Source organism: Acerihabitans sp. (assembly GCF_036398755.1).
In the GTDB taxonomy this organism is placed as follows: Bacteria; Pseudomonadota; Gammaproteobacteria; order Enterobacterales; family Enterobacteriaceae; genus Acerihabitans.
The window spans coordinates 1-57,671 of record NZ_DASWOM010000111.1 but is presented as its reverse complement, the minus strand read 5'-3'; the positions used below and the strand labels follow the sequence as shown (position 1 = coordinate 57,671).

Annotated in this window: 49 protein-coding genes (1 of these 49 running past the window's edge); 20 read left to right on the top strand and 29 right to left on the bottom strand. The window is 60.0% G+C overall.

The window, feature by feature from the left end:
- On the bottom strand, positions 1–1,068 hold the 5' portion of the coding sequence (fes, locus tag VGC33_RS18750) for an enterochelin esterase (protein ID WP_331122307.1). 207 nt of this gene lie to the left of the window's left edge; only the first 1,068 of its 1,275 coding nucleotides appear in the window; the start codon lies at positions 1,066–1,068; its stop codon lies beyond the left edge, outside the window.
- Positions 1,069–1,382: 314 nt separating this feature from the next.
- Between fes and VGC33_RS18745 the strand changes: the two genes are divergently transcribed.
- Positions 1,383–3,683 carry a TonB-dependent siderophore receptor gene (locus VGC33_RS18745; RefSeq protein ID WP_331122293.1) on the top strand — a complete coding sequence of 767 codons (2,301 nt, stop codon included), beginning with the start codon at positions 1,383–1,385 and terminating at the stop codon, positions 3,681–3,683.
- Between the two features lie 375 nt (positions 3,684–4,058).
- On the opposite strand, the gene VGC33_RS18740 is transcribed toward VGC33_RS18745, so the two are convergent.
- Positions 4,059–4,697, bottom strand: coding sequence for a glutathione S-transferase family protein (locus VGC33_RS18740; protein ID WP_331122292.1), 639 nt, complete (start codon positions 4,695–4,697; stop codon positions 4,059–4,061).
- Positions 4,698–5,153: 456 nt separating this feature from the next.
- The gene (gene malT / locus VGC33_RS18735; RefSeq protein ID WP_331122291.1) at positions 5,154–7,868 is read right to left on the bottom strand and encodes an HTH-type transcriptional regulator MalT; all 2,715 of its coding nucleotides are present in this window, start codon (positions 7,866–7,868) and stop codon (positions 5,154–5,156) included.
- A 253-nt stretch (positions 7,869–8,121) separates the two neighbouring features.
- Here malT and malQ point away from each other — a divergent pair, with 253 nt between their 5' ends.
- A complete protein-coding gene (malQ, locus tag VGC33_RS18730) occupies positions 8,122–10,203 on the top strand; it encodes a 4-alpha-glucanotransferase (RefSeq protein WP_331122290.1) in 2,082 nt (693 codons plus the stop codon).
- On the opposite strand, the gene VGC33_RS18725 is transcribed toward malQ, so the two are convergent.
- The 5 genes from VGC33_RS18725 to malE all read right to left on the bottom strand — a co-directional run bounded on the left by VGC33_RS18725 (position 10,200) and on the right by malE (position 15,035).
- Positions 10,200–10,670 (bottom strand): RES family NAD+ phosphorylase, encoded by a 471-nt coding sequence (locus tag VGC33_RS18725; RefSeq protein ID WP_331122289.1) that lies wholly within the window; start codon positions 10,668–10,670, stop codon positions 10,200–10,202. The genes malQ and VGC33_RS18725 overlap by 4 nt on opposite strands.
- Positions 10,667–11,128: an Xre family toxin-antitoxin system antitoxin gene (locus tag VGC33_RS18720; protein ID WP_331122288.1), complete on the bottom strand. Its 462-nt coding sequence runs from the start codon at positions 11,126–11,128 to the stop codon at positions 10,667–10,669. Before VGC33_RS18720 ends, VGC33_RS18725 begins: the two co-directional genes overlap by 4 nt.
- A 133-nt stretch (positions 11,129–11,261) precedes the next feature.
- Entirely contained in the window at positions 11,262–12,152 is an 891-nt protein-coding gene (gene malG, locus VGC33_RS18715; RefSeq protein WP_331122287.1) for a maltose ABC transporter permease MalG, read from the bottom strand.
- A 12-nt stretch (positions 12,153–12,164) separates the two neighbouring features.
- On the bottom strand, positions 12,165–13,703 hold the full coding sequence (gene malF / locus VGC33_RS18710) for a maltose ABC transporter permease MalF (RefSeq protein ID WP_331122306.1): 1,539 nt from the start codon (positions 13,701–13,703) through the stop codon (positions 12,165–12,167).
- Positions 13,704–13,853: 150 nt separating this feature from the next.
- Positions 13,854–15,035, bottom strand: coding sequence for a maltose/maltodextrin ABC transporter substrate-binding protein MalE (gene malE, locus VGC33_RS18705; protein WP_331122305.1), 1,182 nt, complete (start codon positions 15,033–15,035; stop codon positions 13,854–13,856).
- 465 nt (positions 15,036–15,500) lie between these two features.
- Here malE and malK point away from each other — a divergent pair, with 465 nt between their 5' ends.
- From malK to satP, 4 genes are all read left to right on the top strand, one after another.
- Complete coding sequence (gene malK, locus VGC33_RS18700) at positions 15,501–16,610, top strand: maltose/maltodextrin ABC transporter ATP-binding protein MalK (protein WP_331122286.1); 1,110 nt, start codon at positions 15,501–15,503, stop codon at positions 16,608–16,610.
- Between the two features lie 39 nt (positions 16,611–16,649).
- Positions 16,650–17,939 carry a maltoporin gene (locus VGC33_RS18695; RefSeq protein WP_331122285.1) on the top strand — a complete coding sequence of 430 codons (1,290 nt, stop codon included), beginning with the start codon at positions 16,650–16,652 and terminating at the stop codon, positions 17,937–17,939.
- Between the two features lie 111 nt (positions 17,940–18,050).
- On the top strand, positions 18,051–18,962 hold the full coding sequence (malM, locus tag VGC33_RS18690; RefSeq protein ID WP_331122284.1) for a maltose operon protein MalM: 912 nt from the start codon (positions 18,051–18,053) through the stop codon (positions 18,960–18,962).
- A gap of 234 nt (positions 18,963–19,196) precedes the next feature.
- Entirely contained in the window at positions 19,197–19,754 is a 558-nt protein-coding gene (gene satP / locus VGC33_RS18685; RefSeq protein ID WP_331122283.1) for an acetate uptake transporter, read from the top strand.
- Between the two features lie 194 nt (positions 19,755–19,948).
- On the opposite strand, the gene ygjG is transcribed toward satP, so the two are convergent.
- The 6 genes from ygjG to ydcS all read right to left on the bottom strand — a co-directional run bounded on the left by ygjG (position 19,949) and on the right by ydcS (position 27,248).
- On the bottom strand, positions 19,949–21,412 hold the full coding sequence (gene ygjG, locus VGC33_RS18680; RefSeq protein WP_331122282.1) for a putrescine aminotransferase: 1,464 nt from the start codon (positions 21,410–21,412) through the stop codon (positions 19,949–19,951).
- A gap of 443 nt (positions 21,413–21,855) precedes the next feature.
- Entirely contained in the window at positions 21,856–23,280 is a 1,425-nt protein-coding gene (gene patD, locus VGC33_RS18675) for an aminobutyraldehyde dehydrogenase (protein WP_331122281.1), read from the bottom strand.
- Positions 23,281–23,295: 15 nt separating this feature from the next.
- Positions 23,296–24,102 (bottom strand): ABC transporter permease, encoded by an 807-nt coding sequence (locus VGC33_RS18670; protein ID WP_331122280.1) that lies wholly within the window; start codon positions 24,100–24,102, stop codon positions 23,296–23,298.
- Positions 24,092–25,039: an ABC transporter permease gene (locus VGC33_RS18665; RefSeq protein ID WP_331122279.1), complete on the bottom strand. Its 948-nt coding sequence runs from the start codon at positions 25,037–25,039 to the stop codon at positions 24,092–24,094. The genes VGC33_RS18670 and VGC33_RS18665 overlap by 11 nt, the downstream gene beginning before the upstream one ends.
- A 5-nt stretch (positions 25,040–25,044) precedes the next feature.
- Entirely contained in the window at positions 25,045–26,064 is a 1,020-nt protein-coding gene (locus VGC33_RS18660) for an ABC transporter ATP-binding protein (RefSeq protein ID WP_331122304.1), read from the bottom strand.
- 20 nt (positions 26,065–26,084) lie between these two features.
- Entirely contained in the window at positions 26,085–27,248 is a 1,164-nt protein-coding gene (ydcS, locus tag VGC33_RS18655) for a putative ABC transporter substrate-binding protein YdcS (RefSeq protein ID WP_331122278.1), read from the bottom strand.
- A 262-nt stretch (positions 27,249–27,510) separates the two neighbouring features.
- Here ydcS and VGC33_RS18650 point away from each other — a divergent pair, with 262 nt between their 5' ends.
- Entirely contained in the window at positions 27,511–29,565 is a 2,055-nt protein-coding gene (locus VGC33_RS18650) for a glycoside hydrolase family 31 protein (protein ID WP_331122277.1), read from the top strand.
- 11 nt (positions 29,566–29,576) lie between these two features.
- Here the strand turns inward: VGC33_RS18650 and VGC33_RS18645 are convergent, their stop codons facing one another.
- Positions 29,577–31,202 (bottom strand): glycoside hydrolase family 13 protein, encoded by a 1,626-nt coding sequence (locus tag VGC33_RS18645; RefSeq protein ID WP_331122276.1) that lies wholly within the window; start codon positions 31,200–31,202, stop codon positions 29,577–29,579.
- Positions 31,203–31,330: 128 nt separating this feature from the next.
- On the bottom strand, positions 31,331–32,527 hold the full coding sequence (locus tag VGC33_RS18640) for a serine hydrolase domain-containing protein (RefSeq protein ID WP_331122275.1): 1,197 nt from the start codon (positions 32,525–32,527) through the stop codon (positions 31,331–31,333).
- A gap of 1,274 nt (positions 32,528–33,801) precedes the next feature.
- Here VGC33_RS18640 and VGC33_RS18635 point away from each other — a divergent pair.
- Positions 33,802–35,256, top strand: a complete 1,455-nt coding sequence (locus VGC33_RS18635; RefSeq protein ID WP_331122274.1) for a metal-dependent hydrolase family protein — start codon at positions 33,802–33,804, stop codon at positions 35,254–35,256.
- A gap of 48 nt (positions 35,257–35,304) precedes the next feature.
- Here the strand turns inward: VGC33_RS18635 and VGC33_RS18630 are convergent, their stop codons facing one another.
- The 4 genes from VGC33_RS18630 to VGC33_RS18615 form a co-directional block, all read right to left on the bottom strand.
- Positions 35,305–35,994 (bottom strand): dihydrofolate reductase family protein, encoded by a 690-nt coding sequence (locus tag VGC33_RS18630; protein ID WP_331122273.1) that lies wholly within the window; start codon positions 35,992–35,994, stop codon positions 35,305–35,307.
- 743 nt (positions 35,995–36,737) lie between these two features.
- Positions 36,738–37,601, bottom strand: a complete 864-nt coding sequence (locus VGC33_RS18625) for an aldo/keto reductase (protein WP_331122272.1) — start codon at positions 37,599–37,601, stop codon at positions 36,738–36,740.
- A 146-nt stretch (positions 37,602–37,747) separates the two neighbouring features.
- On the bottom strand, positions 37,748–38,083 hold the full coding sequence (locus VGC33_RS18620; RefSeq protein ID WP_331122271.1) for a FlxA-like family protein: 336 nt from the start codon (positions 38,081–38,083) through the stop codon (positions 37,748–37,750).
- A gap of 147 nt (positions 38,084–38,230) precedes the next feature.
- Entirely contained in the window at positions 38,231–39,109 is an 879-nt protein-coding gene (locus tag VGC33_RS18615; protein ID WP_331122270.1) for an AraC family transcriptional regulator, read from the bottom strand.
- Between the two features lie 135 nt (positions 39,110–39,244).
- Between VGC33_RS18615 and VGC33_RS18610 the strand changes: the two genes are divergently transcribed.
- Entirely contained in the window at positions 39,245–40,000 is a 756-nt protein-coding gene (locus VGC33_RS18610) for an SDR family oxidoreductase (RefSeq protein WP_331122269.1), read from the top strand.
- 39 nt (positions 40,001–40,039) lie between these two features.
- Here the strand turns inward: VGC33_RS18610 and phnE (VGC33_RS18605) are convergent, their stop codons facing one another.
- From phnE (VGC33_RS18605) to phnC, 4 genes are all read right to left on the bottom strand, one after another.
- Positions 40,040–40,945: a phosphonate ABC transporter, permease protein PhnE gene (gene phnE / locus VGC33_RS18605; RefSeq protein ID WP_331122268.1), complete on the bottom strand. Its 906-nt coding sequence runs from the start codon at positions 40,943–40,945 to the stop codon at positions 40,040–40,042.
- Positions 40,945–41,808 (bottom strand): phosphonate ABC transporter, permease protein PhnE, encoded by an 864-nt coding sequence (phnE, locus tag VGC33_RS18600; RefSeq protein WP_331122267.1) that lies wholly within the window; start codon positions 41,806–41,808, stop codon positions 40,945–40,947. Before phnE (VGC33_RS18600) ends, phnE (VGC33_RS18605) begins: the two co-directional genes overlap by 1 nt.
- Before the next feature lie 67 nt (positions 41,809–41,875).
- The gene (gene phnD / locus VGC33_RS18595; protein WP_331122266.1) at positions 41,876–42,808 is read right to left on the bottom strand and encodes a phosphonate ABC transporter substrate-binding protein; all 933 of its coding nucleotides are present in this window, start codon (positions 42,806–42,808) and stop codon (positions 41,876–41,878) included.
- 90 nt (positions 42,809–42,898) lie between these two features.
- Positions 42,899–43,732 (bottom strand): phosphonate ABC transporter ATP-binding protein, encoded by an 834-nt coding sequence (gene phnC, locus VGC33_RS18590; RefSeq protein WP_331122265.1) that lies wholly within the window; start codon positions 43,730–43,732, stop codon positions 42,899–42,901.
- A gap of 393 nt (positions 43,733–44,125) precedes the next feature.
- Here phnC and phnF point away from each other — a divergent pair, with 393 nt between their 5' ends.
- The 9 genes from phnF to VGC33_RS18545 all read left to right on the top strand — a co-directional run bounded on the left by phnF (position 44,126) and on the right by VGC33_RS18545 (position 51,232).
- Entirely contained in the window at positions 44,126–44,851 is a 726-nt protein-coding gene (phnF, locus tag VGC33_RS18585; protein WP_331122303.1) for a phosphonate metabolism transcriptional regulator PhnF, read from the top strand.
- Positions 44,852–45,298 (top strand): phosphonate C-P lyase system protein PhnG, encoded by a 447-nt coding sequence (gene phnG, locus VGC33_RS18580; protein WP_331122264.1) that lies wholly within the window; start codon positions 44,852–44,854, stop codon positions 45,296–45,298. It abuts the gene before it with no gap.
- Entirely contained in the window at positions 45,298–45,879 is a 582-nt protein-coding gene (gene phnH, locus VGC33_RS18575; RefSeq protein WP_331122263.1) for a phosphonate C-P lyase system protein PhnH, read from the top strand. Before phnG ends, phnH begins: the two co-directional genes overlap by 1 nt.
- Positions 45,879–46,979, top strand: a complete 1,101-nt coding sequence (locus tag VGC33_RS18570; protein ID WP_331122262.1) for a carbon-phosphorus lyase complex subunit — start codon at positions 45,879–45,881, stop codon at positions 46,977–46,979. Before phnH ends, VGC33_RS18570 begins: the two co-directional genes overlap by 1 nt.
- Complete coding sequence (locus VGC33_RS18565; RefSeq protein ID WP_331122261.1) at positions 46,972–47,826, top strand: alpha-D-ribose 1-methylphosphonate 5-phosphate C-P-lyase PhnJ; 855 nt, start codon at positions 46,972–46,974, stop codon at positions 47,824–47,826. The genes VGC33_RS18570 and VGC33_RS18565 overlap by 8 nt, the downstream gene beginning before the upstream one ends.
- Positions 47,823–48,611 carry a phosphonate C-P lyase system protein PhnK gene (gene phnK, locus VGC33_RS18560; protein ID WP_331122260.1) on the top strand — a complete coding sequence of 263 codons (789 nt, stop codon included), beginning with the start codon at positions 47,823–47,825 and terminating at the stop codon, positions 48,609–48,611. Before VGC33_RS18565 ends, phnK begins: the two co-directional genes overlap by 4 nt.
- Positions 48,612–48,646: 35 nt before the next feature.
- Positions 48,647–49,360: a phosphonate C-P lyase system protein PhnL gene (phnL, locus tag VGC33_RS18555; protein ID WP_331122259.1), complete on the top strand. Its 714-nt coding sequence runs from the start codon at positions 48,647–48,649 to the stop codon at positions 49,358–49,360.
- Positions 49,350–50,486, top strand: coding sequence for an alpha-D-ribose 1-methylphosphonate 5-triphosphate diphosphatase (phnM, locus tag VGC33_RS18550; RefSeq protein WP_331122258.1), 1,137 nt, complete (start codon positions 49,350–49,352; stop codon positions 50,484–50,486). The genes phnL and phnM overlap by 11 nt, the downstream gene beginning before the upstream one ends.
- 143 nt (positions 50,487–50,629) lie before the next feature.
- Complete coding sequence (locus VGC33_RS18545; protein ID WP_331122257.1) at positions 50,630–51,232, top strand: DapH/DapD/GlmU-related protein; 603 nt, start codon at positions 50,630–50,632, stop codon at positions 51,230–51,232.
- Here VGC33_RS18545 and VGC33_RS18540 read toward each other — a convergent pair.
- Positions 51,213–52,103 carry a LysR family transcriptional regulator gene (locus tag VGC33_RS18540; RefSeq protein ID WP_331122256.1) on the bottom strand — a complete coding sequence of 297 codons (891 nt, stop codon included), beginning with the start codon at positions 52,101–52,103 and terminating at the stop codon, positions 51,213–51,215. The two genes, VGC33_RS18545 and VGC33_RS18540, sit on opposite strands and share 20 nt — an antisense overlap.
- A gap of 180 nt (positions 52,104–52,283) precedes the next feature.
- Between VGC33_RS18540 and VGC33_RS18535 the strand changes: the two genes are divergently transcribed.
- A complete protein-coding gene (locus VGC33_RS18535; protein WP_414636959.1) occupies positions 52,284–53,027 on the top strand; it encodes a sulfite exporter TauE/SafE family protein in 744 nt (247 codons plus the stop codon).
- On the opposite strand, the gene VGC33_RS18530 is transcribed toward VGC33_RS18535, so the two are convergent.
- The 3 genes from VGC33_RS18530 to VGC33_RS18520 all read right to left on the bottom strand — a co-directional run bounded on the left by VGC33_RS18530 (position 53,024) and on the right by VGC33_RS18520 (position 55,861).
- The gene (locus tag VGC33_RS18530; protein ID WP_331122254.1) at positions 53,024–53,437 is read right to left on the bottom strand and encodes a VOC family protein; all 414 of its coding nucleotides are present in this window, start codon (positions 53,435–53,437) and stop codon (positions 53,024–53,026) included. The two genes, VGC33_RS18535 and VGC33_RS18530, sit on opposite strands and share 4 nt — an antisense overlap.
- Before the next feature lie 145 nt (positions 53,438–53,582).
- The gene (locus tag VGC33_RS18525) at positions 53,583–54,752 is read right to left on the bottom strand and encodes an epoxide hydrolase family protein (protein ID WP_331122253.1); all 1,170 of its coding nucleotides are present in this window, start codon (positions 54,750–54,752) and stop codon (positions 53,583–53,585) included.
- Positions 54,753–54,895: 143 nt separating this feature from the next.
- Positions 54,896–55,861, bottom strand: coding sequence for an AraC family transcriptional regulator (locus VGC33_RS18520; protein WP_331122252.1), 966 nt, complete (start codon positions 55,859–55,861; stop codon positions 54,896–54,898).
- Between the two features lie 82 nt (positions 55,862–55,943).
- Between VGC33_RS18520 and VGC33_RS18515 the strand changes: the two genes are divergently transcribed.
- Positions 55,944–57,170, top strand: a complete 1,227-nt coding sequence (locus VGC33_RS18515; RefSeq protein ID WP_331122251.1) for an MFS transporter — start codon at positions 55,944–55,946, stop codon at positions 57,168–57,170.
- 67 nt (positions 57,171–57,237) lie between these two features.
- On the opposite strand, the gene VGC33_RS18510 is transcribed toward VGC33_RS18515, so the two are convergent.
- Positions 57,238–57,429, bottom strand: a complete 192-nt coding sequence (locus VGC33_RS18510; RefSeq protein ID WP_331122250.1) for a hypothetical protein — start codon at positions 57,427–57,429, stop codon at positions 57,238–57,240.
- Positions 57,430–57,671: the final 242 nt, after the last annotated feature.

Sequence of the window (57,671 nt, the reverse complement as noted above, 5' to 3'; positions counted from 1 at the left end):
GCCGCGCTCTATCTGCCCCAGCAGCCGGCAGGCGTCGCCGGAGCCGTTTTGCGCCGCATCCCGGTCGGGCCACCAGAAGGATCCGGACTGGCTGAGCACGCAGCCGAAATAGCGCGGCCAGTTCAGGCAGGCATACAGCGCGGACAGGCCGCCGTAGCTTTGCCCCGCCACCACCGTAGTCGCCGGGGAGGCACGGTACGGCGCCCAGGCCGCCACGCGTGGCAGCAGTTCTTCCCGCACCGCCCGCCAGAATTGCGGATTACAGGTTAATTCATCCCCGCGCCGCCGGCTGTCCACGGCGTCAATCAGCACATAGACCGCTTCAGGCAAGGCGCCGGCGGCCGTCATATGCAGCAACGGCGACCAGACCGGCATCTGCCGCGCCCAGAACTGCCCGTCCAGCAGAAGGGCCAGCGGGCGGCCGGACTCGTGCTGTCGGCCGGTGGTGAATATCCAGATATCGCGGCTGTTGCCCAGGCGTTCGCTGCGCCAGCGATGACGCGCAAGCGCCGCCGGCGCCGGCAGCGGCGGCACGGTGCGTCCGGCCACCGGGCCAAGCGCGTCAAGTTCTCGCCAGGCCGCCTGCGCCGGCGCCAGCGGCATATGTAGCGCGGAAACCGCATGGCCGCGTCCGTTGGTCCAGGCACGCAGCGGATTGAGCCGATCGGCCACCGCGGCGGGAAAAACACCGCGCCAGGCGGCGCGCAGCCCGGCCCGATCGCCGGGGGCCGCGGCCGACAGCCGGCCGACGTCGCCGTCATCCCGGCACGGAATAAAGCAATAGCTGCCCCGCCAGCGTTCCCCCAGCGAGGTGTGCCAAAACCAGACATCCGTCCCGGCGATACGCTCCAGGCTTTGCGGTCCGGTATCGCTGTGGTGGTCGGTCACGCCGCTGATGTTAATCCATACCCGGCGGATAGGAGACGCGCGCTCATTGCCCTGGGGATCGCGCCACAGGAAGGTTACGGCGCATTGTCCGGACGGTCCGGCCTCGACCCAGGGCGCGCCCTGGCGTTCCACTTCCCGCCACCAGCCGTCCCCGCCCACATCGGCCCGGACCAGCATCATTTTATTCACCAGGCGCGATTCCTTCTTTAAAACCTGAATGTAGACTTTTTAATGCAAAACGTAAACTTAATACTATTGATAATTATTTCTATTTGCAATAGTGTGTAAAAGTTCCATTTAGCGCCGGTTTTATTTATCAGCGGAAGGGATGGACGAAGGAATAACGTAATGTTAACAGCGATTTAACATTGCGAATTAGCCGCCGGGCAGTTGCTGAAAAACTGCTTATTACATCAATTTCATTACACAGCATGCCGTCCATACTGCGGGTTTTCGCCAGGGCAGTCTCGGATCGGCTACGGATCAGGGATTTTATGAATACCACATTCTCAGGTTACTCCTTAGCGGCCCTAATCAGTCTGGGTCTGGGAACGCTGGCGCTGCCCTTAGCCGCGCCCGCTGCCGACGGCGCAACCGCAGCGGCGGCATCCACCCCCGCGACGACGGACGGCGCCCCGGCCAGCATGGATGCCAAAACCGAGGCGGCGGGCGATACCATCGTGGTGACCGCGGCGAAGCAAAACCTTCAGGCGCCGGGCGTATCCACCATCACCGCCGATGAAATCAGGAAACGCCCGCCCGCCCGTGACGTATCGGAAATTATCCGCACCATGCCCGGCGTCAACCTGACCGGCAATTCCACCAGCGGCCAGCGCGGCAATAACCGGCAGATCGATATTCGCGGCATGGGCCCGGAAAATACCCTGATTTTGATTGACGGCCTGCCGGTCAGCAGCCGCAACTCGGTGCGCCAGGGCTGGCGCGGCGAGCGCGATACCCGTGGCGACACCGCCTGGGTGCCGCCGGAAATGATCGACCATATCGAGGTGATCCGCGGGCCGGCCGCGGCGCGCTACGGCAACGGCGCCGCCGGCGGCGTGGTCAATATCATCACCAAAAAAGACGTCAGCGATTGGCATGGTTCGTGGAATACCTACCTGAACATGCCGCAGCATGACGACGAAGGCTCGACCAAACGCACCAACTTCAGCCTGTCCGGGCCGCTTAGCGACGCGTTCAGCTTTCGCCTGACCGGCGGCTACAGCAAAACCCAGGCCGACGCGCAGGATATCAACGACGGTCACCAGTCCCTGCGCACCGGCACCTATGCCGATACCCTCCCGGCCGGGCGCGAGGGGGTAAGGGACAAAAATATCGATGCCCTGCTGCACTGGGATTTGGCGCCGATGCAAAGCCTGGAGTATGAAACCACCTACAGCCGCCAGGGCAATATCTACGCCGGCGACACCCAGAACACCAATACCAGCGCGCTGGTACAGGACAATTACGGCCACGAAACCAACCGCCTCTACCGCCAGACCCATGCCCTGACCTGGCGCGGCGCCTGGGACAGCGGCGTCAGCACCATGAACTACCTGCAGTATGAGCGCACCAAGAATACCCGTCTGAACGAAGGTCTGGCCGGCGGCACGGAAGGTATCTTCTCCAATGACGATTTCTCCACCATCCAGTTGGACAGCCTGTTGGCGCATACCGAACTCAGCGTGCCGTTCGAGCTTGGGGTCAACCAAACCCTGACGGTCGGCAGCGAATGGAACCAGCAGAAAATGAAGGATCCGGCGTCGAATACCCAGACCCTCCTGGGCGGCGCCATCCCGGGCGTCTCCAGCACCGGCCGCAGCCCCTATTCCTCGGCTGATATTTTCTCGCTGTTTGCCGAGGATAATATGGAGCTGACCGACAGTACCATGCTGGTGCCGGGGCTGCGCTTCGACCACCATTCCATCGTCGGCGACAACTGGAGTCCCTCGCTTAACCTCTCGCAGGGTTTGAGCGAAGATTTCACCCTGAAAATGGGCATCGCCCGCGCCTATAAAGCGCCCAGCCTGTTCCAGACCAACCCTAACTACCTGCTCTACAGCCGCGGCCAGGGCTGCGCCGCCAGCACCGGCGGTTGTTATCTGCTGGGTAATGATGATCTCAAGGCGGAAACCAGCATCAACAAAGAGATCGGCGTGGAATTTAAACGCGACGGCTACCAGGCGGGAGTGACCTATTTCCGCAATGATTATCGCGATAAAATCGAGGCGGGTTACGTCCCCAGAGGCACCTCGACCAACGGCGCCTCCGATATCTATCGTTGGGAAAATGTGCCGAAAGCGGTGGTGCAAGGATTGGAGGGCACGCTGAATATTCCGGTCAGCGAAACCGTTTCCTGGAATAACAACATCACTTATATGCTGGAAAGCAAGAATAAAGAGACCGGCGATTATCTGTCCATCATCCCGGAATACACGCTGAACTCGACATTGAGCTGGCAGGCGCGCCAGGATCTGTCGCTACAGTCCACCCTGTCCTGGTACGGCACCCAGAAACCGAAGAAGTACAACTACAAGGGCGAACGCGTGACCGGCAGCGAAACCGATGAGGTCAGCCCGTACGCCATCATCGGCCTGAGCGGCACCTATGATATCAACAAATACGCCAGCCTGACCCTGGGCATCGACAACCTGTTCGATAAGCGCCAGTTCCGCGCCGGCAATGCCCAGACCACCGGCAACGCCGCCACCAACGCCTATATGTACGGCGCCGGCGCCGCCACCTACAACGAACCGGGCAGGACATTTTACCTGGGTCTTAATACCCACTTCTGACCCCGCGGTGGGGTGCTGGCCCGCGGCAGGTTTAGGGTGCTTCGGTGGGGTGCTGGCCGGTGGTGGGGTTTATGGTGCTTCGGTGGGGTTTCGCTTGCCTTGCGTTAGGCGGTTATATGTTTTGCCCGGCGCGAGCAAGCGACATGGAGGATGGTTCGCGCCATCCTCCATGACCTCCGCGCGCCCGGCAGGTCGCGCGTCGCTGAGGATTGATGTGGAAGGCTTTGACGTATTTACCCAGCGTCGGTTTGGCTTATTGACCTGGGCTGATGAATTGTCTTGCCCAGTGATGCGGCTTGGCTAATTGAATCGTTGTTGCCCGTAAGGCTGATGATGTAAATTATCAAATATAATTAAGTACTTAATTCAAATTAGTTAAGCTTTTAATTCATCGTAGGGTACCATGACATGTTCGCGGAAAGCAGGTCGTTTCTTTAGCCCTGTATAATATGCATCCAGGTTTGGTAGCGGCTTTCGTTCAATGTCGATGTCATAGTAGCGATATAACACATGTCCGAATTGAATATCCGCGAGGGTGAACGCTTCACCTACCAAGAATGGCTGATGTCCCAGCCGTGCTTCCGCAATGCCAAGTTTTTGTTCAAAAGCACTTAACGCGAGGTTAAGGGCTTGCGGGTCACGCTCTTCGGCTGGAGTGCGAACGACGCGCCAAAAGATGGGTGCGGTAAAGAGATGTGCAACATTTAATTTTGACCATTCCATCCACCGATCCACATCTGTTCTTGCGAATAAATCGGGCGGCCAGAAGATCGCATCCGCGTAGCGGGTAGCCAGATATCTCAGGATCGCGCCTGTCTCCCAAAGAGGTTGGTGATTACCATCCCGTAGAACCGGTATGGTGCGGTTTGGGTTCAGCGCGTAAAATTCGGCGGTATCCGTACCGCCAAACCTGTGCCCAATATCATATCTTTGATACTGCAAACCAAGTTCTCCTATGCACCACATCAGCGCTTGAACATTGGACGACGTTTTTCTTCCCCATACTTCCAGCATAAATATTTCTCCTTTACAGATTGAGGCAGTTGCAAGGGCATCACAGGTTAATGCTGGTATAAGGGCATCATAGGTTGATATTGGTATAAGGGCATCAGATTTTAATGCATTGGATCTATATGCGGATTCAGCTTACCACGGTTGACTCCACCTACACCCCCGCCGGCGGGAGGCGCCCAGACCAGGACCACAAACATTACCCGATAAATGCATACTTCTGGAAACAAGCAAAAAACGCACCCTCATGCAGACGATGGTGTTGACGTTGTTCCGGCAACTCATATATCCGCCCAACATATGGCAAGCGAAACCGCCACCACCGTGACATATTACCTTATCGGATGTCCAATATCGCATCACCACACCATGAGAGCCGAATCCCCGTAACTCCCTGCGCCGGAACTCAACAGGACGGTGCCGGACTGTCCATCAGCCCGGGCGTGCCAATAGCACGCCCTACACCGCATACCCAATCATCGTCAGCATCTTTTTCACCTGCAGCACCGCATCCTGCCGCTGTTCCACCCCCAGCTTCTGGTAAAGATTGCGAATATGCGTCTTGATGGTGGTCGAGGCGACCGCCAGCTCGCCGGCAATCTGGTTATTGCTGTAACCCGAATAAATCAGCCCCAGCACCTGCCACTCCCGCTGGGTCAGCGGGCTGATGCGAATCAGCTCCGGCACCTGCGGGTGGTGCAGCAGTTGCTGCACAAAATCTTCGTCGAAATGGGCGAACTTGTGGCGATGATGGGCATTGATATCGCGCAGGATGCGGCGGGTGCGCTGCTGTTCCAGCTCCGGTAGCACGCCGAGCTGCAGCAATTGGCGCAGCTGCGCCGCCATCGTTTCGCCTTCTATGACGAAATGGCTGATAAACCCGGTTCGATTGGCTAACGACAGCGCTTCCATCAACACCCGCTGGGCGTCGTTCTTTCGCCCGGCATGCCAATAAATCAGGTTGTTAAGCAGCAGGTTACGATTGAGATCGCTGACCAGGTGCAGTTGACGAGCGTTATCATTAAGCTCGTCCAGCACCACTTCCGCCTCGTCAAACTGACCGAGCAGGATTTGGGCGCGGGCAATATTACGCCATTGCCCCTGCAAAAAATGGTTATCGACGTTATCCGGTTTTACCGTCTGGCCCAGCCACCGGGCGGCGGCATCGGTGTCGCCGGTCTGTTGCCAGAACAGTACTCGCGGCTTATCGGCGTTGGTCACCCAATCACTATGATATTGCCCGCCGCTCATCAGGTTCTCGCAGCGATGCAGATGGCTGCGGGCGTTAGCGAAATCGCCACGCGCCAGGGCGATTTTGGCCAGCATCGCCAGGCACTGCAACTGCTGCTGCGGCTCGGCGCCCTCCAGCACCTTCAGTCCGGCGCTGGCGGCCTGTTCGGCCTCGTCAAGGCGCGCCCAGGACCAGAGCAATTGCGCGCGCAGGCGCAGCAGGAACTCATGCATAGGCAACTGTTCCAAATGCTGCTCGCTGACCAGGGTAAACGCCTTATCCTGTATTTCGTACGCCGCCTGTAAATAGCCCTGGGCTATCAGGATCTCGCTTTGCTGCAGCAGCGCCCACAAGGCGTAATGATACACGCCATGCTGGCGCGCCATGCGATCGGTTTGTTGCATCATGGCCAGGGCCGTCGCCAACTGCCCTTTGCAATGCGCGACTTCGCCGGTCACCGACGTGGCGACAATCCGGCCGTAATAATTAGACTCGGGCAAAAATTGCAGCGCTTCGGCCGCCAGACTTTCCGCCTCGAGAGGCTTGCCGGTATTAATGGCCACCTGCGCCAACAGCGCGTTGAATTCCGCCTGGAGACAGGGTGAGATATCCAGCTTGCGCCGGGCCATCTCGGCTTTATCATGGGCCAGCAAATTCGCCACCTCGGCGCAGCGATGCTGGCTTTGCGCCAGCCACCCTTTAAGCAACACCAGCCTGGGCCGCAGGATCAGTACGTCATAGGGCAGATGCTTCAGGCAGCGATCCAGCAATGCCAGCTCGCCACGGTTAAACAGCGTCCAGCCGCTATCGAGCAGGATCCGGCACACCATATCCACATCATCCGCCGCCATCGCGTGATGCATGGCCTCGGCGGGATACCCCAGCGCCAGCCAGCCGTCGGCGGCGCTGCGATGGATCTCGGGCAGCTCGGCGGCCAGTTCCCACTGGCAGCGCTGGCGCAGAAAACCGGCGAACAGGGGATGAAAGCGGAACCACTCCCCGCTGTCGTCCATACGCTGGATGAACAGCCCCTGGTGCTCGGTCTGCTCCAGCCGCTGCTGGCCGTTCCCCTCGCCCGTCAGCCGGTCAATCAGCACATCGTTCATCGAGCGCAGCAGCGAACAGCGCAGCAGGAATCGCCGGGTGGCGGCATCCACCCGATCGAGGACCTCATCCACCAGGTAATCGGATAAATGACCGGCATTAATGCCCGACAGCCGCCGGGCGGTTTTGCTGGCCGGCGTATCGGACTGCCGCGAGGACAGCACAATCAGCTGCAGCGCCGTCGCCCAGCCCGCGACCTCGTCGCATAGCCGGTTACTGTCCTGGGAGGCGATGGCAATATCGAGGCGGCCGGCAAAAAACTGCTGCGCCTCCTCATGGGTAAAGGCCAGTTGCTGGCTGCCGATTTCCAGCAGTTGATCGCGCACCCGCAGGTTGGCGATGCCCAGCGACGGCAGGTTGCGCGACAGCAACACCAGCTTAAGGTTATCCGGCTGCTGGCGAAGCAGGCCGCGCATGGCGTCGTGAATCACCGTATTGGTGATCAGATGGTAATCGTCGATGACTAAAAACAGCGGCGTGGTCCAGTCGGCCAGATCCACCGACAGTTGGGCGAACAGCGTGGCGAGGCTGGCATACTGATGCTTTTGCGCCAAGGCTTCGCTGCGCAGGCAATGGCCGCCCGTCGCCTGCTGGATCGCCGCCACCAGGTAATTGGCAAAGACCTCCGGCTCATTATCGCTCTCATCAAGCGAATACCAGCCCAGATCCTGCCTGTTTGCCGCCCATTGCGCGATAAGCGTTGTTTTGCCGTAACCGGCGGGACTGGTCACCAGCGCCAGCCGATAGTTGGCCGCGGAGGAAAGCCGGTCCAGCAAACGCTGGCGCGGCACGGCATTGTGCAGCCTGACCGGCCGTCTCAATTTCGATGGGATTAGCATTATTTTTATGTCCCCGGGGATACGCAATCACTAACAAAATACAACTGTTAAGCATTGTAATTATAATGTAATTAATTATTGCATAAGGTTATCCATTTCCATTTTTGGTAAATTGCGCCCTGTCACAATTTTTACTACGCCTCGCCGCTCCTCCCTATTTAGCCCGTCGCCGGGAGGATGATCACCGTTCTGTGCCGCGCCATGATAGCCGGTGGCGACAAACAGGCATCAGCGGTCCATGGCGGGAAAAACGATGGAAGAACTATTGTTGGAACAGATATCGGCCCAGGCCGGTATCTGCAGCGACTATATCAATGCCCTGGGCCAGCGGCAGACCATCTCGGCACTGACAAAACAACGGCTTCTGGACGCCATGGGGCGCCGGCCCGGACCGGTGTCGGCTCCCGAGGCGCCGCTGCCGCCGGTGGCCGTGTGGCGGCGGGATGCGCCGGCGGCGCTGACCCCCGGCGGACGGGGCGATTACCTTTGGCGGCTGTGCACCGAGCAGGGCGGCACCCTCCAGGGAGAGGTGAGCGCCGGATCTCCGCTGCCGCTGCCCCGCGTCCTGGCGTGCGGCTATCACCGGTTAACCTTAAGCCAGGGCGGGCGGGAATGGCGCTGCCGGGTCATTATCGCCCCGCCCCGCTGCCACCAGCCCGAGGCGCTGCTGGCCGGGCACAAGATGTGGGGCGCCTGCGTGCAGCTTTATACGCTGCGTTCGGCGGACAACTGGGGCATTGGCGATACCGGCGATCTGAAAGCGATGGTGCGGGAAGTCGCCCGGCGCGGCGGCGCGTTTGTCGGCCTTAATCCCATCCATGCGCTATTCCCGGCCATGCCGGACCAAGCCAGCCCCTATAGCCCGTCGTCCCGGCGCTGGCTGAACACGCTGTATATCGATATCAATAGCCTTGAGGAATTCCACCTCAGCCCGGCGGCGCGATCGTGGTGGGCGCGCGAGGACGTGCGCCACGCGCTGGCGCTGGCGCGCGCCGCGCCCGAGGTGGATTACCAGCGGGTCGGCGCGCTGAAATTAACCGCGCTGCGTCTGTGCTGGCAACAGTTCGGCCTGCGTGGGGAGCAGGACCCGCAGCGGCTGGCGTTTGACGCCTTTGTGCGCCTGGGCGACGCCAGTCTGCGCCATCAGGCGGAATTTGACGCCCTGCATGCGCATCTGCTGGCCGGCGACCCGTCCTGCCGGCGCTGGCAAGACTGGCCCGCGGATTACCGCGATAGCCAAGCTCCCGGGACGCAGGCGTTCCGCCTGCGGCACGCCGGCGAGATAGCCTTTTATCTCTGGCTGCAGTGGCTGGCCGACCGGCAGTTCGCCGAATGTTATGCACTGTGCCGGGCGCTCGGCATGCCCATCGGTTTATATCGCGATTTGGCGGTGGGGGTCGGCGACGGCGGCGCGGAAACCTGGAGCGACCCGGCCTTGTATTGCCTGGCGGCGTCCATCGGCGCGCCGCCGGATGTACTCGGCCCGCAGGGGCAGAACTGGGGGCTGGCGCCCATGGATCCCCAGGCGATGGCCGCGCGCGGCTACCAGCCGTTTATCGATCTGTTGCGAGCGAATATGCGGGGCTGCGGCGCGCTGCGCATCGATCACGTGATGTCGCTGCTGCGCCTGTGGTGGATCCCGCGCGGCGATACCGCCGCCCAGGGCGCCTATGTCCATTATCCGCTGGACGATCTGCTGGCCATCCTGGCGCTCGAAAGCATGCGCAACCGCTGTGTGGTGATAGGCGAGGATCTGGGCACCGTGCCGGGTGAAATTCTCGCGCGGCTGCGCGACAGCGCCGTTTATTCCTATAAAGTGCTTTATTTCGAGCAGGATGCGCGGCATGTTTTTGTGGCGCCGGAGGCGTACCCGCCGCAATCGATGGCCACCGCCGCCACCCATGATTTACCGACCCTGCGCGGCTACTGGGGGGCGGGCGATCTGCGCCTTGGGCAAACGCTTGGGTGCTACCCGGATGACGCGGTGGCGGGCCTCCTGCATGAAGACCGGCGGCGCTCGCGCCAGGGACTGCTGACCGCCCTGCACCGTCACGGCAGCCTGCCGCGGCGGGTATCGCGCCTGGCCGATAACCTGCCGATGTCGCCGATGCTGAACCACGCCATGCACCGCTACCTGGCCGACAGCGCCAGCGCGCTACTGGGATTACAACCCGAGGATTGGCTGGATATGGCCACGCCGGTCAACGTGCCCGGCACCAGCGACCAGTATCCGAACTGGCGCCGCAAACTGACGCGCGGCCTGGAGGAGATTTTCGCCGACAGGCGTATCAATAAGCTGCTGCGGGATATCAACCGGCGTCGCCAGTTGCGTTAAAGGCTGGGGTTCAGCCTTGGATCAAAGGTAAATTCAAGCGGCGTAACCGACGCCATACAACCAGCAAACGCCGGATGCTCATTGTTAATCAATACATTATATTCCATAGGCACAATGGCGGAAGGCACCATCAGCCCGACGCTCGATTTTCCCTGAAACCATTGTGTGCCGATATCCTTGGTAGCGAGAATCGGCACCGGCGCATTCCAGTTAGCAGGAAGATCTTGCGCATTGAGCTTGACAATGAAATCGTCGGGTACGTCAATACTCATTAACTGGTAAAAATCTAATATGGATTCGTCCTGTAAATGCACTAATACTTCCAGAATGACCAGTGATACTGCCGAGGAGATATACACCATCGGCGTCCCCATTTTGTTCCATCTTGCCACCGAGCTGTTAAAAGCGCCAACGCCGCTCCACGCGGCGGCAATATATTGCTTCTGGCAAAATCGATACAAGATCACATGACAACTCCATGTTTAATGCCTTCAATCAAACTGACCACATCACGGGCACCGGTTTCAGTGCCAATCGCCTGATTGGGTGTTTCGCCGCCTAAAACTTTGGCGGGTTTGTTCATCCAGGCAATGGTTTTCTGGAAGTCATTGCCGAACAGCGCTAAAGCCATATCAAAGGCGGTAACATAACGGGTAATAGATTCACTTTGAGCCGGAGAAAGCTTCTCTTTACGCCGGGCAATGCTGCGTCCACTTAACCCGAGCGTCGCCAAAAATTCTTCTCTTTTGAAGCCTACGATCGACCTGATATTATCAATTACCGACACTTCAAGCCCTTCCATCATCAGATGACGCAGCTCGGGACCGGACGCATCCGGCAAATGAGCGGAGGCCCATAGGCTATTTGCAGGCTCTTTCATTGCGGGAGGGGTATATATTTTCATGCGCGCCTCGCTTTCTGCCAAATGTCATACTTCATGATGGCCACTTGGCAGAAAAAATCAATATTTTCGTGCTTGGCAAAAAAAATGGCGACATAACGTCGCCAAAAACACAAGACACAGACACAGACACGTACGCAATGACAACAACAGTGGCTTAACCTTTCAGACCCCCGGCGGTAAGACCGCTGACCAACCAGCGCTGGGCCAGTAAAAACAGCAGGGTAATCGGCAGGGCGGACAGCACCGCCGCCGCGGCGAAGTCCCCCCACAAATAGTTTTGCGGATTGAGATACTGCTGCATCCCCACCGCCAGGGTAAAATTATCGACGTTGCGCAGCAGCAGCGACGCCACCGGCACCTCGGTGACGGCGGCGATAAACGACAGCACAAACACCACCGCCAGTATCGGCGCCGACAGCGGCAGCAACACCAGCCGGAACGCCTGCCAGGGCGTGGCGCCGTCCAGCGCGGCCGCTTCCTCTAGCGAACCGTCAATGGTGTCGAAATAGCCCTTGATGGTCCAAACGTGCAGCGTGATGCCGCCAAGATAAGCGAAGATCACCCCGCCATGGGTATTCAGCCCCATAAACGGCAGGTACTGGCCAAGCCGGTCAAACAGCGCATACAGCGCCACCAGCGCCAGCACCGCCGGGAACATCTGGAAAATCAGCATGCCTTTGAGCAGCGCGCTTTTACCGCGAAAACGCAGGCGCGCGAAGGCATAGGCGCAGGTGGTGGACAGCGCGACGATGCCCACGGCGGTAAGCGACGCCACCTTAACGGAGTTCCATAACCACAGCAGCACCGGGAACGGCGGCGGCGTGATGCCGCCGTCCGCGTGCCGCACGCTGAATCCCAGCGCCAGCCGCCAGTGCTCGAGGGAAACATGCTCCGGGATCAGGCTGCCGGTGGCAAAGTTGCCGACGCGCAGTGAAATGGCCAGCACCATCAGCAGCGGAAACACGGTAAGGGCGATAAACCCCAGCAGCAGCGCATGCGTCGCCGCCAGCCGCAGATAACGTGAAGATGAGTGCACCATGGCCATAAACAGACCTCCTTAATCAAACGTCAAACGCGTCGCTTTCAGGTTCAATACCGCAAGCCCGCCCACCAGCAGGAAGATAATGGTGGCAATGGCGGCCGCCAGGCCAAAATCCTGCCCGCCGCCGCCTTCAAAGGCGATGCGGTAGGTGTAGCTCACCAGCAGATCGGTATACCCCGCCGGCGTGCTGGTGCCGATCCGGTCCGGGCCGCCGTTGGTTAACAGCTGGATCAGCACAAAATTATTAAAATTGAACGCAAAACTGGCGATAATCAGCGGCGTTAGCGGCTTAATCAGCAGCGGCAGCGTAATGCCGAAAAAATTCCGCCACGGCCCGGCGCCATCCATGGCCGAGGCTTCATATAAATCGTCTGGTATTGATTTCAGCAGCCCCATACACAAAATCATCATATAGGGATAGCCGAGCCAGGCGTTCACCACCACCAGCATCAGCCGCGCCGGCAACGGGTTCTGGAACCAGCCCGGTCGGATGCCGAATACGGCGTCCAGCAGCATATTGATTTCACCAAAGCTCTGGTTAAACAACCCCTTGAATATCAGTATCGAAATAAACGACGGCACGGCATAGGGCAAAATCAGCAGCAGCCGGTACAGGCCGCGCCCTTTCAGCGCGTCCCATTGCACCACGCAGGCCAACACCATGCCGATGGCGACGGTCAGCACCACGGTCAGCAGCGAAAACACAATGGTCCAGACGAAGATGGCCAGGAAGGGCTGCTGGATCCCCTGATCACGCACCACGCGCATAAAATTGTGCCAGCCCACCGGTACGGTATAGCCGGGGCTAAGCTGGCCGTCGACGAAATGTCCCGCGGCATCGACCGCCTGGTAAAATCCCGTGGACCGATTGGGCCGGTAGAGAACACCGGTGCGGCTGTCGGCCAGGCTATCCTGTTCGCCCAGGACATACAGCGGCCGCAGGCTGGAAAATTGCCGTAACGAGCTGATGCGCAGCCGCGCGCCGTCGGGCAGTTGCAGCGTCAGCCTGCCGAGGGCCTGGCGATATTGCGTCACCACCCTGAGCGTGCCGCGCTCTCCCGGCGGCGGCGCGGCGCCCGGCAGCATCATCAGCGTCTGGTCGCGGCCGCCGTCGAGGCCGAACGCCGGCGAGACCCATATCCGCCCGCCTTCGGCATCGGCCAGCGCCAGGCGCCACGCGTTGCCCTGGCCGTACAGGCTGAACCCATAGGATTGACCGGTTTGCACCTGTCGGTCCAGCAGCACCGCCCGCGCGCGATCAAACGTCAGCTGGTGCACGCTGCTGTAGTTGGTAAACGCGATGCCGACGGTGCACAGCAGCGGAAACAGCACAAACAGCCCCACCCCCGCCAGGCCCGGATAAACGTAGCGCCAGGCATAGGCGCCGGCATTGGCGTAGATGGCCAACCCGGCGCCGGCCAGCACCAGCGCCAGCATCGCCAACAGATATTCACCCCTGGCATACAGAGGTATCACCATCCAGGCGATGGCCAGGGCGCAAAAAGCCACCAGTGTCCATTTCACGTACCGGTGATGCCACCAGCGCGCGGGCATACGGGAGAAATGAACCGAGCCGGTCTTTAACATAACCCTTCCTATCACGGCGGGTGACAACCCGATTAATCGCATGCTGCGTGGCCGCCGGCTGACGAACCCGGCATGCCCGCTCCGCGACGGCCGGATGCCGCCGCCCAGGCCGCCAGGTTATTTAGTGATGCGGTCCTTCACCCCGTCCAGCGCGTCCTGCACGCTTTGCCTGCCGTTAATGGCATTGACCACCGCGCTGCGCTCGGCATACCAGAACGCGCTCATCTGGGGAATATTGGGCATGATCTCGCCCTGTTGCGCATTCGCCATGGTGGCGGCGATCCGGGGATCCTTCGCCAGCTCCGCCTGATAGCTTTTCAGCGCCACCGCGCCGAGCGGCTTGTCGTTATTCATCGCCGCCAGGCCGTCCCGGGTCAGCAGGTAGTTTTCCAGAAATTCTTTCGCCAGTTCCTTATTGGGGCTGGCGGCGTTAATACCGGCGCTCAACACGCCGACAAAGGGTTTCGACGGATGGCCCTTAAAGGTGGGCAACGGCGCCACGGCGTAATGAACGCCGCTTTTTTCCATATTGCCCCAAGACCAGGGGCCGTCGATGGTCAGCGCGGTCTGACCCTTGTTAAACGCGGCCTCGGCGACGGAATAATCGGTATCGGCGCTGATATGGCCATTTTTGATCAAATCGACGATAAACTGCAGCCCGGCGCGGGAGCCGGCGTTGTTTACCCCCACATCCTTGATGTTATAACCGCCGTTCTCCGGCTTGAAAGCATAGCCCCCGGCGGCGGCGATAATCGGCCAGGTGAAGTAGGGCTCTTGCAAATTCCACATAATGGCGCTCTTGCCCGCGGCACGCAGCCGGCTATCCAGCGCCGGGATTTCTTCCCAGGTTTTCGGCGGCGCGGCGATAAGATCTTTATTGTAAATCAGCGACAATGACTCCACCGCAATGGGATAACCGATAAGCTTGCCGTTAAAGCGCACCGCGTCCCAGGTAAAGGGGAACAGCTTATCCTGGAACGCTTTATCCGGCGTGACCTCCGCCAGCAGGCCGGATTGGGCATAACCGCCAAACCGGTCGTGCGCCCACAGAATGATGTCCGGCCCGTCACCGGTCGCCGCCGCCTGGGGATATTTCTCCTCCAGCTTGTCCGGATGCTCCACGCTCACCTTGATGCCGGTGTCCTGTTCAAACTTCCGGCCGACTTCCGCCAGGCCGTTGTAGCTCTTGTCGCCGTTGATCCAGATAAGCAGCCGGCCCTCCTCTATTTTGGCGAACGCCGAAGAACAGGCCATCGCCGACATCAAGGCCGACAGCGTCAGGGTACCGAGAGCGCGCATGATGCTGGTCATAGTTCCATCCTCACATGTGACGGCGTTCGCAAGGCGCGAAAAGCGGGTCCCGACAGGAATCAAACCTGTAACCCGTCCGGCGAGGTTCGGAGCGCACGGAAAGCCGTGATGAATTTACACACCGGACATAGTGCGTTTAACGTTGGGCCGGCTCATCCTCCCCCGGCCTAAGCCCCCGCGGCCCCAGATGTGACCGTATTAACACTCCATGGGCAATTTGCGCGGCAAACCACAAAAGCATGCCGGATATTTGCCGCTGCCGTCACGCTTTTGCCGGCCCGCCGCCGCCGCGGCCGTGAAGCGCGCTTTGCCATCATCCCACCGTCTGCGCCTTGAAAAAAAACGCCCCGGATGATTTCCCTCGCGCGCATTTCACTCACACTTGCCGACACTTGATGTCAACCCGCCGCGCGCCGCCGGGCGACAGGGTATAAAAGGCAGGAACCAGGGTTTATGGCAAGCGTGACGCTGCGCAACATCTGCAAAAGCTACGGTGAGAACGTGATTTCCAGCGATATCAACCTGGAAATCGGCGCAGGAGAGTTCGTGGTGTTTGTCGGTCCGTCGGGCTGCGGCAAGTCCACCTTGCTGAGGATGATTGCCGGGCTTGAGGACATCACCTCCGGCGAGCTGATGATTAACCATCGCCGGATGAACGAGGTGCCGCCGGCCGAACGCGGGGTCGGCATGGTGTTCCAGTCCTATGCCTTGTATCCGCACCTGTCGGTGGCGGGCAACATGTCCTTCGGCCTGAAGCTGGCCCGGGTCAATAAAGACGAGATCACGCGCCGGGTAAACCAGGTGGCGGAGATTCTCCAGCTCGGCCATTTACTGCAGCGCCGTCCCAAGGCGCTATCCGGCGGGCAGCGCCAGCGGGTGGCCATCGGCCGCACCCTGGTGGCGGAGCCGCAGGTGTTCCTGCTCGACGAGCCGCTGTCCAACCTGGACGCCGCGCTGCGGGTTCAGATGCGCATCGAGATTTCGCGCCTGCACCAGCGCCTGAAACGCACCATGATTTACGTCACCCACGACCAGACCGAGGCCATGACGCTGGCGGACAAGATCGTGGTGCTCGACGGCGGCCGCGTGGCGCAGGTGGGTAAACCGCTGGAACTGTATCACTACCCGGCCAATCGGTTTGTCGCCGGGTTTATCGGCTCGCCCAAGATGAATTTCCTGCCGGTAAAAGTCACCGCCATCGCCATCGACCAGGTGCAGGTCGAGCTGCCCAACGGCCAGAAAGTGTGGCTACCGGTGGAAAGCAGCCGGGTGGAAGCGGGCGCCAATATGTCGCTGGGCATACGGCCGGAGCATTTGCTGGCCGGCAACATCGCCGACGTCGTCCTGGAGGGCGTGGTGCAGGTGGTGGAACAACTGGGGTATGAAACCCTGATCCATATTCAGATTCCCTCCATCCGCCTCAATCTGGTCTACCGCCAGAATGATGTGGTGCTGGTCAACGAGGGTGCCCAATTCGCTATCGGCCTGCCGCCGGAGCGTTGCCATTTATTCCGAGAGGATGGCAGCGCCTGCCGGCGGTTACACCAGGAACCGGGCGCATAAGTCTGCCTGTTCGCAGGCAATAATAATCAGGAGAAAATAATGACTACCTTACGCATTTTACCTTTATCAGTGGCAATCATCGCCGGCGCGGTTTCCGCCCAGGCGATGGCAGTGGATTTTGGCGGTTATGCCCGTTCCGGCATCGGCTGGACCGGGAGCGGCGGCGAGCAGCAATGCTTCAAGGCCACCGGCGCCTCCAGTAAATACCGTCTCGGCAACGAGTGCGAAACCTACGCCGAATTAAAACTCGGGCAGGAGCTGTGGCGCGAAGGCAACAAGAGCTTCTACTTCGATACCAACGTGGGCTATTCCGTTTCCCAGCGTAACGATGACGAACCGTTGGAACCGAGCTTCCGCGAAGTCAACGTGGTGGGTAAAAACCTGATCGATGCGCTGCCGGGCGCCAATATGTGGGCTGGTAAACGCTTCTATCAACGTCACGACGTCCATATGATCGACTTCTACTACTGGGACATTTCCGGTCCCGGCGCCGGTTTGGAAAATATCGATCTGGGCGTGGGCAAGCTGTCGTTGGCGGTAACGCGCAACAGCGAGGCCGGCGGCTCCTATGGTTATATCGATAACCAGCTCAACCAGGTGCCGACCATTAACGACATCTACGACGTGCGTATCGCCGAACTGGAAACCAACCCCGGCGGCAAGCTGGAGTTCGGCGTGGACTACGGCCGCGCCAACGTGCAGGACCACTTCAACCTGGCGGACGGGGCCACCAAAGACGGTACCATGGCCACGATGGAGCATACCCAGACCATCGGCAACGGCTTTAACAAGTTTGTGCTGCAATACGCCACCGATGCCATGACCAGCGATAATACCGGACGTCCGCATGGTTCTTATGTTGATAACGACGGCCACATGATCCGCGTACTGGACCACGGCGGCCTGGATTTCAACGACAAGTGGGCAATGATGTACGTCGGCATGTACCAGAATGTCGACCGCGAAAATAATAACGGCACCACCTGGTATACCGTCGGCGTGCGCCCGATGTACAAATGGACCTCGATCATGAGCACCCTGCTGGAAGTGGGTTACGACAACGTCAAATCCCAGCGCACCAGCGATCGTAACGACCAGTACAAAGTAACGCTGGCGCAGCAGTGGCAGGCCGGGGACAGCATTTTCTCCCGTCCGGCTATCCGTCTGTTCGCCACCTACGCCAAATGGAATGAAAAATGGGGTTATGGCAATAACGACGCGGGTTATACCAACGGCGTCGCCTATAGCGATAACAGCTCAACCACCTTTAGCCGCGGAAAGGACAACGAAGTCTCCTTCGGCGTGCAAATGGAAGCCTGGTGGAAATAACCCCCGGCGCATCCCGCCCCCAGGGGTAGGACGCGAGGAATAGTACCTGGCGGGCCGACGCTACTTGCCCGGCGACGGCCCGTCGCTCGTCACGCTGAAAAGGCGATAATAATGAAAATAAAAATGCTTTCCCTGTGCCTGATGGCCGCACTGAGCGCCATCCTGCCGGCCACCACGCTGGCGGATACCCTGACCAACCCGCAGGACACCTCGGTGGCGCCGGTGATACCGCAGTCCACCCTAAGACAGCTGCCCTGGCAAACGCTCATGCCGCCGGTCAGGCAGGAAATTATCCTCGATGGCGCCTCGCCCCGGATCCAGATGGGCAATATCACCGGGCCGGTGGCCGCCATTACGCTTCCGGCCAACCGGGGATCGCTGGCCGTCACCCTCAGCAGCCTGGCTAAAGGCCAGTCGATCTATGCCCCCAACGTGCTGGTGCTGGATGAACAAATGCGTCCGGCGGCGTTTTTCCCCAGCAGCTACTTTCCCTATGAAAAACCGGGCGGCATGTCGATGGACCGGCTGGAAGGCACGATGAAGCTTTCCCCCGCCCTGGGCCAGAAGCAAATCTACCTGCTGATTTATACCACCCGCGAGGATCTGCTGGCCACCACCACCATGACCAATCCGGCCAAAGCCTATGCCGAAGGCGTCGGCAACGCGATACCCGATATTCCCGATCCCATTGGCCGCCATAGCGAAACCGGCACCATAAGGTTAAAAGTCGAGGCGGAACAGAAGAGCGGCAATATCACCATCGGCCAGATATTTTCCGGCCCGGAAACGCAGCCGGTCACGGTCGGCGGCGCCGCGACCCAGGCGGCGCCATCCCAAGCCCCGGCGGCGGCCCCGGCCGCGCCGATGCTTAACGATACCGAGAGCTATTTTAATCAAGCCATCAAACAGGCGGTGCGCGAAGGCAATATCGACAAGGCGCTCAAACTGCTCAATGAAGCGGAGCGGCTGGGATCGTCATCGGCGCGGCAAACATTTATCGGTAGTGTAAAAGGCAAGGGGTAAGGTTATCCCGATACTGCTGATATTTGGCAGAATATTGGTGCGCCCAGGCGCACCTTTTTTTTCGCCGGCCGGGGAAAAACGGTAAAATTCGCCCGCCGCCCATCTAAATCATTGTTTCAGCCGTGCAAGGTCATTATGATGCCGGGGCCCTTCGCCGCGCGAGGCGATCTGCGCCGTCGGGGGCGTTACAGGATTACCAGTCCACTTCATTTTGCCTTTTTCTGCTGAGGATATATGCATACCTTTAAGTTGGCGAACCCCGGCCCGCTGGGATTAATGGGTTTTGGGATGACCACTGTTTTGCTGAATCTGCATAACGCCGGTTTTTTCCCTTTGACCTCAATCATTATCAGCATGGGTATTTTTTACGGCGGCATCGCCCAAATCATCGCCGGTATTATGGAATACAAGCACGGCAATACCTTCGGCACCACGGCGTTTACCTCCTACGGGGCGTTCTGGCTCAGCCTGGTGGGCATCCTGGTGCTGCCGCGCATGGGGCTGGCCGAACCGAGCGACGCGGTATTTTTAGGTGTTTACCTGGCGCTGTGGGGCATTTTCACCCTGTTCATGTTTTTGGCTACCCTGAAATCCAGCCGAGGCCTGCAAACCGTATTCGGCAGCCTGACGGTGCTGTTTGCCCTGCTGGCCGTCGGCAATATCACCGGCAACCATCAGATTATCGTTATCGCCGGTTATGAAGGACTGTTCTGCGGCGCCAGCGCCATCTATCTGGCCATGGCGCAGGTGGTCAATGAACAGCTGGGCCGACAGGTAATGCCGGTCGGCTGAGCGTCAGGCATCAATAAAAAATCGCGCGAAGAGGCCTGGGTTTGCCGGCAAAGGAATGGGTGGGAGTTTCACTTGCGATGAGGTTTATTCCACGCCGGTGGGGGTTTCGCTTGGGCGGCATAAAACTTACCCCTAAGCGAAACCCGCGCCGACACGGCAAAAAACCTCCCGCAAGCGACAACGGCGGGTCCGTCTTAAGCGGTCAGGCCGGTCGAGGCGGCCAAGGGGAACGGTATGTGTGCCTGCGCTGGCGGCTGCGCCACCGTCGCCGGCGCTTTGTAATGGACCGGCTCCTTGCCGCGCATCTGCTGCAGAACCCGCTCCGCCACGGCCAGCACCTGCCGGCAATACTCCGGGGTGATGGTCAGCGGCGGTTCGATGCGGATGGTCTTGGAATTGTTCAGCGTGCCCGCCACCAGGACCTGATGGCGGAACATGCCCTGGGCAAAGGCATAGCCGATATCGTTGCGCCTGAATTCCAGCGCCTGCAATAACCCGCGCCCGCGCGCCTCCACCATAAATTCCGGATACGCCGACGCCAGCCGCGCAAAACCGTTCAGCAATACCTCGCCCTTAAGCGCCGCCTGCGCGGGCAGATCCTCGCTCAGCAGCACGTTAATGGTGGCCAGCGCCGCCGCACAGGCCAGCGGATTGCCGCCAAAGGTGGTGGTATGCAAAAATGGATTCTCGAACAGCACCGAAAACACCTCCTCGGTGGCGACGGTGGCGCCGATGGGCATGACCCCGCCGCCCAGCGCCTTGGCCAGGCAGAGGATATCCGGCTGCACGCCCTCATGCTCGCAGGCAAACATCTTGCCGGTGCGGCCCATGCCGGTCTGCACCTCGTCGAGGATCAGCAGCGCGCCCACCTCGTCGCACAGCGCCCTGACCGCCGCCAAATATCCCTGCGGGGGGATGATCACCCCACCCTCGCCCTGGATAGGCTCCAGGATAATGGCCGCCACATCCGCGCCGGTGGAGCGGCAGCGCTGGACATGATCGCGCATCGCCGCGATATCGCCGAACGGCACATGATCAAAGCCCTGCAGCATCGGCATAAAAGGACGGCGAAAGGTGGATTTGGCGGTGGCGGACAGCGCGCCGAGGGTTTTGCCGTGAAACGCGCCGGTGGCGGCGATAAATGTGGTTTTGCCGCGCGGAGTCTGGTAAGCCTTGGCCAGCTTCAGCGCGCCCTCGACGGATTCGGTGCCGCTGTTGCTGAAAAAACTGTATTTAAGCGCGCCGGGGGTGACCGCCGCCAGTGTCCTGGCCAGCATCGAGCGCAGCGGATCGAGCAGTTCCTGGCTGTGAAGCGGCTGTTTTGCCATTTGGTTTTCGACGGCGGAAATAACTTTTGGATTACGGTGCCCCACGTTAAATATGCCGAAACCCCCCAGGCAATCAATATATTCCCTGCCCTGGGTGTCGACCAGTGTATTAAGACCACCGGCGCGCCATTCTACGGCTGCGTAATCCCCGCCTACCGTGACTGATTTACGGTAATCGAGAAAACCAGGATTCACATACTCTTTAAAATTGTTTATCACTTCCTTATTCAGGTTGATCATCTCATCATGCGTCAGCGTTTTTTTTTCAATCCACGAAAGCGCCTGCTGAGTATATTCTAACGGGGTAAGCATGGGGGTTGAACGAGACAAAATAAGCTCCTTGGAAGGAGATATCATATGATATCAATCAGACAGATGCAGCGTCCGGGCCAACTGTAACTACCTGTATATGTTTAGAACAAAATATGATTAACACCAATAAAAAGAGTTATTAGCACAGGAGTGGAAAGGAAATACAGCCGGAAATGCTGATAAAAGCAAGGGAAGGGAGCAGAGAGATAAATGATAAAAACAGGAATGCACCAGAATAGACCGGGCACGCCCTAAATAGGTGCAATTTACCAGTGATATTTGGTCAATAATAAATGAACGCGTAACTTTATAACAAACAATGAGCGTAACGGCAATCTTTTTATGGCGTTTTTATACGCTGCATATTAGGGTATTGGCGTCGGCCCGCTTACGGCATACACCGACGATTGCGACGCCTTCCCGCCCTTTAGCCGGTAATGCCGTAAACACCCGCTTCAGGGCTAATGACGAATCATCACATGCCGCACGGCGGTATAGTCTTCCAGGCCGTACATCGACAGGTCCTTGCCGAAGCCGGACAGCTTCTGGCCGCCGTGGGGCATTTCGCTGACCAGCATAAAATGGGTATTGACCCAGGTGCATCCGTACTGTAAACGGGCGCTGACCCGATGGGCGCGGCCGATATCCCTGGTCCATACCGACGAGGCCAGGCCGTAAGGGGACGCGTTGGCCCAGCGGATCACCTGCGCTTCGTCGTCGAAAACGGTAACGGTCACCACCGGGCCGAATACCTCGCGCTGGACGATTTCATCCTCCTGGCGCGCGTCTGCCAGTACCGTGGCAGCAAAATAGAAGCCCGGGCCGTCGAGAGGCGCGCCGCCGGTTACCACCCGGATATGCGGCAACGCCCTGGCGCGTTCGACAAACCCGCTGACCCGTTGCAGGTGCGCGGCGGTAATCAACGGTCCCAGCTCGGTGGCGGCATCGGCCGGATCGCCGGTCTTAATGGTGGCGACGCTTTTGCCCAGGGCATCCACCAGCGCGTCGTAGACGCCGCGCTGGACATACAGCCGACAGGCGGCGGTGCAGTCCTGGCCGGCATTGTAAAAACCGAAGGTGCGCACGCCGTCCACCACCTCGCTGATATCGGCATCGTCGAAGACGATCACCGGCGCCTTGCCGCCCAGCTCCATATGGGTCTTTTTAATCCCCCCGGCGGTATGCGAGAGGATATGCGCGCCGGTGGCAATCGAGCCGGTCAGCGACACCATGCGCACCCGCTCGTGGCCGGTCAGGGCGTCGCCCATCTCCGCGCCGGTGCCGAACAGCACGTTGACTACCCCCGCCGGCAGGATATCCGCCATCAGCCGCGCCAGGAACAGCGCGGTCAGCGGCGTCTGCTCGGCGGGTTTAAACACCACGCAGTTGCCGGCGGCCAGCGCCGGCGCCAATTTCCACGCCGCCATCATCAGCGGATAGTTCCAGGGCGCGATGGAGGCGATGACGCCGATGGGATCGCGCCGGATCATCGAGGTATGCCCTTCCAGGTATTCCCCGGCGGCGCTGCCGCCAAGGCAGCGGCTGGCGCCGGCAAAGAAACGGAATACGTCCGCCACCGCCGGGATTTCATCATTGATCACGCAATGATAGGGCTTGCCGCAGTTCAGCGATTCCAGGCGCGCCAGCTCCTCACCATGCCGCTCGATGGCATCGGCCAGTTGCGAGAGCAGCGCCGCGCGGGTTTTCGGCGTGGTCTGCCCCCAGGTCTCGAACGCCGCGTCCGCCGCCAGCACCGCCGCATCCACCTGCTCCAGGCTGGCCTCGTTGATGGTGATAATCGTGGCGCCGTTGGCCGGGTTGATAACCGGGGTGGGCTTGCCCGCGCCGGTAACCGACTTGCCGTCTATCAATAATGTGTCATGCATGGGAAAGTCCTTGGATTATTTGCCGCTGCCCGCCACGCCTTCGCCACCCCGGGTCAGGTAATAGGCCCAGAGTATCGGCGGCATGGTCACCAGGGTGACCAGCAGGGAAACGACATTGGTAATAGGCACGTCGCGCGGACGTCCCAGTTGGTTCATCAGCCACAGCGGCAGCGTGCGCTCGTGGCCGGCGGTAAAGGTGGTGACGATGATTTCGTCAAACGACAGCGCAAACGCCAGCATGCCGCCGGCCAGCAGCGCCGAGGCCAGCCCCGGCATCACCACGTAGCGAAAGGTCTGCCAGCCGTCGGCGCCCAAATCCATCGACGCCTCTATCAGGCTAAAGGAGGTGCGGCGCAGCCGGGCTATCACGTTATTGAACACCATCACCACGCAAAAGGTGGCATGGCCGATAACGATGGTCATCAGGCCCGGGCTGACGTCCAACGCCTTAAAGGCCGACAGCAGGGCAATGCCGGTGATAATGCCGGGCAGGGCGATGGGCAGCGCCATCATCATGGTGATGGCCTGTTTGCCCAAAAAATCCCGCCGGTACAAGGCCGCCGCCGCCAGGGTGCCCAGCAGCAGGGCGATCAGGGTGGCCATGCACGCCACCTGCAGCGACAGCCACAGGGCGGATAAAATGTCCGGCCGTCCGGCGGCCAGCTCGAACCAGTGCAGGGTAAAACCCTTGGGCGGAAAACTGAACGCCGCGTCCTCGGTGTTAAAGGCGTACAGCGCGATAATCGCCAGGGGAAAATGCAGGAACAAGATACCGCCCCAGGCGGCCAGCCTCAGCGCCAGCGGCGCGCGTTCAGAGCGCATCGAAGGCCCCCAGACGTTTGGCAAGCGTAAGATACAGGCCGATCAAAACCATCGGCACCAGCGTAAACGCCGCCGCCATCGGCATATTGCCGATGGCCCCCTGTTGGGCATACACCATGCCGCCGATAAAATAGCCCGGCGGCCCCACCAGCTGCGGCACGATAAAATCGCCCAGGGTGAGTGAAAAGGTAAAAATGGAGCCGGCGGCGATGCCCGGCACCGCCAGCGGCAGGACCACATAGCGGAACGTCTGGCCCGGGCGCGCGCCCAAATCGGCGGAGGCCATCATCAGCGACGGCGGCAGGCGCTCGAGCGATGCCTGGATGGGCAAAATCATGAACGGCAGCCAGATATACACGAATACCATAAAACGGCCCAGATGGGACGTGGACAGGGTGCTGCCGCCGAGGCCCGGCACGGTAAGCACCGCCTGCAGCGCCGGCTCCAGCCCAAGATGCTGCAAGAACCATTGCAGCACGCCGCCGTTGGCCAACAGCAGCGTCCAGGCGTAGGCCTTGACGATATAGCTGGCCCACATAGGCATCATCACCGCGATATAAAAAAACGCCTTCCAGCGGCCGCTGGTATAACGCGCCATATACCAGGCGAGGGGAAACGCCAGCAGCGCGCTGGCCAGCGTCACCACCACCGCCATCGCCAGGGTGCGCAGGATAATGTCGTAGTTGGCCGGATTGAACAGCGCGACGATATTGGCGACGGTCAGCTCCGGCAGCACCGTCATGGTAAAATCGTCAAAAGTATAGGCGCCCTGCCACAGCAGGTTGAACAGCGACCCAAGATAGACGATGCCGAACCACATCAGCGGCGGCAACAGCAGCAATAGCAGCAGCACGGTCGGGCGGCGGTAAAGGAACGTCGAAAACACGCGTCCCGGACGCCAGGGCGTGTTCGGCCGATCGGGCAGGCTCATATCCATACTCCTTACTCCTCCAGCGCGGTCATGGCCGCACGCGGCCATGACGCGGTCAGCCGCTGGCCGATGGCAAGGCAATCCTGGCCGGAAACGCGCGCCCGATGGGTCTCGCTAACGGAAAAACGGGTTCCACCCGCCAGCACCAGCTCATAGCGGGTCATCGCCCCCTGGAACAGGATATTGCTCAGAACGCCCGTCACCGACAGCTCGCCGGCCTGCGCCCCCTGGCCATTGAGACGGACAAACTCCGGACGCACGGCAAATACGCCGTTTTCACCGGTCAGTTCGCGGGCCAGCTCGCCGCCTATCACATTGGCGCTGCCGACAAAATTGGCCACGAACCGGCTCCTGGGCTTAAGATATAGCAGGCGCGGCGTATCCACCTGTTCAATACGCCCCTGGTTAAATACCGCCACCCGATCGGACATGGAAAGCGCCTCGCCCTGATCGTGGGTGACAAAGATAAAGGTGATCCCCAGCTCGCGCTGCAGGGTTTTCAGCTCGCCCTGCATCTGTTCGCGCAGCTTGAGATCCAGCGCCCCCAAGGGTTCGTCCAGCAGCAGGATGCGCGGTTCGTTGACCAGCGCGCGCGCCAACGCCACCCGCTGGCGCTGGCCGCCGGACAGGTGGGCCGGCTTGCGGTTGTGCACATCGCCCAGTTCCACCCGCGCCAGCGCGGCCCTGGCGCGGGCCATGCGCTCGGCGCGCGCCACGCCTTTCACCATCAGGCCATAGGCCACGTTATCGAGCAGCGACATATGGGGAAACAGGGCGTAGTCCTGGAATACGGTATTAACGTCGCGCTGATAGGGCGGCAGGTTGGCGGTGTCGGCGCCGTGCAGCCGGATAACGCCGCCGTCCGGCCGCTCAAAACCGGCAATCAGGCGCAGGCAGGTGCTTTTGCCGGAACCCGACGGCCCGAGCAGCGAGAAAAACTCCCCGTCGGCAATCTCCAGCGACACCCCGTCCACGGCCGCAACGCCGTTAAAACGTCGTGTTACGTTATCCAGGCTCACCGCGCTGCTCATCATGGCTTCTCCCGCTTGAATCAACGGCCGCCCATCATGGCGATATAATCCTGGGTCCAGCGGCTGTAGGACACGCACTGCCCGCCGTTGCCGCCGTCGCATTTCGCCGTCGGGGTTTTCCAGAAGGCGATTTTATCGAACTGGCTGAAGCCGTTGGTTTCACACCCCTTGCCCCCGAGCAGGGTACTGGCCTTACAGCCCTCCGGCACCGCCGGCACCGAGCCGAACCAGGCGGCGACGTCGCCCTGCACCTTCGGCTCCAGCGACCAGTTCATCCAGCGGTAGGCACAGTTGGGATGGGCGGCGTCGCTGTGCAGCATGGTGGTGTCCGCCCAGCCGGTCACGCCCTCTTTCGGGATAACCGTCGCGATGGGCTGCCCCTCGCCCGCCAGGGCATTGGCCTGATAGGGCCAGGCGCCGGACGCCACCACCCCTTCGTTTTTAAAATCGCTCATCTGCACCGAGGTGTCGTGCCAATAGCGGTGGATCAGCGGATGCTGCTGTTTGAGCAACGCCAGCACCGCCTGATATTGGGTTTCATTGAGCTGATAGGGATCCTTGATGCCGAGCTGCGGCTGGGTGCTTTTCAGGTAAAGCGCCGCGTCGGCGATATAGATCGGGCCGTCGTAGGCCTGTACCCGACCTTTATTGCTTTTGCCGTCCGGCAGGTTTTGCTGCTCGAACACCACCGACCAGCTGTCCGGCGGCGTGGTGAATACCCGGGTGTTGTACATCAGCAGGTTGGGACCCCACTGGTAAGGGGCGCCGTAGGTTTTGCCGTCGACGTTATACCAGGCGCCCCCCGCCAGGCGCGGATCGATCTTGCTCCAGTTGGGGATCAGGGCGGTATTGATCGGCTGCACGCGTTTGCCGAGGATCAGGCGCAGCGAGGCGTCCCCCGAGGCGGTGACCAGATCGTAACCGCCCTTGGCCATCAGGCTCACCATTTCGTCGGAGGTGGCGGCGGTCTTGACGTTGACCTGGCAGCCGGTCTGCTTTTCAAACGCCGTCACCCAGTCATATTGCTTGTCGGTCTGGCCGCGCTCGATATAACCGGGCCAGGCGATGATATCCACCTGCCCCTCCCCCTTGCCCAGCTGGCTGGGGAGATCGGCGGCCCGGGCCAGGGCGCTGATACCTAAGACACTGATGCATAAGACGCTTAACCGCGTTATTTTGTTCATTGCCTGTCTCCGGTCTGGGGTAAGGGGACACGTCTGCGTTATACAAATAACAAGAAACCTTATCCATTAGTTATATAGAGCGATAGCGCGCATATCCAGCAATTAGCGTGCCGGGTGGAAAGTTTCAGAAAAAACGAACGCCATGGCCCGGGCCAGACGCCCGCGCCGGCCATGGCGAACCGATCCGCTCCCCCGGCGGCGTCCGGCAATTGCCGCCGCGGTTGCTATAGTAAACAGGGAGCGGACGTAAGCGGGGTAATGCATGTCGAATTTTTCCATCAGAAATAACAGGGTTCATTGGCACGCCAGCGGCCAGCACGTGATCCTGGAAAGCTGGGGCGAGAATAGCCTGCGGGTGCGGGTCAGCTATTTTGAAAAACTGGATATGCGCCAGGACTGGGCGCTGCTGCCGGGGAAAAAACACCCCAGGCCGTCCATCACGCGGGATAAGGAGCAGGTCACCCTGGTCAACGGCAAGATCAGGGCGGAAATCGACAAGCGCGGCCGGCTGTCGTTCTACAACCAGCGCGGCGAGCTGTTGCTGGCCGAACAGTGGCGCCAGCGCACCACCGAGGGCATAGAGCCGGGCGAAACCGCCAAGGACAAATATATCAGCCCGCTGGAAATCGAGGCGCGGGAGTTTAATCCCATTCCCGGCGGCAAATACCAGCTGACGCAGTATTTTGAAGCGCGGCGTGGTGAGAAAATCTATGGCATGGGGCAATATCAGCACAGCATGCTGGATCTGAAAGGCTGCCTGCTGGAGCTGGCCCAGCGCAATTCGCAATCCAGCGTACCCTTTATGCTGTCAAACCTCGGCTACGGTTTTTTATGGAACAATCCGGCGGTGGGCGAGGTGCATTTCGCCGCCAATCAAACGGTCTGGCGCGCGCGGGTAACCGACCGGCTGGATTATTGGATCACCGCCGGCGACTCCCCGGCCGAAATCGAGGAAAACTATGCCCGCGCCACCGGTACGGTCTCGGTGATGCCGGAATTCGCCACCGGCTTCTGGCAATCGAAACTGCGCTACCGCACCCAGGAAGAAGTGCTGGCGGTGGCGCGCGAGTACCGGCGGCGCGAGCTGCCGTTATCGGTGCTGGTGATCGACTCGTTCCATTGGCCGGTCCAGGGCGCCTGGTGTTTTGATAAACGCGACTGGCCAGACCCCAAGGGCATGGTGGACGAGCTGCGCGCCATGGGCGTTGAGCTGATGATTTCCATCTGGCCGACCGTCGACAACCGGACCGACGCTTTCGCCGACATGGAAACCAAAGGGCTCTTGGTGCGCACCGAACGCGGGGTGCCGGTTACTCTTGACTCCCGCGGCAGCACCACCTTTTTTGATACCACCAACCCCAAGGCGCGCGAGTATGTCTGGCGGAAAATCAAAAAGGGCTATTACGATCTCGGCATCCGGCTGTTCTGGCTCGATATGGCGGAGCCGGAATACCGCACTTATCACTTCGATAACTACCGTTACGCCATGGGCACCGCGCTGGAAGTGGGGAATGTCTATCCGCAAAATTTCACCCAATGCCTGTATGACGGCCAGCGCCGGGCGGGACAAACCGGCATCGTCAACCTGGTGCGCTGCGCCTGGGCCGGCAGCCAGCGCTTTGATGCCCTCGCCTGGTCGGGGGATGTGCATTCCTCATTCTCCTCGCTGCGATGCCAGGTGGTGGCCGGGTTGAATATGGGGCTGGCGGGCATTCCCTGGTGGACCACGGATATCGGCGGCTTCCAGGGCGGGGATACCCGCGATCCCGGCTTTCTCGAGCTGCTGGTGCGCTGGTTCCAGTGGGGCGTATTTTGTCCGGTGATGCGCCTGCACGGTTGCCGCGAGCCGCAAATCGATCCGCCGGAAAAATTTCGCGACGGCGTCGAACAGTGCAACAGCGGCTCGGCAAACGAGCTGTGGAGCTTTGGCGAGCGCAATTACCGCATTATGTCGCGCTGGCTGCGTATCCGCGAACGCCTGCGGCCCTATATCCAGCGCCAGATGGTGGCGGCCCACGAGAAAGGCACGCCGGTGATGCGTCCGCTGTTTTACGATTTCCCGCGCGATGAACCCTGCTGGTCAATTGAAGACCAGTATCTGTTCGGGCCGGATATCCTGGTGGCGCCGGTGCTGGAGGCGGGCATGGCATCCAGGCGGGTCTATTTGCCGCCCCTGCCCCACGCCATGCGCTGGCGCGATTTTTTCACCGGCAAAACCCACCCCGGCGGCGCCTGGATCGAGGCGGAGACCCCGCTTGACACCCTCCCGGTATTTATCAGGAACCTGGCGGATATTTCCGCGGGCGACGCCGGCTAACGGGCGCGGCGTCACAGTTTGATCATGGCCGATTCCCAGGGACGGATGACGCCGTTTTCCAGCACCGCCAGGTCGGGATAGTTGTTGAGCAGCGGGACCGAGCGCGATGAAAGGCGCAGGTCCGCCCGCTCGACGGTAAGCGTGGCATCGCTGAAGTTACCGAACACCAGGTATTCATCAAGTTCATAGCGCCGTATATAGGCAAACAGCTGTTCGTGCTCGGGCAACAAAAGCTCATAGCTGCCGTAGACCAGCCAGTCCGCCGTCTTGCGCATCGCCACCAGCCGGCGGTAATAATGAAACACCGAGTCTGTATCCTCCACCGCCGACAAGACGTTAATCTCCCAATAGTTGGGATTCACCTTTATCCACGGCGTGCCGGCGCTGAAACCGGCGTGCTCGCTGGTGTCCCACTGCATCGGCGTGCGGGCGTTATCGCGGCTCTTGGCATGAATCGCCGCCATCACGCCCTGGGGCCGGTACCCCGCCGCCAGCCGGTCCCGGTACAGGTTAAGGGTTTCGATATCGCGGTAATCGGCGATATCGGCAAAACACGCGTTGGTCATGCCGATCTCCTCGCCCTGGTAAATATAGGGCGTACCCGCCATGCCGTGTAATACCGTGGCCAGCATTTTGGCGCTTTCGACCCGATACCGGCCGTCATCGCCAAAACGCGACACCGCCCTGGGCAAGTCATGGTTATTCCAGAACAGGCTGTTCCAGCCCCGGCCGTACAGCTCGGTTTGCCAACGGCTTAACACGGCTTTCAGCTCGCGCAGATCATAGGGGATGATGTCCCATTTTTCACCGTCCACCCTGGCCTGATCCAGCGTCAGGTGACCAAACTGGAAAATCATGCTGAGCTGATGTTTATCGGGATCGCTCCAGCCGATACCCGTCTCTGGGGTAGCCCCCCAGGCTTCGCCCACGGTTAAAATGTCGCCATATTGGCCGAAACCGTCTTCGTTGAGCTCCAGCACGTAGTCGTGCAGCCGGGGTCCGTTGGCGATAATGCGCCGTTCAGGGATTTTGCCGATTAAATCGATGACATCAAAGCGCAAGCCGCCGACGCCTTTTTCCAGCCAATAGGTCAGCACATCCACGATTTCACGGCGCACCTGGGGATTGGCCCAGTTCAGGTCCGGTTGCTTGCGCGAGAACAGATGCAGGTAATATTCATCAAGCCGTTCTTCATATTGCCAGGCGCTGCCGCCGAACACCGACATTAAATCGTTGGGCTGTCGCGTCCAGATATAATAATCATGATAAGGATTATCCGGCGACGTCCGCGCCTCGCAAAACCAGCGGTGCTCATCGCTGGTATGGTTGGCCACCACGTCCATCATGATTTTCATGCCGCGCCTGCCGGCCTCGGCAATCAGCCGGTCCATGTCATCCATGGTGCCATACTCATCCATGATGCGGTAATAATCGGCAATATCATAACCATTGTCATCGTTGGGCGAGGCGTATACCGGGCATAACCACAGGACATCCACCCCCAGCAGCGCCAGGTAGTCCAGCTTGCGGATAATACCCGGCAGATCGCCGATGCCGTCGCCGTCGGCATCATGAAAACTACGCGGGTAAATTTGATAGACTACGGAACGATGCCACCATTTATGCTCTTGAAACATGAAAAGACCCCTCTTATCCGCCGGGAGGCTCCTCCGTCCCGGCTGCGCCGACGATACGCTGTTGAAAGCACCATAACGTTAGGTATATGCCAAGGCGGCCAAAGTCGCCAGCGGCGGGCGATGCGCGCTTAAGGGGCCGTGAAGGGGCGTGACTGCGCGGCGCGGGCTTTTTCATCCTCCGCCTCGCCCATGCGCAGAAGCAGCCGATGGCCGATATTATTCGTCCAGTTAAAGCTGTTTTGCAGTACCACCACCGCGATGTTATGCCGCGTGTCCAGCCCGATATAGCTGGAGTAGCCGCCGATAAAACCGACCTGGTAGGTGATTTTTTGCGTGCCGATATCATCGACGATCCAGGCCAGCGCCGCGGCTTCCCGGGGCCGGTCATAGCGCACGGTCAGAGAATCCCGCAGCGCCGCGTCCAGCGCCGGATAACCGGTGGGGCGCATATGCGCCCGCGCATAGACCAGGAGGTCGTCGGCATTGGTGTACAGCCCGGCGGCGCCCACCATAAACGAGGAAAAGTGCCAGTCGGGCACCGTGCGCCCACGGCGGATAAACTTGGGCTGATCGCCCGCGTGGCCGATGGCCCGGCGCGCATAGCCCGGCAGGGAGCCGGCATCGTAGCCGGTATGGCCCAGGCCCAGCGGCCCGGTGATATTTTCCGCCAGCAGTTCGTTGACTTTTTTCCCGGTACGACGCTGCAGGATATAATCCAGCAAAGCATACCCCAGGTTGGAATAACGAGGCTCCACGCGGGCGGGGCGACGAAATCCGGCCAGGTCGTCCATGATCTGATTATCATCCAGCGACCGGTAGAAATTATCGCCGGTAAATAGATAATGAACGAAAGAAGTTAATATCTCGACGGAAAGCGTTTGCCTTGGCAGCCCGGAGGTATGGGTGACTAATTGCAACAGGGTAATTTTGCGCGCGTCCCGGCTTAGCGGTATGGTCGAGGGTAATAATGTCTCCAGCGTTTCATCCCAGCGCAAAACGCCTTTATTGACCAGAACCACCGCCACCTCGGCAATAAATCCTTTGCTCACCGACCCGACGGCGAACAGCGTATCGCCACGGATGGGCAACCCCTGCGGCGTATCGGTAACGCCATAACCGAAGGTGGTCATCACGCCGTCGGGGCCAAGCACCCCGACCACCAGGCCCGGCGTATGGCCGGCGGCCAGCAGCGGCCGCGCCAGGCTGTCCACCTGGGTTTGCAAATCTCCATGTACGGCAAAACGCCGGCCGTCCACCGCCGAGTCGTCAATCGGCATGCTCGACAGGGTGGCGCAAGCGCAGAGCGCAACGGGACCAAAAAGCAATAAACCTATTTTAATTCTATTTTTAATCATTATTGTCAAAATAAAGTGACGTCCCTGATGCGCCCACGCGTCACCATTATATCCGGCCTGACGGGCGCCGATTGTCCCATCAACCCCACCGGGTGGCAATAGCGCCCGAATTATTATTTACCGCCTGCCGCCCCCGTGCGTTGCTGCCGGAGGGTTAAGCATTAACCTGTTTTATAATAATTTCCTTGTTCGGGAGGTCACGCCGCAAAGGAATATAAAAACTGAAAAAACCGGTCAGAATCTGCAAAAAAATAGGGCTATTTACGGCGATTGCCGATTATTCCCACCTCGATTTTCTGTTGCCAGGCGTAATCCCGCCATTAACCTGCCTGGATAATAATGAGCGGTCATGCCTATTTTATGGTTGGCGCCGGCAAAATGGAAAATAACGTAATGCCCCTTCAGCAGTTGCACCCTCTTCCGGGCATCCATCGGCGAGGTGCAATGCTCGGCCTGCTTTCCCGCGTGCGGGAACGCACCGCCCACGTTAATTTCATCGTGCAACCAGGGGAGGGATCCCGCCGGGCAATCACAGTGGTTAACGACCTTGTCTAATCCCGGCGGCGCGCCCCGGCCGCAACCGTTAAATCGAGAAATAAACCTGTTTAATCCGCCGGGAGGGAAAGGGGGATATCATTAATTAAATTTACTATTGAATATGCACAATATTCCTTTTATCTAAAGCAGTACAATCAACAGGTTAGCCGCATATTAAATACCGTGTTTAATATCTGAATGCGCTTTATCCAGGATAAGCCCCCTCCGGCTCGCCGGTCGGGAACACCGTTCAACAAGAAATAATCATGATTATCGCACGGGTATGAATGAATAGAGTTAAAAATAAAAAATATAATTATATAATCTTAAAGTTAATATGCCATAACGTTATTTCCGCGCTGATTCAATAACTGAAAATAGTCCTTTATTTATATTGCGTACCAGATCTCAAATACGGCAGATGACTAAGGTCAAGGCTAAGGCAACGTGACATAGTTTTCAGTGTGGCATGGTTTCTTGCGTGACATGGCTATTGCGTGACATGGTTTCTTGCATGGCATGGCTATTGCGTGGCCCGGTTATTACGTGAGCCGGTTATTACATGACCCGGTTATTGATTAACATAGTTATTGAGTAACATAGCCGTTATCTAACCTAGCTATTAAGTAACATAGCTTATTGAGTAATCGCGTTTTTATTGACCCGCCCGCCTATCGTTGCGGCTAAATTATCCTTAAGGATCGATAATGATGAGTTTAATTACAAAAAGCCAGTCCATCTGGCCGCGCGCCGTTTTGCCCGGGCGCGGCAACACATTACGCTATCCCTGGCTGCTCCTGATTTGGATACTCTGTTTTTTTTCCTATGCCGCCCTGGCGGATGAAGGCGATTTTGCAATTCCCGGGGAACCGGCGCCGCCGCCGGTGAATCACGAGGTCACCTTATTCCAGGATGTCCGTATTTTTGACGGCAAAAACGCCGCCCTCTCGGGCCCCGCCAACGTCCTGGTCAAAAACGGCGTCATTACGCGCATCTCCGTCGATCCCATCGCCGTGGACAACGCCGACAACGCCCAGGTCATCGCCGGCAACGGCCGCGTGCTGATGCCGGGGCTGATTGATGCGCACTGGCATGCGTTTATGGCGGCGACCCCGCAGATGTTGCTGATGACCGCCAGCCCGGACTACCTGCAGCTGCGCGCGGCGCGGGAAGCCGGCGACACGCTGATGCGCGGTTTTACCACGGTGCGCGACCTCGGCGGCCCGGTATTCGGCCTCAAGCGCGCCATCGACGAGGGCGTCATCGAAGGCCCGCGCATTTATCCATCCGGCGCCTTTATCTCGCAAACTTCCGGCCATGGCGACTTCCGGTTTATGTTTGAGTTGCCCCGCCAGCCGGGCGGTCCATTAAGCATCTCCGAACGCGGGGGCATCGCCGCCATAGCCGACAGCCCCGACGAAGTGCGCCTGCGGGCCAGGGAACAATTACGGCAGGGCGCCAGCCAAATCAAGCTGATGGGCGGAGGGGGGGTATCCTCGCAGTATAATCCCCTCGAATCGGTGCAATACACCGGCCCGGAAATCCGCGCGGCGGTAGAGGCCGCGGCCAACTGGGGCACCTATGTAACGATACACGCCTACACCCCGGCGGCCATCCGCCAGGCGGTGGACGCGGGGGTCAAATGTATCGAACATGCCCAGCTCATGGACGAGGCCACCGCCAAGCTACTGGCGGATAAGGGCATCTGGCTGAGCATCCAGCCGTTACTTGATGACGAGGATGCCTCGCCGCTGCCGACCGAGCTATCCCGGCAAAAAGCCCAGCAGGTATTTGCCGGTACCGACAACGCCTACCGGCTTGCCCGCAAATACCATATCAAGACGGCTTTCGGCACCGACGCGCTGTTCGACCCCCGGGTTGCCAGCCGCCAGGGCGCGCAGCTGGCTAAGCTGGTGCGCTGGTATACGCCGGCGGAAACGCTGAAAATGGCCACCGGCGACAACGGCGAGCTGCTGGGACTATCCGGATTTATCAATCCCTATCCCGGCCGGCTGGGCACGGTGGAAGAAGGCTCGCTGGCGGACCTGCTGCTGGTGGAGGGCGACCCGCTGGAAAATATCAAACTGATTGAGGACCCGGGCAAAAACTTTGTGGTCATCATGAAGGACGGCCATGTCTACAAAAATATTTTGCCTAAATGAACAGGGGCTTCCACCTGGATAGCGCGGCGACGGGTTAAACCGGCCCGGTTATCCGCCGGCCTGGAGTTTGGTATAACGTAGCCACACTCCGTCGTGCCCGGTTTTTTCCACCGAGGCGAGCTTCAGGTAGTTCGGCGTTTTCCAGGCTTCCCTGGCAATTTCAAACGACGAGGGGTGCCCTGGACGGCCGTCCACCAGCGGCAGGATCAGCACGCTGACCTCATCCACCAGGCCGGCGTTGACAAAGGCGCCGCTGACGTGGGCGCCCCCTTCCACTATCAGCCGCTTTACCCCCAGCTCGGCGGCCAGCAGTTCGACCACCGCCGACAGGTTTATCTCCAGCTCGCCGCCAAAGACATAAGAAACCTCGATGGAGCGCAGGTACGCCAAAAAATCATCCGACACCTGTTTGGTCACCACTTCTATTACATGCGAATCAAGGGCGGTGTTGCTTTTCCAGGCCACCAGCCCGCGGGGATCGATGGATATCGCGTACTGCTTGGCATCGCGCCTGGCGAAATAGTGGGTTCGTGGCAGCGGCGTACTTGCCAGCCCCTTGGGATAATCGGTGCCGTGTGATATTTCCTGCATGGTCACGCGGCCGCAAATCCAGCCGTCAGCCTGAAAGGTGGCGGCGGTGGACTCATACAGATCCGAGGCATAGCCGAGATTCCAGCCGTCCGTCAGGCTGCGCCCGTCCAGTGCCGACATCATGTGACAGACAATATAAGGTTTCATAATGAACATCTCCGGTAGAGCCATAGCCTGAGGTAATTGTAGATCATGGACAGGGAAAGCATGATAATCCGGCGCTCGCGGGAGGCGGCAAACCATGAAAAAAGCCCTGACGGTAAGGTCAGGGCTTTTAGGGTGCTACGATTTTAAAATTTAACATTCATTACTTCAATTTTTAAACACAAATCACATCAAAGATGTGCATTTTCATACGGGACATCAAGTATTTATAACGAACTCTCCTCCGGTATATTACTGAATGGAAAAATCCCGGTATTTATATGAGTTGATCAACCTGAACTCCAGCCGACTAACTCAGCACATCACCCATCGCGATATATACTTTTGTTACAGGACCTTACTTTCTCCGTGATATTCTCAATCATTTGGCTACAAACCCACAATCACGAATATTCACTTCAGTTACAGGACCTTACTGTATCGCGCTATCGTTTACTACCCCATTGTGCGATGGAAAAACTTTTTTCGTGGCCTTATTACCATCGTGACGTCCGCCGCTTGGCAAACTCAAATATTAATATCACGACATGTCTTACCACTTCGCAGCCTTTATCGCATCAACTTCTGGAACGCAGGCTAAATACTGATTTCAAAACTGCTTTCGCCTGCGTTAATAATCAATTTACCCTTTTCCGCCGTCATGTCAACACTGTAAATAACAACATCGGCTTGGCGTCACATTAGTACGACTTATCCCTCGTCCAACCGCCGGATACGTGGGACAGCTATTGTTTGCGGCCCAAATCATCGAGCAAACGGAATTCCTCGTCGGTTAACCGCACCTGGGTCGCCGCGAGATTTTCCTCCAGGTGGTCGACCTTACTGGTGCCGGGGATCGGCAACATAACCGGGCTACGCTTTAATATCCATGCCAGCGCGATCTGTCCCGGCGTGAAGCCTTTTTCCTTCGCCATATTGTCCAGTATGGATCCGGGTTTGGCCAAGTCGCCCGCCGCCAGAGGGTACCAGGGGATAAAACCGATATTGTTTTCAGTGCAATAATCCAGCACGGCTTCGTGGCCGCGCGACACCAGATTGAACATATTCTGCACCGAAACCACCGGGAAAAAGCGCTGGGCATGTTTGATTTGTTCCACGTTGACTTCGCTTAGCCCTACGTGGCGGATCAGGCCTTCTTTTTGCATCTGGGCGATGGCGTCGAACTGCTCATCCTCGGGGACCTTGGCGTCCACCCGATGTAACTGCCATAACCCGATTTGTTCCAGCTTGAGTTTGCGCAGACTCATCAATACCGCCTGGCGCAGATATTCAGGACGTCCCACCGGCTGCCAGATATTCGGGCCGTGGCGCGTCAGGCCCCCTTTGGTGGCGATAAGCAGGCCGTCATAGGGATAAAGCGCCTCTCGTATCAGGTTTTCGCTGACGTCTGGGCCGTAGCTGTCGGCGGTATCAATAAAGTTGATACCCAGTTCCGGCAGGCGTCGCAGCGTGTCCAGCGCGGCCTGCCGATCTTCCGGTTCGCCCCAGATCCCCTTGCCGGTTATGCGCATGGCGCCGAAACCCAACCGGTTGATGGTGATATCGCCCAGGGTAAATTGCCCTGAGGCCGCAGCGTTAATCGTGCTCATGATAGGTCCCCTTGATTTGGTGTCTGAAATACCGCTACAGCGTCGCGAAGGCGCTGAAAATAGCGATGGCAAATGAAACGTTGAGTATAGCGCGCAGACGGACCAGAGCAATGAGACGGCCCCGAGCCAACCGGGGCCGTGGGCCATCAGATGTAAACATCGACCCTGTTGGCGTCGGTGGCCCGATTGACGCCATCGGCGTTAACCTCGTCGGTCGCGGCGGCTTGCTGCGTACCGGCAGACTTTTCGGCCTGCTGTTGACGCAGCTGTGCGATCTGCGCTTCCAGCATTTTGATTTGCGCCTGGATAAGCTGTTGCTGCTGCTGTTTCTGGTCCGCCGTCAGGCCGGTGGATTGGGATATCGTTTTCAGCTGCTTGGTCAATTTGGTAATTTGCTGGGTAAGGCTCTGAATTTGGGCGGCGGCATTGGAACCGCCTCCGGACGAGGCGGACGACGCCGATGAAGTGATGGTATTGGACATAATAAGGCTCCTTTTTTTAGCACCCATCAGTTTATCGGCCACGCCGCCTGCGAGTTCAGCGCGTGGATCGCAAAGGTTTTGCAAAGAAACCGTAAGGAACCGGCAAACGCCGCATCCTGGCCGCGATGCGTCCCGCCGTCTTGTCCTCTAACGGTGTGCGCGTCTTTGCGTCAGCGTGTCCTGCACCGGCGGCAGGCCGAACAGGCGACCATACTCTCGGGTAAACTGCGACACGCTTTCATAACCCACCGCAAACGCGGCGCTGCTCGCCGACAGTCCTTCCGACCGCAATAGCCGGCGCGCTTCGATCAGGCGCAGCTGCTTTTGAAACTGCAGCGGCGAGAGCGACGTGACACCGCGGAAGTGATGATGGAACGATGAGGGACTCATGCCGGCCGCCTGCGCCAGGCGATCGACGCGCAACGGCTGGGCGAACCCGGTCCGCAGCATGGCCACGGCGCGCGCCACGCGCCGGAAATGGCCGTCCGGCCCGCCCAGGCGGCGGATAGCCGCGCCGTGCCGGCCCACCAGCAGCCAGTAATGCAGCTCGCGCACCAGTTGCACATGCAGCACCGGCACCGCCGCGGGGCGATCCAGCAGCCGCATCAGCCGCAGCGCCGCGTCGGCGACCTCGGCGTCGGTCGGCTGGGCATGCACGGCGACGCGGCCGGCGTCCGGTTCCATGGGCATTTCCACCGCCAGGTCCGCGATCACCGCCGGATCCAGGTCCAGCACCAGTGAAAGATAGGGCGCGGCGATACTCGCCACGGTAACCTGGCTGACCGTCGGCACATCCGCCGTGATAAGCAGCGAGTCGCCGGCACGGCACGACACAATGCGGGTTCCCATCACCACCTGTTTGCTGCCCTGCAACACCAGGCACACCAGCGGCCGGGGAATCGCGTAAACCAGTCCGCTGGGCGCGGTCGAACGGATGGTGGTCAGCCCAGGGACAGGCGTCTGGGCTTGGCCATCGGCATCGGTTTCGACATACCGGCGAACGGTATCAAGCAAACTATCATTCATGGACCGATGCTACCCGATCTGCCGTGGCCGCGTAAAACGGTCTGGAGGAATAGGCAAAAAACATCGAGGTTTTGGCAAGGGTGAATGCCTCCCGGGCTGCTTATTATAGGCACCCCACTCAAGAGGAGTTCCCGTATGACCACAATCGCCATCGTTACCGGTGCCAGCCGCGGACTGGGCCGCAGTACCGCCTTAGCCATCGCCCGCCACGGCGGGGATGTCATTATCACCTACCAGACCCGCGCCGAAGACGCCCGATCGGTCGTCGCCGACATCCAGGCCATGGGGCGCAAGGCCGTCGCCTTGCCCCTCGACGCCGGCGATATCACGGGTTTCCCGTCGTTCACCGAGGCGGTGAAGACCGCGCTACGCGACACCTGGCGGCGCGACACCTTTGATCACCTGGTGAATAACGCCGGCCATGGTGATTACGCGCCGATCGCGCACACCACCGAAGCGCAGTTCGACAGGCTGGTCAACGTCCATTTCAAAGGGGTGTTTTTCCTCACCCAGGCTCTGCTGCCGCACATGGCGGACGGCGGACGCATCGTCAACCTGTCCTCGGGCCTGACCCGGGTATCTTTTCCCGGCTATGCCGCTTATGCCGCCGTGAAAGGGGCGGTTGAGGTGCTCAGCCACTACCTGGCGAAAGAACTGGGCGGCCGCGGTATTGCGGTCAACACTGTGGCGCCGGGCGCCATCGAAACCGACTTCGGCGGCGGCGCGGTGCGCGACGATCCCCAGGTCAACGGCATTTTCGCCGCCATGACCGCCCTCGGCCGCGCAGGGTTGCCCGACGATATCGGACCGATGATCGCCAGCCTGCTGGGTGAAGACCATCGTTGGGTTAACGCCCAGCGAATAGAAGTGTCCGGCGGACAGGGCATCTGAATGCAATACGCGGACGGGACGAGGCGTCGCACTACGCTACTATTTTGTCTCGCGCGCCGTCCGCGGCGGCTGGAACAAGGGAATGTCCTGGCCGGTAATGTATTTCCTGCGCAGCAGGGACGAGACCTTATCCATGATCATGACCACCGCCACCAGCACCAGGGTGATAAACATCACCACATCCCAGTTCCACAGGCGCATATTTTCCGCGTAGACCAGCCCCACCCCGCCCGCGCCGACAAAACCCAGCACCGCGGCGGAGCGGGTATTGGACTCAATCTGGTACAGGCTCAGCGCCAGGAAGGTGGGAAAAGACTGGGTATAGATACCAAATCGCTGTTTTTGCACGGAATTGGCGCCCACCGCGCTCAGGCCGCGGCCGGGCGATTTATCCACCGCCTCGTGGCCTTCGGCGTACAGCTTGCCGAGCAGGCCGACGTCCTGCACGATAATCGCCATCACCCCGGCCAGCGGCCCCATGCCGACCGCGCGCACGAACACCATGCCCCAGATGGCCATATCGATACCGCGAAAAATATCAAACGCGTGGCGCACCACTTGGGCGATGGGCCGCAGCGCCGGCGTGGACATTACGTTGCGCGCCGCCAGAAATGACAGGGGCAAGGCAATCAGGGTGGCGGTAAGGGTGCCGACCCAGACAATGGCGATGGTAAGGAATATCTGCCCGAGATAATAGGCAAACGGCCAGTTGGCCACATCATGCCAAACCAGCATACGAGCCAGATAATGGCCGATTTGTCGGCAGCCGAGCAGGAAACGCGGCCACGGCAGGCCGAACGCCGCAAAAAAATACGCATAATACAGCACGACGGCGGCGGTCATCAGCCCCAGCCGGCGCAGATAACGGTTTTGCCGCGCAAAAATATCCTGGTGCCGCCGTCTGGATTCCGCCAGCGCCTGCGGTGATAGCCTGGTAATTAACATTAGCCTTTTCCCTCCACCACCCATTTGCGCAGCCTGCCGGAAATAGAATCCAGCAGCGCCACCACCAGGATAATCAGCAGTAAGGTCATGCTGACCTGATCATACTGATCGAGTTTGATATTGGTCATCAGCTCCTGGCCGATGCCCCCCGCCCCCACCAGCCCAAGGATGGTCGACAGGCGGAAATTGATCTCCAGGCGCATAAAGCTGTAGGACATGAATATCGGTTTCACCTGCGGCCAGAGGCCAAAACGCATGCGCTGCAACGTCCCCGCGCCGCAGGCGGACAGTCCGCGCACCGGTTTGTCCGAGGCGGACTCAATGGATTCGTAGAATAATTTGGTCAGGCTGCCGACGGTATGCACGGCAAGCGTCAGGAAACCGGGGAAAGCGCCGATGCCGAACGCCATGACAAACATGACCGCCCACGCCAGCTCGGGCATGGTGCGCAAAAACGCCACCAGCGTACGCAGCGCAAAGCGCAACGGCGCGGGGCTGCGGGTGTTGTTGGCCGCCAAAAACGCCAGCACGCCGGCCACCAGCACGGATAATATCGTCGAGGCCAGCGCCAGTTGCACCGTATCCCAAATCAGCGGCAGCTGAATGGGCAGCCGGTAGCCCCAATAAGACAGCGAGCCCAGGGTATGGCGATCGGCGAACAATAGCCGCCAGTGAAGCACGGGAATGGTCTGCGCCAGGTAGTCGAAAAAATGGGGGATGGCAACCCATACCGCGTACAGGTTGAATTCGGCGATATTGCCGGCGCCGAGATACAGCACCACCAACGCTCCCGACCATAGCAGCTGGTCGCGTTTTTGTTTGCGCCGCACCTGATGATAATAGTGATTGAAGTCAGTATTCAAAATAGGCCATCGGTTAATTGCCGGCGGCCGACTGGCGACCGGCGGGGGTTAACATCCACATCGCGCCTTAGCGATTGCCTTTCACCAGGTCACGTTTCAGGTCGATGATATCCTGGAATTCTTTCAGCGAGGTGGGGGCAATATGCTGCTTGCCGCCTACCGCCTTGATAAAGCATTGATGGTCTTCTTTATCCAGCTGACCGATGGCGTCGACCAGCCTGGCTTTAAAGTCCGCCGGCAGGGAGTGGCGCACTAATATCGGGCCGTTGGGGATCATCGGCGATTGCCAGATAATACGGATTTGCTTCATCAAATCAGGATGATCCGCGCGGATCAGGCGGCCGAAGGCGCCGGTGTTATAGCCTTTATCATAATCACCCACCATCGATGCCCAGGTTACCGCCCCCTCGAACTGACCGTTCAGCACGCCTAAAATATCCTGCTCATGGCCGCCGGAAAACGTGATGCTGGAGAAAAAGTTATTGTATTTATTATCGATATTGCCGCCAAACTGCTTTTTGAACACATGATCCGGTATCAAATAGCCCGAGGTGGAATCCTGGTCGGCGTAACCAAAGGATTTACCTTTCAAATCTTCCAGGGTTTTATAGGGGCTGTCGGCCTTGACCACCACCACCGAATGATAGCCTCTGGACTGGTCGGTATCGTCCACCACAATACCCGCCAGATCGACCGCGTTGGGATTGGCGAGATACACCGAGGCGAAGGACGACGGCGACATGCTCAACACCATATCCACCTTGTCGCCCAATAACCCCTGGATGACGCCGGAATAATCGGAGGAATTGCGCAATTTGGTATCGACGTTTAATTTTTTATCCATAAAATCTTTTACACACATATTGTCGCCGATCTGCTGCGTCGCATTCTGCCCGCCGAGAATGCCCAGGTTAAGTTCTTTCGGGGCATCGGCCGCACCGGCATTAAAAGTCATGATGGCGCCGGCCAGTAAGGTTATCAGGGAACATGTCTTTTTCATTAAAATAGCCTTTATGAGTCAGTGGGGAAAATGGCAAAATCATCGGTTAATCAAGCCTGCGCGCACGTTTAACCGATAGGGATCTGCTTATCAATGAACCTGGGCAATTTCATCGCCATATAATATCTGCAAGACCTGTTCATCCAGCAGATCGGGATGTCCGTCATAAACGATATGTCCCTGGGAAATACCTATTACCCGGGTGCAATATTCTTTTACTAATTCAACGGAATGCAGGTTGATCAAAACGGAAATATTATTTTCCGCAACGTTTTTCAGCGCCCCCATTATGCGGTGGGTATTTTTTGGGTCGAGGGAGGCGACCGGTTCATCCGCCAGCATTATTTTCGGGTTTTGCATCAGCGCGCGGCAAATGGCCACCCGCTGCATTTGCCCGCCCGACAGATGCTCCGCCCGTTGCAGGGCGTGGGGCAACATGTTTAACCATTGCAGGAGGTCAATCGCCCTGGCGCGATCGCTATCGTCGAAGATTTTAAACAGGGATTTCAGCGTCGAGGTCTGGCTTAAGCGTCCGAGCAGAACATTAGTAATCACGTCAAGGCGCGGCACCAGGCAAAAATCCTGGAAGATCATGCCGCACTGCGCGCGCCAGCGCCGCATCTGGCGCGCCGGCAGCCGGGCGATATTCAGCGTGCCGCCGTCTTGCGCGTAATGCAGGATTTCGCCGCCCGAGGCGGGCAGCGAGCCGTTAAGGATGTGCAGCAGGGTGGATTTGCCGGCGCCGGAACGGCCGATGACCGCGACGAACTCACCGGCGTAGAGGTCAAAATTAATGTCCTGCAGCACCTTATTCTGTGGGTTGAAATGCTTATTCAATCCCCGGACCGCCAGGACCTTTTTTTGTTGCAGCGCCAGTTGCGCGGGATCATCGGGTTGCGCCAGTTTCAACATTGCCTGTGCCATATGTTTACTCCGGAATAAGACTACCGAACCACTATGGAGTGCTATTAACGGATTAATATATGACAGCAGGATGATCTTATCATGATGCTCGGATGACGCTTGCTCGCCCTAATAAATTATCCAGAATAAAGTCAATATAGTTTATTCCCGCCGCGACAAAAAATACCTTTTTTCTCATTGAAGGCAGGCGGCCGGGGGCAAGTCCTGTTTTAGCGCGGGTAAAAAATAACTATTCATTATGCTGTCATCTTATATTAACCGGTCTGTCATCTTGCGCCGCCATTATGCTACGCAATGCCATAACGGAATATTATTCATGCTGTATGACACCGTCTTGTCCCATTCCGCAGTTTTGCCCTTAAAATCCGCCGCCCAGTGGAGATTTTTATCATGATGCAGTTATCTAGACATCCAACCAGTTACCCCACGCTTTATCAACATATCGCCGCGCAGCTGGAGCAAGAGTTGCGCACGCAGTACCACGGCGGCGAATATTTGCCGTCGGAGCAACGCCTGGCGGAGCGCTACCAGGTTAACCGCCATACCCTCAGGCGCGCGGTGGATCAACTGGTGGAACGCGGCTGGCTGCAACGGCGGCACGGCGTCGGCATCCTGGTGCTGATGCGGCCATATGACTATCCGCTGCATGCCCAGGCGCATTTTAGCCAGAACCTGCTGGACCAGGGCAGCCATCCCACCAGCGAACTGCTGCTGGCGGTGCTGCGGCCGTGCGGCGTGCCGGTGGCCAGCGCGCTGTGCTGCGAGATCGGCGCCTCCGTGATTCATTTACGCACCCTGCGCCGGGTAAACGGCGTGCCGCTAAGCGTTATCGACCACTACCTGCCGGACCTGGAATGGTGGCCCGAGCTGCAGCGGTTCGCGAGCGGATCGCTGCATGAATTTATCCACGCGCGCCTCGGGTACAAATTGGCGCGCAGGCAAACCCGCATCAGCGCCCGGCGGGCGCAGACCAAGGAAAGCCAGCTTCTGGAAGTGGCCAATCAAATCCCGCTGCTTTGCGTGCGCACGCTTAATACCCGCGGCGACACCGACCGGATAGCCGAATACTCCTTCACCCTGGCGCGCGCCGATATGATTGAACTGACGATGGAGCACTGAATGTATAGCCAACAGCAAAGACAACGCTGGATGTCGGTACTGGCGTCCTCCCCCGCCGCCGAACTGCTGGACGGGTGGCGCGCGCTGGATCTCAAGGTCCCTTTCGCCGTTATCCGCGCGCCTGAAACCGGGCTTACCCAGCTTATCGGGCGCATGGGCGCCACCGGACGCCGTTTTGTCCTGGGCGATATGACGGTCACCCGGGCGGTGGTCCGCCTGGACAGCGGCCCCTACGGCTACAGCTATGTGGCCGGACGCGATAAGGCCCATGCCGAGCTGTGCGCCCTGGCGGACGCCGTGCTGCAACGAGCTGAACATCATGAACGCCTGCACCGGCAGCTCATCGAGCCGCTGTCCGCAAGGCTGCGGGAGCAGCATCAATCACGGGCGCGTGAAATCGCCGCCAGCCGCGTGGACTTCTTTACCCTGGTAAGGGGGGATAACTGATGACGCTACTGCCTGGATTTACTCAACCCGTGCACCAGTCACAGCAGGTTTTTCGCCTGATCCTCAAGGCCCTAAGCGAACCCGGCAGCCGGGTAATCCTGCCGGTAAACGACGGCTGGCGCCCGCTGGGCAAGGCCGCCACCGGCGTGCTGCTGACGCTTGCCGACGCAGAAACGCCGCTCGCCATCAGCCCGGCCCTGGGCAGCGATAGCGTTATCAACAACCTGCGTTTCCATACCGGCGCGCCGCTGGCCGAACGCCCGGCGCTCGCCGGCCTTGCCGTCTTCGATAACCGGCTTACCGCCGCGCAGCTCGAGGCATTGCCCTATGGCACTGACATTTCCCCCGAGCTTGGCGCCATGGTATTGGTGCAAATCGACAGCCTGGACGATGGCGCGGCGCTGCGCCTGAGCGGACCGGGCATTGAACACCCGCGCCGGGCGGCACCCGCGCTGCCGGCGGCGTTGCTGGATTACCTGATCAACCGGCCGCGGCGTTTCCCGCTGGGCCTGGATTTTCTGCTGGCCTGCGACGACGGCCTGATGGCCATTCCCAGGACCACCCATGTGGAGGTGTGCTGATGTATGTTGCGGTGAAAGGCGGGGAAAAGGCGATTGATGCCGCCCATCAGCTACAGGAACATCTGCGCCGTGGCGACGACGCGATCCCGGCGATCGGCTGCGGACAGATCGATCAACAGCTCGGCCTGGCGGTGGATCGGGTCATGACCGAGGGCGGCATTTATGACCGGCAACTGGCGTCGTTGGCGATAAAACAGGCCAGCGGCGATCTGGTCGAGGCCATCTTCCTGCTGCGGGCTTATCGCACCACCCTGCCGCGCCTGGCGGTGAGCGAACCGATCGCCACGGAAAAAATGCGCCTGGAGCGCCGTATCTCGGCGGTTTATAAAGATCTGCCCGGCGGTCAGGTGCTGGGGCCGACCTATGACTATACCCACCGGCTGCTGGAATTCGCCCTGCTGGCGGAGGGCGCGCCGGCACCTATCGCGCCGCGCGCCGACGACCCGTTGCCCGATGAGTGCGCCCATGTGTTCAGCCTGCTGGGCCGGGAGCAACTGGCGCCGGAGGAACGGGACGACGGCGCCGCGCCGGACGATATCACCCGCCGCCCGCCGGCCTATCCCGGCTCGCGCTCCGCCCGGCTGCAACAGCTGGTGCGCGGTGACGAGGGTTTTCTGCTGGCGTTAAGCTACTCGGGACAGCGCGGCTACGGCCGCACCCATCCCTTTGCCGGCGAAATACGCAGCGGTTACGTGACGGTCGCCATTGTGCCGGAAGAGCTGGGGTTTGCCATTGATATCGGCGAGATCCTGCTGACGGAGTGCGAAATGGTCAACGGCTTTACCGACCCCGCCGACAGGCCTGCGCATTTTACCCGCGGCTACGGGCTGGTCTTCGGCCGCGCGGAACGCAAGGCGATGTCCATGGCCCTGGTCGACCGCGCCCTGCAATGCGGCGAGTACGGCGAGAACGTCGACAGTCCGGCCCAGGACGAAGAGTTCGTCCTGTCGCACGCCGATAACGTGGAGGCGGCGGGATTTGTTTCCCATCTTAAGCTGCCGCATTACGTCGATTTCCAGGCCGAACTGGAGTTGCTTAAACGTCTGCGCCGGGAATTCGTCCACGGCAACGGCGGTGGATCGGAGAAGCACGATGAGTGAAACATTAGCCGGTTACAACCCGGGTTATCTCGATGAACAAACCAAGCGCATGATCCGCCGCGCCATTCTCAAGGCGGTGGCCATTCCGGGTTACCAGGTGCCGTTCGGCGGACGCGAAATGCCGATGCCTTACGGCTGGGGCACCGGCGGGGTCCAGCTGACCGCCAGCATTATCGGCCGCGCCGATGTGCTGAAAGTGATTGACCAGGGCGCGGACGATACCACCAACGCGGTGTCTATCCGCCGCTTTTTCCAGCGGGTGGCGGGCGTCGCCACCACCGAGCGCACCACCCGGGCCACGCTTATCCAGACCCGCCACCGCATCCCGGAAACGCCGCTGGCGGCGGATCAAATCCTGATTTACCAGGTGCCGATCCCCGAACCACTGCGCTTTATCGAACCGCGCGAAACCGAAACCCGCAAAATGCACGCCCTGGAAGAATACGGCGTCATGCAGGTCAAACTGTACGAGGATATCGCCCGTTACGGCCATATCGCCACCACATACGCCTATCCGGTAATGGTGAACGATCGGTATGTGATGGACCCGTCGCCCATTCCCAAATTCGATAACCCCAAAATGCATATGATGCCGGCGCTACAGCTGTTCGGCGCCGGGCGTGAAAAACGCATCTACGCCCTGCCGCCCTTTACCCGCGTCAGGAGCCTGGATTTCGACGACCATCCCTTTAGCGTGCAGCGCTGGGAGCAGCCCTGCGCGCTGTGCGGGTCCCGCGCCAGCTACCTGGACGAAGTGGTGCTGGACGATGTGGGCAATCGCATGTTTATTTGCTCCGATACCGATTTTTGCCGGCAGCAGCTGGCGCAACAGGGGGATCCCCTATGACCTTCGCATCGCTTTCCCCGACGCCGCTGCTGTCGGTTGAACACCTCACGCACCTGTATGCGCCGGGAAAAGGCTTCAGCGACGTCTCGTTCGATATCTATCCCGGCGAGGTGGTCGGCATCGTCGGCGAATCCGGCTCGGGTAAAACCACGCTGCTGAAAGCCATTTCCGCGCGGCTGACGCCGCAGGCAGGCCGCATAGCCTATTGCCCGCCGGACGGACCGGGGCGCGATCTGTACGCCATGTCGGAAAGCGACCGCCGCCGCCTGCTGCGCACCGAATGGGGCGTGGTGCATCAGCAGCCGCTCGATGGGCTGCGTCCGCGCGTCTCCGCCGGCGGCAATATCGGCGAACGCCTGATGGCCGTCGGCCAGCGTCATTATGGCGAGATCCGGCAACAGGCCGGCCGCTGGCTGGAGGATGTGGAAATCCCGGCGGCGCGCATTGATGATTTGCCCACCACCTTTTCCGGCGGCATGCAGCAGCGGCTGCAAATTGCCCGCAACCTGGTCACCCGGCCACGGCTGGTGTTTATGGATGAGCCGACCGGCGGACTGGATGTGTCGGTACAGGCCAGGCTGCTCGATCTGCTGCGCGGTCTGGTGGTGGAGATGCAGCTGGCGGCGGTGATCGTCACGCACGATCTCGGCGTGGCGCGCCTGTTGGCCCATCGCCTGCTGGTGATGAAAGAAGGACGGGTAGTGGAGAGCGGACTGACCGATCGGGTGCTGGACGATCCGCATCATCCCTATACCCAGCTATTGGTCTCATCGGTCTTATCCTGAGACGCGGCCAACCCTATACCCTATGGAACCATCGGATGAATACGCAATTACGGGTCGAACATCTTAGCAAAACCTTTGTACTGCATCAGCAAAACGGCGTGCGCCTGCCGGTGCTGCGCGACGCCAGCCTGACGGTCAAAAGCGGTGAATGCCTGGTGCTGCACGGCCACTCCGGCAGCGGCAAATCCACGCTGCTGCGTTCGCTCTACGCCAATTACCTGCCCGACCAGGGCCATATCTGGATACGGCATCAGGGCGGATGGCTGGATATGGTCCAGGCCGAGGCGCGGCAAATCCTGGCGGTGCGCCGCCATACCGTCGGCTGGGTCAGTCAGTTTTTACGGGTCATCCCCCGCATCAGCGCCCTGGACCTGGTGATGCAGCCGCTGCTGGAGCTGGGCGTCGGGCGCGAACAGTGCCGCGCCCGCGCCGAGGAACTGCTCGACCGGCTGAACGTGCCGCGGCGGTTATGGCATTTGGCGCCCTCCACCTTTTCCGGCGGCGAGCAGCAGCGGGTCAATATCGCGCGCGGTTTTATCATCGATTATCCGGTACTGCTGCTTGACGAGCCGACCGCGTCGCTCGACGGGCGCAACGGCGCGGCGGTGGTCGCCCTGATCGAGCAGGCCAAACAGCGCGGCGCCGCCATTGTCGGCATTTTCCATGACGACGCCGTGCGCCAGCGGGTGGCCGACCGCCTTTATGAAATGCAACCCTCCGGCGAGGTGAACACTCTCGATGATCATTAATAACGTTAAACTGATATTAAAGGATGAGATTATCAGCGGCTCGCTGGAGACGCGGGACGGCCTGATTATCGGCTACGCCGAAAGCGCCAGTCAATTGCCCCAGGCGTTGGACGGCGACGGCGGCTGGCTGCTGCCCGGGTTAATCGAGCTGCATACCGATAATATGGATAAATTCTTTACCCCGCGCCCGAATGTCGACTGGCCGGCGCATTCCGCCATGAGCAGCCATGACGCGCTGATGGTGGCCAACGGCATCACCACCGTGCTGGACGCGGTGGCGATAGGCGATGTGCGCGACGGCGGACACCGGGCCGGCACGCTGCAAAAAATGATCGACGCCATCGTCGCCAGCCACGCCTGTGGCGCCACCCGCGCCGAACACCGTCTGCACTTGCGCTGTGAATTGCCCCACGGCAGCACCTTGGGTCTGTTTGAGCAATTTATGGATCAGCCGGCGGTGGCGCTGGTGTCGTTAATGGATCATTCGCCGGGCCAGCGGCAGTTTGTCTCCTCGGTGAAATACCGTGAATACACCCAGGGCAAATACCATCTCAACGATCGGCAAATGGATGCGTTCGAGCAGGAGCAGATCGCCCTGGCCCAGCGCTGGTCGGCGGCCAATCGCGCGGCGATTGCCGCCCACTGCCGCCAGCGCGGCATCACCCTGGCCAGCCATGACGACGCCACCGTGGCGCACGTGGAGGAATCGCGCGCCCTGGGCAGCGCCATCGCCGAATTTCCCACCACCGAGGCGGCGGCGCGCGCTTCGCACCAACTGGGGCTGCAGGTGTTGATGGGCGCGCCGAATATCGTGCGCGGCGCGTCGCATTCGGGCAATGTGGCGGCCCATCATCTGGCCTCGGTCGGCGTGCTGGATATTCTCTCCTCCGACTACTACCCGGCCAGCCTGCTGGACGCCGCGTTTCGCATCGCGGCGGACGAGACCAACGGGTTCAGCCTGCCGCGGGCGGTGATGCTGATGACCGGCAATCCGGCGCGGGCGCTGGGACTCGGCGATCGCGGCCTGATTGCCGAAGGCTTACGGGCGGATCTGGTCCTGGCCCACCGCCATAGCGGACATGTCTATGTGAAAAATGTCTGGCGGCAAGGGCGGCAGGTCTTCTAACGGGGGTCACCGCCAACTTTCAGCCCCGCGGCGGGGGCAATCGGCAGCCGGTGGGGCTGGTATCGCCGCCCGGTGGGCCTTCCCGCCGGTCTCTCGCGCCGATCCGCCGCTGCGTATTCGTTATCCTGACAGGAACCCAACTCATGACATCCCGGTCACAACCAAAAATCGGCAAAAACGTGGTATTAAACGGCTCCCGCCTCGGCCAGTATGTTCATCTGGGCGATGAGGCTATCCTCGAGGAGGTGGACATGGGCGATTACTCCTATACCGACGGTCATAACAAGATTAACTACGCCACCATCGGCAAATTTGTTTCGATTGCCTCCTATGTGCGCATCAACCCGGGCAACCATCCCACCTATCAGCGCATCGCCCAGCATCATTTTACCTACCGCAGTTCAGCCTATGGCCTGGGCGCCGACGACGAGGCGTTTTTCGACTGGCGGCGCGAACGGCATGTGACCATCGGCCATGATGTCTGGATCGGCCATAACGCCACCATTATGCCCGGCGTGACCATCGGCAACGGCGCGGTTATCGGCACCGCGTCGGTAGTGACCAAAGACGTCGAGCCTTACGCCATTGTCGCCGGCGTGGCGGCAAAACCCATCGGCCGCCGTTTCAGCGATGCGCTGATCGAACGCATAGAGCGCAGCCAGTGGTGGCACTGGGATCATGAGACGCTGCAACAGCGTCTGGCGGATTTTCGCGATATGGACCGTTTTATCGAACGCTATTTGTAAGAAAATCCACCAGCCGCCTCGCCGGCAACGGCAGTTCGGCATGGGAGCGCACGGCGATAAACAGTTGCCGCCGGGTCCAGGGTTCATCCAGCGGGATATAGGTCACGCCGCCAACCTCCGGCCCGTTTGCCGCCATGGCGATGGGCAATACGGCAATCCCCGCGCCGCCCGCCACCATGCGCTGGACATTCTCCAGGCCGCGCACCCTGGCCCGCAGCCGCAGGGGTTTGCCGCTACGGAGGGCATGCCCGGCGATATGCTGCGCCAGCGCGTTGTCCTCCGGCAGGCCGATAAACTCATGATCCAGCGCCTCGCTGAAGCCGACCCGCCGGCGCCGCGCCAGGGCATGTCCCGGCGGCACAGCCAGCACCAGGCGATCGGCCCTAAAAGGCCATGTTTCCAATCCGCTGAAATCCGCATGGTCCGCCGCGATACCGATATCCGCCGCGCCCCGCGCCACCGCGCGGGTAATCTCCAGGCTTGGCCGTTCATCCAGTTCGATATCGACGCCGGGATGCAGCCGCAGGAAATCGCACAGCGGTCCGGGCAAGAATTGTCCCAGCGCCACGGTGTTTGCCAACAGCCGGACCTCCCCCTTGATGCCTTGCGTAAACGCGCTTAATTCTCCCGACAGATGGGCGGCCTGCCGCAGGATGATTTTTGCCTGCCCATATACCAGCCTTCCCGCCGCCGTGGCCGTAACGCCCCGGTGGCGGCGGTTCAGCAGGCTGACGCCCGCTTCCCGTTCCAGGCCGGCGATGCGGGCGCTGGCGGAAGACAGGGACAGGCAGGCCTTGCCCGCGCCGGCGGTGATGCTGCCGGCGTCAATGGTCCAGACCAGCAGGCGTAAATCGGTCAGGTCAAAATGCATGGCATTACCCGCCTTATGTCATGCGGCTGAAACGCATTATGGGTCCGCCGGAGGGGTGGGGCTTAAACACCCCGGGCCACCCTTCGGAAAAAACGAAGGTTCAGTTAAAAACATACACATTGTGCCGTATCCGTTACCGGGCAAATATAGGGGTACCCACATTTTAAAGAAAATCTCATGATGGAATTTATACCGTATATCCTCCTGATCGGGTTCACTTTCCTGCTTGCCGGCACGGTTAAGGGCGTCATTGGCCTTGGCCTGCCCACCGTGGCCATGGGCATGCTGGGCGTGGTGATGCCGCCCGCGCAGGCGGCCGCGTTGCTGATTATCCCTTCGCTGGTGACGAATATATGGCAGTTGTGCCGCGGGCCGCGGTGGACGCTATTATGCCGCCGTCTATGGCCGATGCTGTTGGCCATATGCCTGGGCACGTGGTACGGCACCAGCATGATGACGGGCGGGATGGCCGCCTGGACATCGCTGTGGCTAGGGAGCCTGCTGATAATCTACGCGCTGGTGAGCCTGTTCAACCGGCAGTCGCGGGTAGCGGCGTCGGCGGAAAAATGGCTGGGGCCGCTGGTTGGCGTCGCGACCGGGCTGATGACCGGCGCCACCGGAGTGTTTGTTATTCCCGCGGTCCCCTATCTCAATGCCCTGTCCCTGGAGCGGGATCTGCTTATCCAGGCGCTGGGCCTGTCGTTTACCGTCTCGACCCTGGCCCTGGCGGCCAGCCTCGCCTGGCATCATATGCTGGAGTTCAACGCGCTGGGCCTGTCGCTGCTGGCCGTGATCCCCGCGCTGGCGGGCATGTTTTTCGGCGCCTGGCTGCGCGCCGTCATCAGTCCCGGGCTGTTTCGCCGCTGCTTTTTGCTGGGCCTGCTCGGCCTGGGACTGGAAATCGTCTGGAAACATTTTCCCTAGGCGGCGCCGGCGTCCGCCTCGTCGCCCCAGGCGCGGTTTTGCAGCACCAGCCGATAGCCGTCATGATCCTGAAAGGTCTTGCCCGCCACATCCCAGTAAGGATTAAACGACACCACCCGCTCAAAACCCGCCTCTCCCAGACGTTGGCAGGACCGCCGCCACTGCGGCTCATCCGGCAGGTACAGCACCAGCAGATCTTCCGGCGTCGGCGCCGGCGGCACCGGGTGCTGCTCGCAAAGGGTAAACTCGAAATGCCAGGGCAAACCCTCCGCGCCGAGCATCACGCCGTTAAACCCGTTATGGCCGGTAAAGCTGCTCAACACTTGCATACCCAGGCCCTGGCAGTACATTTCCCGGCTGAGGTCAAGGTTAGTAACGGGGCGGGCGATACGCATATGCGATGTCAGCATGGTAAGATCTCCGGGTTCAACAGGACCGTGGTCCTTGAATAACGATTCTGATGCCACTGTAATACATAACCGCCGTCCAGGCATAGTGGCTTCCGTCATCGCAAATAAGCGTCTTGCCGGGGAGAAAAAGCCTGTAAAAGCCGTGTCAACGCTGGCTGGCCGATTCGCGCAGCGGCCGGAAGAACGCCCGGATGTCCTCCGCCAGCGCCCGCGGTTGCTCCATCGCGGCAAAATGGCCGCCCCGGGGCATAACGGTCCAGCGCCGGACATTATATCCGCGCTCCACCCAGGAGCGCGGCGGCATCGGTAGCTCGGCCGGGAATTGTGCCACCCCCAATGGCGGCAGGATACGCTGCCCCTGTTGCAGCTGCATCGGCCGCGCCCGCCCCTCGACATACATCCTGAAGGACGAGCCGATGGTTTGGGTGAACCAGTACAATGAAATATGGGTTAACAGGGCGTCGAGCGAAACCGCATGCTCAATCTCGCCCCCGCAGTCGCTCCAGGCCTGGAATTTTTCCGCTATCCACGCCGCCAGCCCGGCGGGAGAGTCGTTCAGTCCAAACGCCAGGCTTTGCGGTTTGGTGCCCTGCAACCGGCCGTAAGCGCCCTGCTGGTCGGCCCAGGCCGCCACCCGATCCTGGAACTGCCGCTCCTCTTCGCTAACCGCGGGCTGATCTTCTCCCAGGTAAGGCCGATACGACCCCGGGATAAAGTTAAGATGCAACCCGGCCATCCTCTCGGGATATCGGCAGGCCAGCCAGCTGGACACTCCGGCGCCGATATCGCCGCCCTGGGCGCCGAAGCGTTCATACCCCAGGTTCGTCATCAATCCGGCCCATAGCCCGGCGACCTCATAAGACCCGGTGCCTTTGACCGCCGGCGCGGTGGAAAATCCATAGCCCGGCAGCGAAGGCACCACCACATGGAACGCATCACGCGCATCACCACCATGGCTGCCCGGATCGGCCAGCAGGGGGATGATGGCCTCCATCTCCAAAAACGATCCCGGCCAGCCGTGCGTCAGCACCAGCGGCAGCGGCGCGGGCCCGGTTCCCCGCTGATGCACAAAATGGATCTCTTGATCCGCCACCCGTGTCTTAAACTGCGGCAAGGCATTCAGCCGGGTTTCCTGCGCCCGCCAGTCAAAATGATGTTGCCAGTAATCCACCAGCCGGCGCAGGAAACCACTGTCGGTTCCCTCGCTCCAGCCGGCGTCGGTCACCGGGGTAAGCCAGCGGGTGCGGGATAACCGATGGCGCAAATCATCCAGCGCGGATTGACTGATATTAATATGAAAAGGCTGAATATCCATGGCAAGGCTTGCTCCTGGCACTGGCGCCGGTACCGGTGAGGAACCGCGGGCCACGCCTATTGTAGATAGCCTTTAGCTTAGCCGCGACCCCGGGGACTATCAATCTGTTCGCCTGCGCGTCCTCCGATGCCGGACGCCGGACGCTATGCTCCCTGTTTCGCCCCGGTGCGGAAATGGCTCGGCGCCATGCCGATAATGCGCTTAAAGGCGCGGCTGAAGGACGCTTCCGAATCGTAGCCCAGGCGCTGCGCCACCTCTGAAATGCGCGCCGAATCGCGGATAATCCATTGCCGCGCCTGGTGCATGCGCACCTGCGCGACATAACGGGCCGGCGTTTCCCCAACGATGGCGGCGAATTTGCTGGCGAAGCTGGAGCGCGACGCGCCCATCACCCCGGCCAGTTCGGACAAAGGCCAGTCACGATCGGGAGCGGCGTGGATGGCCGCCAGCACGCGGCCGATTTCCGGATTGCGTACCGCGGCAATCCATCCCGCCGCGCTGCCGCAGCCGTGTTCTACCCAGGCTCGGATAATCTGCGCCGCCAGCACATCGGCCAGGCGCGTTACCATGCCGCAGGCGCCCACCCGGTTCATCGCCACCTCGCAGCCCATGGCCTCCAGCAAATGCACAATCGTCGGCTCGCTGCGCATCAGTTCATGGGCGCGCATCATATCAGGCATCATGCGCAGCAACGGATGCAGGCTATCAAGATTAAACCGCATGGAACCGTAGAACAGCACGCAGTGCTCGCCTTCCTCGGCGGCGTTTAAATCGAAAAAATTGCCGGTGATGGACTGGCACTGCCAGCGCGGAAAAAGCTGGGGCGCCACGCCCGGCGCGCTTGCCAGCGCGTGCGCGCTGCCGCGCGGCAACAGCACCGCGTCGCCCGCGTTCAGTTCTTCCCATTCGCCGGCCGGGGTCTGAAGCCAACAGCCCTTCTGGGCCACAAACAGAAAACAGGCCTCCTGGCGGGCCTGAAACGCGAAGGCCCAGGGCGCGGCAAGCTTGCATCGGCCGTACTCCACCCCGTCAAGCCGCAGCCCCCGCAGCATATCGGTTAAGGGATCGTTTAACGACGGCACGCCGGATTTGGACGAATTGTCAAACATTAAGGGTTTCCTAGCATGGATGTTCCAACTCCACGACTGTACCATCCCGATCAATCCTTGCAAAGAATCTCCTGGAGTCCCCATGTCTGAAAAATCCTGTACCGGCGACGAAACACCGTCATGCCCCAGGCCGCGTACCGATAACGGACGGTCCGTGGCGGCCTGGAGCGCGGTGGTTTCACTGTCGCTCGGGGTATTTGCCCTGGTCACGGCGGAATTTTTACCCGCCAGCCTGCTGACGCCGGTCGCCGCCGATCTGGGCATCTCGGACGGAACCGCCGGGCAGGCGGTAACGGCGACCGCGTTGGTGGCCGCCATCGCCGGACCCGTGGTGGTGCTCGGCACCGGTAAGATTGATCGTCGCTCGGTCGTCTGGGGGCTGGCGCTGCTGCTGGTGTTGTCCAACCTGCTCGCCGCCGTCGCCGCCAATATCTGGGTGCTGATTGCCGCCAGGGTATTGCTCGGCATTGCCCTGGGCGGTGTCTGGTCGCTGGCGGCGGCCATTGCCCTGCGGCTGGTGCCGGCCCGGTTATTGCCGCGGGCCATGATGATTATCTTTACCGGCGTTTCGGCGGCCACGGTCTGCGCCCCGGCGCTGGGCGCTTACCTCGGCGATATCATGGGATGGCGCGCGACCTTCCTGGCGGCCGCCGGCATCAGCATCGCCGCGCTGCTGGCGCAGCTGGCTACCCTGCCCCGGCTGCCGCCGGCGGACGTGCCGAGCCTCGACACGTTCTGGCTGCTGCTGCGCCGTCCGGGCATTCGCATCGGCCTGATTACCGTCATGTTTGTCATCTCGGGACATTTTGCCGGCTTTACCTACGTGCGGCCTTTTCTCGAGCAGGTGCCGCGCTTTGATGTGCGCATGATTTCCCTGGTGCTGCTGGCCTTTGGCATCGGCGGCTTTTTCGGCAACCTCGCCGGCGGTTTTATTGCCGAACGCAGCGCCCGCCTGGCCGTGGGACTGGCGGCGATCCTGCTCAGCGTCATGGCATTTCTGCTGCTGGCCGATGGCGCGCTGGCCGTCCTGGCTTTCGCCGCCACCGCCATCTGGGGCTTTGCCTTTGGCGCGCTGCCGGTCAGCTTCCAGACCTGGAATACCCTCGCCGCGCCCGACCATGCGGAAACCGCCGGCGCCCTGCTGGTCACCACATTCCAGATAGCCATTGCGCTTGGCGCGGTGGCGGGCGGCCTGTTGGTGGACGGATTCGGCCCGCCGGGCGCCATTGCCTATAGCGGACTGACGTTGCTTGCCGGCGGCGCGATCATGCTGGTGGTGGGACGGCACAGCGAGCATCGCCCTGGCTGACAGGCTCGCGGCCGTTATTGCCGCGCTTAACGGCCGCGCTATTTATTATCACCTTAGGGTTATCACGTTAATGTAATAACGCGCGTTGCGCGATTTCGCCATTCTCACCACGTCTTGGACCGGCGCCGCTCAGCGCGCCGGATGGGCCGTTAACCACCAGCCTGGATGCAATATTATCGCCCAAGGCCCGGTAGCCCCAAAACAGGTAGGTACTGGCGCTATAGGTTATCGCCACCGTAGCAAAATGGGGGAAAAACATGCGTCCACCCTTGGCCATATTAGTGTTGTGGCCATAATAAGCGGTAACCATGCAAGACGTATAATGACTCTCCTTTTTACCGCAGGTTTGTTGGTTAACTTTCGTCGGTGGCGAATTTGCGCAGTAATATTTCTTTTATGACCGGCAGCAATTGGTTCCATTTCAGCTTGCCCTGCTTATTGCCGGTGACGTTGATAATGCCGGTATTAAACAAATCGGGCCAGCGGGCAAGATGCGCCTGC

What these genes read in the sequence shown, in the direction of transcription:
- malG (WP_331122287.1), bottom strand. Translation starts at nt 12,152, where the DNA reads ATGGCCATGGTGCACTCATCTTCACGTTATCTGCGGCTGGCGGCGACG.
- VGC33_RS18520 (WP_331122252.1), bottom strand. Translation starts at nt 55,861, where the DNA reads ATGTTTGACAATTCGTCCAAATCCGGCGTGCCGTCGTTAAACGATCCC.
- phnG (WP_331122264.1), top strand. Translation starts at nt 44,852, where the DNA reads ATGTATAGCCAACAGCAAAGACAACGCTGGATGTCGGTACTGGCGTCC.
- VGC33_RS18535 (WP_414636959.1), top strand. Translation starts at nt 52,284, where the DNA reads ATGGAATTTATACCGTATATCCTCCTGATCGGGTTCACTTTCCTGCTT.
- phnD (WP_331122266.1), bottom strand. Translation starts at nt 42,808, where the DNA reads ATGAAAAAGACATGTTCCCTGATAACCTTACTGGCCGGCGCCATCATG.
- VGC33_RS18670 (WP_331122280.1), bottom strand. Translation starts at nt 24,102, where the DNA reads ATGCGCTCTGAACGCGCGCCGCTGGCGCTGAGGCTGGCCGCCTGGGGC.
- phnL (WP_331122259.1), top strand. Translation starts at nt 48,647, where the DNA reads ATGAATACGCAATTACGGGTCGAACATCTTAGCAAAACCTTTGTACTG.
- VGC33_RS18745 (WP_331122293.1), top strand. Translation starts at nt 1,383, where the DNA reads ATGAATACCACATTCTCAGGTTACTCCTTAGCGGCCCTAATCAGTCTG.
- ydcS (WP_331122278.1), bottom strand. Translation starts at nt 27,248, where the DNA reads ATGAACAAAATAACGCGGTTAAGCGTCTTATGCATCAGTGTCTTAGGT.
- VGC33_RS18540 (WP_331122256.1), bottom strand. Translation starts at nt 52,103, where the DNA reads ATGCATTTTGACCTGACCGATTTACGCCTGCTGGTCTGGACCATTGAC.
- VGC33_RS18630 (WP_331122273.1), bottom strand. Translation starts at nt 35,994, where the DNA reads ATGAAACCTTATATTGTCTGTCACATGATGTCGGCACTGGACGGGCGC.
- VGC33_RS18740 (WP_331122292.1), bottom strand. Translation starts at nt 4,697, where the DNA reads ATGCTGGAAGTATGGGGAAGAAAAACGTCGTCCAATGTTCAAGCGCTG.
- VGC33_RS18570 (WP_331122262.1), top strand. Translation starts at nt 45,879, where the DNA reads ATGTATGTTGCGGTGAAAGGCGGGGAAAAGGCGATTGATGCCGCCCAT.
- VGC33_RS18665 (WP_331122279.1), bottom strand. Translation starts at nt 25,039, where the DNA reads ATGGATATGAGCCTGCCCGATCGGCCGAACACGCCCTGGCGTCCGGGA.
- patD (WP_331122281.1), bottom strand. Translation starts at nt 23,280, where the DNA reads ATGCATGACACATTATTGATAGACGGCAAGTCGGTTACCGGCGCGGGC.
- phnH (WP_331122263.1), top strand. Translation starts at nt 45,298, where the DNA reads ATGACGCTACTGCCTGGATTTACTCAACCCGTGCACCAGTCACAGCAG.
- VGC33_RS18660 (WP_331122304.1), bottom strand. Translation starts at nt 26,064, where the DNA reads ATGAGCAGCGCGGTGAGCCTGGATAACGTAACACGACGTTTTAACGGC.
- VGC33_RS18610 (WP_331122269.1), top strand. Translation starts at nt 39,245, where the DNA reads ATGACCACAATCGCCATCGTTACCGGTGCCAGCCGCGGACTGGGCCGC.
- VGC33_RS18515 (WP_331122251.1), top strand. Translation starts at nt 55,944, where the DNA reads ATGTCTGAAAAATCCTGTACCGGCGACGAAACACCGTCATGCCCCAGG.
- satP (WP_331122283.1), top strand. Translation starts at nt 19,197, where the DNA reads ATGCATACCTTTAAGTTGGCGAACCCCGGCCCGCTGGGATTAATGGGT.
- phnM (WP_331122258.1), top strand. Translation starts at nt 49,350, where the DNA reads ATGATCATTAATAACGTTAAACTGATATTAAAGGATGAGATTATCAGC.
- VGC33_RS18525 (WP_331122253.1), bottom strand. Translation starts at nt 54,752, where the DNA reads ATGGATATTCAGCCTTTTCATATTAATATCAGTCAATCCGCGCTGGAT.
- malF (WP_331122306.1), bottom strand. Translation starts at nt 13,703, where the DNA reads ATGCCCGCGCGCTGGTGGCATCACCGGTACGTGAAATGGACACTGGTG.
- VGC33_RS18615 (WP_331122270.1), bottom strand. Translation starts at nt 39,109, where the DNA reads ATGAATGATAGTTTGCTTGATACCGTTCGCCGGTATGTCGAAACCGAT.
- VGC33_RS18650 (WP_331122277.1), top strand. Translation starts at nt 27,511, where the DNA reads ATGTCGAATTTTTCCATCAGAAATAACAGGGTTCATTGGCACGCCAGC.
- VGC33_RS18625 (WP_331122272.1), bottom strand. Translation starts at nt 37,601, where the DNA reads ATGAGCACGATTAACGCTGCGGCCTCAGGGCAATTTACCCTGGGCGAT.
- malM (WP_331122284.1), top strand. Translation starts at nt 18,051, where the DNA reads ATGAAAATAAAAATGCTTTCCCTGTGCCTGATGGCCGCACTGAGCGCC.
- malQ (WP_331122290.1), top strand. Translation starts at nt 8,122, where the DNA reads ATGGAAGAACTATTGTTGGAACAGATATCGGCCCAGGCCGGTATCTGC.
- VGC33_RS18510 (WP_331122250.1), bottom strand. Translation starts at nt 57,429, where the DNA reads ATGTTTTTCCCCCATTTTGCTACGGTGGCGATAACCTATAGCGCCAGT.
- phnC (WP_331122265.1), bottom strand. Translation starts at nt 43,732, where the DNA reads ATGGCACAGGCAATGTTGAAACTGGCGCAACCCGATGATCCCGCGCAA.
- VGC33_RS18530 (WP_331122254.1), bottom strand. Translation starts at nt 53,437, where the DNA reads ATGCTGACATCGCATATGCGTATCGCCCGCCCCGTTACTAACCTTGAC.
- VGC33_RS18635 (WP_331122274.1), top strand. Translation starts at nt 33,802, where the DNA reads ATGATGAGTTTAATTACAAAAAGCCAGTCCATCTGGCCGCGCGCCGTT.
- VGC33_RS18545 (WP_331122257.1), top strand. Translation starts at nt 50,630, where the DNA reads ATGACATCCCGGTCACAACCAAAAATCGGCAAAAACGTGGTATTAAAC.
- malK (WP_331122286.1), top strand. Translation starts at nt 15,501, where the DNA reads ATGGCAAGCGTGACGCTGCGCAACATCTGCAAAAGCTACGGTGAGAAC.
- VGC33_RS18645 (WP_331122276.1), bottom strand. Translation starts at nt 31,202, where the DNA reads ATGTTTCAAGAGCATAAATGGTGGCATCGTTCCGTAGTCTATCAAATT.
- malT (WP_331122291.1), bottom strand. Translation starts at nt 7,868, where the DNA reads ATGCTAATCCCATCGAAATTGAGACGGCCGGTCAGGCTGCACAATGCC.
- phnE (WP_331122268.1), bottom strand. Translation starts at nt 40,945, where the DNA reads ATGTTAATTACCAGGCTATCACCGCAGGCGCTGGCGGAATCCAGACGG.
- phnF (WP_331122303.1), top strand. Translation starts at nt 44,126, where the DNA reads ATGCAGTTATCTAGACATCCAACCAGTTACCCCACGCTTTATCAACAT.
- malE (WP_331122305.1), bottom strand. Translation starts at nt 15,035, where the DNA reads ATGCGCGCTCTCGGTACCCTGACGCTGTCGGCCTTGATGTCGGCGATG.
- VGC33_RS18695 (WP_331122285.1), top strand. Translation starts at nt 16,650, where the DNA reads ATGACTACCTTACGCATTTTACCTTTATCAGTGGCAATCATCGCCGGC.
- phnK (WP_331122260.1), top strand. Translation starts at nt 47,823, where the DNA reads ATGACCTTCGCATCGCTTTCCCCGACGCCGCTGCTGTCGGTTGAACAC.
- VGC33_RS18620 (WP_331122271.1), bottom strand. Translation starts at nt 38,083, where the DNA reads ATGTCCAATACCATCACTTCATCGGCGTCGTCCGCCTCGTCCGGAGGC.
- VGC33_RS18565 (WP_331122261.1), top strand. Translation starts at nt 46,972, where the DNA reads ATGAGTGAAACATTAGCCGGTTACAACCCGGGTTATCTCGATGAACAA.